Origin of the sequence: Corynebacterium sp. KPL3927 (assembly GCF_040225835.1) — a bacterium.
GTDB lineage: Bacteria > Actinomycetota > Actinomycetes > Mycobacteriales > Mycobacteriaceae > Corynebacterium.
This window is the reverse complement of record NZ_JBEHGD010000007.1, coordinates 57202-109090: the sequence shown is the minus strand read 5'-3', so window position 1 is coordinate 109090 and position 51889 is coordinate 57202. Positions and strand designations below refer to the sequence as shown.

The 51889-nt window shown below is 59.5% G+C and carries 49 protein-coding genes; 27 read left to right on the top strand and 22 right to left on the bottom strand.

Annotated features, from left to right (window positions below; translation table 11 throughout):
• Positions 1–26: 26 nt before the first annotated feature.
• Entirely contained in the window at positions 27–224 is a 198-nt protein-coding gene (locus ABRP86_RS05590; RefSeq protein WP_349862949.1) for a hypothetical protein, read from the bottom strand.
• Between the two features lie 157 nt (positions 225–381).
• On the opposite strand from ABRP86_RS05590, the gene ABRP86_RS05585 reads away from it, so the two are divergent.
• Positions 382–1758 carry a M20 metallopeptidase family protein gene (locus ABRP86_RS05585; protein WP_349862947.1) on the top strand — a complete coding sequence of 459 codons (1377 nt, stop codon included), beginning with the start codon at positions 382–384 and terminating at the stop codon, positions 1756–1758.
• 69 nt (positions 1759–1827) lie between these two features.
• Here the strand turns inward: ABRP86_RS05585 and ABRP86_RS05580 are convergent, their stop codons facing one another.
• The 11 genes from ABRP86_RS05580 to ABRP86_RS05530 all read right to left on the bottom strand — a co-directional run bounded on the left by ABRP86_RS05580 (position 1828) and on the right by ABRP86_RS05530 (position 16725).
• Complete coding sequence (locus ABRP86_RS05580; RefSeq protein WP_349862945.1) at positions 1828–2208, bottom strand: hypothetical protein; 381 nt, start codon at positions 2206–2208, stop codon at positions 1828–1830.
• Entirely contained in the window at positions 2208–4010 is a 1803-nt protein-coding gene (locus ABRP86_RS05575; RefSeq protein ID WP_349862952.1) for a BCCT family transporter, read from the bottom strand. The genes ABRP86_RS05580 and ABRP86_RS05575 overlap by 1 nt, the downstream gene beginning before the upstream one ends.
• Positions 4011–4155: 145 nt before the next feature.
• Positions 4156–5847, bottom strand: a complete 1692-nt coding sequence (locus ABRP86_RS05570) for an FUSC family protein (protein ID WP_349862944.1) — start codon at positions 5845–5847, stop codon at positions 4156–4158.
• Between the two features lie 61 nt (positions 5848–5908).
• Positions 5909–7357 (bottom strand): ATP-binding cassette domain-containing protein, encoded by a 1449-nt coding sequence (locus tag ABRP86_RS05565; protein ID WP_349862942.1) that lies wholly within the window; start codon positions 7355–7357, stop codon positions 5909–5911.
• The gene (locus ABRP86_RS05560; RefSeq protein ID WP_349862940.1) at positions 7354–8175 is read right to left on the bottom strand and encodes an ABC transporter permease; all 822 of its coding nucleotides are present in this window, start codon (positions 8173–8175) and stop codon (positions 7354–7356) included. Before ABRP86_RS05560 ends, ABRP86_RS05565 begins: the two co-directional genes overlap by 4 nt.
• Positions 8172–9137, bottom strand: a complete 966-nt coding sequence (locus ABRP86_RS05555; RefSeq protein ID WP_237792465.1) for an ABC transporter permease — start codon at positions 9135–9137, stop codon at positions 8172–8174. The genes ABRP86_RS05560 and ABRP86_RS05555 overlap by 4 nt, the downstream gene beginning before the upstream one ends.
• Entirely contained in the window at positions 9134–10654 is a 1521-nt protein-coding gene (locus ABRP86_RS05550) for an ABC transporter substrate-binding protein (protein ID WP_349862938.1), read from the bottom strand. The genes ABRP86_RS05555 and ABRP86_RS05550 overlap by 4 nt, the downstream gene beginning before the upstream one ends.
• Positions 10655–10844: 190 nt before the next feature.
• Complete coding sequence (locus tag ABRP86_RS05545) at positions 10845–11864, bottom strand: LLM class flavin-dependent oxidoreductase (protein ID WP_005278049.1); 1020 nt, start codon at positions 11862–11864, stop codon at positions 10845–10847.
• 164 nt (positions 11865–12028) lie between these two features.
• A complete protein-coding gene (gene brnQ, locus ABRP86_RS05540) occupies positions 12029–13456 on the bottom strand; it encodes a branched-chain amino acid transport system II carrier protein (RefSeq protein WP_349862936.1) in 1428 nt (475 codons plus the stop codon).
• A gap of 209 nt (positions 13457–13665) precedes the next feature.
• Positions 13666–14796, bottom strand: a complete 1131-nt coding sequence (locus ABRP86_RS05535) for a MalY/PatB family protein (protein ID WP_349862934.1) — start codon at positions 14794–14796, stop codon at positions 13666–13668.
• 42 nt (positions 14797–14838) lie between these two features.
• A complete protein-coding gene (locus tag ABRP86_RS05530) occupies positions 14839–16725 on the bottom strand; it encodes an ABC transporter ATP-binding protein (protein WP_349862932.1) in 1887 nt (628 codons plus the stop codon).
• Positions 16726–16894: 169 nt separating this feature from the next.
• Here ABRP86_RS05530 and ABRP86_RS05525 point away from each other — a divergent pair, with 169 nt between their 5' ends.
• Positions 16895–17443 carry a hypothetical protein gene (locus ABRP86_RS05525; RefSeq protein WP_284869565.1) on the top strand — a complete coding sequence of 183 codons (549 nt, stop codon included), beginning with the start codon at positions 16895–16897 and terminating at the stop codon, positions 17441–17443.
• The gene (gene idi / locus ABRP86_RS05520; RefSeq protein WP_349862931.1) at positions 17440–17982 is read left to right on the top strand and encodes an isopentenyl-diphosphate Delta-isomerase; all 543 of its coding nucleotides are present in this window, start codon (positions 17440–17442) and stop codon (positions 17980–17982) included. Before ABRP86_RS05525 ends, idi begins: the two co-directional genes overlap by 4 nt.
• A 12-nt stretch (positions 17983–17994) precedes the next feature.
• Here idi and ABRP86_RS05515 read toward each other — a convergent pair whose 3' ends face one another.
• A complete protein-coding gene (locus ABRP86_RS05515; protein WP_349862930.1) occupies positions 17995–19257 on the bottom strand; it encodes a carboxylesterase family protein in 1263 nt (420 codons plus the stop codon).
• A 38-nt stretch (positions 19258–19295) separates the two neighbouring features.
• Between ABRP86_RS05515 and ABRP86_RS05510 the strand changes: the two genes are divergently transcribed.
• From ABRP86_RS05510 to ABRP86_RS05495, 4 genes are all read left to right on the top strand, one after another.
• On the top strand, positions 19296–19499 hold the full coding sequence (locus tag ABRP86_RS05510; RefSeq protein ID WP_284796402.1) for a hypothetical protein: 204 nt from the start codon (positions 19296–19298) through the stop codon (positions 19497–19499).
• On the top strand, positions 19492–19767 hold the full coding sequence (locus tag ABRP86_RS05505) for a hypothetical protein (RefSeq protein WP_005284233.1): 276 nt from the start codon (positions 19492–19494) through the stop codon (positions 19765–19767). Before ABRP86_RS05510 ends, ABRP86_RS05505 begins: the two co-directional genes overlap by 8 nt.
• A 151-nt stretch (positions 19768–19918) precedes the next feature.
• Positions 19919–21751 carry an AMP-dependent synthetase/ligase gene (locus ABRP86_RS05500; RefSeq protein ID WP_349862929.1) on the top strand — a complete coding sequence of 611 codons (1833 nt, stop codon included), beginning with the start codon at positions 19919–19921 and terminating at the stop codon, positions 21749–21751.
• A gap of 224 nt (positions 21752–21975) precedes the next feature.
• Positions 21976–22656: a hypothetical protein gene (locus tag ABRP86_RS05495; RefSeq protein ID WP_005284226.1), complete on the top strand. Its 681-nt coding sequence runs from the start codon at positions 21976–21978 to the stop codon at positions 22654–22656.
• Positions 22657–22795: 139 nt separating this feature from the next.
• On the opposite strand, the gene ABRP86_RS05490 is transcribed toward ABRP86_RS05495, so the two are convergent.
• The 3 genes from ABRP86_RS05490 to ABRP86_RS05480 all read right to left on the bottom strand — a co-directional run bounded on the left by ABRP86_RS05490 (position 22796) and on the right by ABRP86_RS05480 (position 26591).
• Positions 22796–23758 carry a hypothetical protein gene (locus tag ABRP86_RS05490; protein ID WP_349862927.1) on the bottom strand — a complete coding sequence of 321 codons (963 nt, stop codon included), beginning with the start codon at positions 23756–23758 and terminating at the stop codon, positions 22796–22798.
• Between the two features lie 386 nt (positions 23759–24144).
• Entirely contained in the window at positions 24145–25203 is a 1059-nt protein-coding gene (locus ABRP86_RS05485; protein ID WP_349862925.1) for a CNNM domain-containing protein, read from the bottom strand.
• The gene (locus ABRP86_RS05480) at positions 25203–26591 is read right to left on the bottom strand and encodes a hemolysin family protein (protein WP_349862923.1); all 1389 of its coding nucleotides are present in this window, start codon (positions 26589–26591) and stop codon (positions 25203–25205) included. Before ABRP86_RS05480 ends, ABRP86_RS05485 begins: the two co-directional genes overlap by 1 nt.
• Positions 26592–26740: 149 nt before the next feature.
• Between ABRP86_RS05480 and hemW the strand changes: the two genes are divergently transcribed.
• The 11 genes from hemW (at position 26741) to ABRP86_RS05425 (ending at position 38162) form a co-directional block, all read left to right on the top strand.
• Positions 26741–27880, top strand: a complete 1140-nt coding sequence (gene hemW / locus ABRP86_RS05475; RefSeq protein WP_349862921.1) for a radical SAM family heme chaperone HemW — start codon at positions 26741–26743, stop codon at positions 27878–27880.
• Between the two features lie 164 nt (positions 27881–28044).
• Positions 28045–29085 carry a heat-inducible transcriptional repressor HrcA gene (gene hrcA, locus ABRP86_RS05470; protein ID WP_023023433.1) on the top strand — a complete coding sequence of 347 codons (1041 nt, stop codon included), beginning with the start codon at positions 28045–28047 and terminating at the stop codon, positions 29083–29085.
• Between the two features lie 80 nt (positions 29086–29165).
• Entirely contained in the window at positions 29166–30326 is a 1161-nt protein-coding gene (dnaJ, locus tag ABRP86_RS05465) for a molecular chaperone DnaJ (RefSeq protein WP_023023431.1), read from the top strand.
• Positions 30326–31069: a 16S rRNA (uracil(1498)-N(3))-methyltransferase gene (locus ABRP86_RS05460; protein WP_284869551.1), complete on the top strand. Its 744-nt coding sequence runs from the start codon at positions 30326–30328 to the stop codon at positions 31067–31069. The genes dnaJ and ABRP86_RS05460 overlap by 1 nt, the downstream gene beginning before the upstream one ends.
• A gap of 10 nt (positions 31070–31079) precedes the next feature.
• Entirely contained in the window at positions 31080–32057 is a 978-nt protein-coding gene (locus tag ABRP86_RS05455) for a PhoH family protein (protein ID WP_005284200.1), read from the top strand.
• Positions 32058–32678 (top strand): rRNA maturation RNase YbeY, encoded by a 621-nt coding sequence (ybeY, locus tag ABRP86_RS05450; protein WP_349862918.1) that lies wholly within the window; start codon positions 32058–32060, stop codon positions 32676–32678.
• 51 nt (positions 32679–32729) lie between these two features.
• Positions 32730–33578 carry a pyridoxal kinase PdxY gene (pdxY, locus tag ABRP86_RS05445; RefSeq protein ID WP_349862916.1) on the top strand — a complete coding sequence of 283 codons (849 nt, stop codon included), beginning with the start codon at positions 32730–32732 and terminating at the stop codon, positions 33576–33578.
• Between the two features lie 127 nt (positions 33579–33705).
• On the top strand, positions 33706–34725 hold the full coding sequence (locus ABRP86_RS05440) for a formamidase (protein WP_023023423.1): 1020 nt from the start codon (positions 33706–33708) through the stop codon (positions 34723–34725).
• A gap of 913 nt (positions 34726–35638) precedes the next feature.
• Positions 35639–36676 carry a GTPase Era gene (era, locus tag ABRP86_RS05435; protein ID WP_349862914.1) on the top strand — a complete coding sequence of 346 codons (1038 nt, stop codon included), beginning with the start codon at positions 35639–35641 and terminating at the stop codon, positions 36674–36676.
• A gap of 6 nt (positions 36677–36682) precedes the next feature.
• Complete coding sequence (gene recO, locus ABRP86_RS05430; protein WP_349862912.1) at positions 36683–37399, top strand: DNA repair protein RecO; 717 nt, start codon at positions 36683–36685, stop codon at positions 37397–37399.
• Positions 37400–37409: 10 nt separating this feature from the next.
• Positions 37410–38162 (top strand): isoprenyl transferase, encoded by a 753-nt coding sequence (locus ABRP86_RS05425; RefSeq protein ID WP_349862910.1) that lies wholly within the window; start codon positions 37410–37412, stop codon positions 38160–38162.
• A 44-nt stretch (positions 38163–38206) separates the two neighbouring features.
• Here ABRP86_RS05425 and ABRP86_RS05420 read toward each other — a convergent pair whose 3' ends face one another.
• Complete coding sequence (locus ABRP86_RS05420; RefSeq protein ID WP_370657781.1) at positions 38207–38626, bottom strand: Fur family transcriptional regulator; 420 nt, start codon at positions 38624–38626, stop codon at positions 38207–38209.
• A 68-nt stretch (positions 38627–38694) separates the two neighbouring features.
• A complete protein-coding gene (locus ABRP86_RS05415) occupies positions 38695–38985 on the bottom strand; it encodes an ArsR/SmtB family transcription factor (protein ID WP_005278104.1) in 291 nt (96 codons plus the stop codon).
• Positions 38986–39173: 188 nt separating this feature from the next.
• Between ABRP86_RS05415 and ABRP86_RS05410 the strand changes: the two genes are divergently transcribed.
• Genes ABRP86_RS05410 through ABRP86_RS05400 form a run of 3 tightly spaced genes read left to right on the top strand, consistent with a single transcriptional unit; the run spans position 39174 to position 41594 of the window.
• Positions 39174–40553, top strand: coding sequence for a glycine--tRNA ligase (locus tag ABRP86_RS05410; RefSeq protein WP_349862908.1), 1380 nt, complete (start codon positions 39174–39176; stop codon positions 40551–40553).
• Between the two features lie 4 nt (positions 40554–40557).
• Positions 40558–41067 carry a hypothetical protein gene (locus tag ABRP86_RS05405; protein ID WP_349862906.1) on the top strand — a complete coding sequence of 170 codons (510 nt, stop codon included), beginning with the start codon at positions 40558–40560 and terminating at the stop codon, positions 41065–41067.
• Complete coding sequence (locus tag ABRP86_RS05400) at positions 41067–41594, top strand: hypothetical protein (protein WP_349862904.1); 528 nt, start codon at positions 41067–41069, stop codon at positions 41592–41594. Before ABRP86_RS05405 ends, ABRP86_RS05400 begins: the two co-directional genes overlap by 1 nt.
• 18 nt (positions 41595–41612) lie before the next feature.
• Here the strand turns inward: ABRP86_RS05400 and ABRP86_RS05395 are convergent, their stop codons facing one another.
• Positions 41613–43631 (bottom strand): TPM domain-containing protein, encoded by a 2019-nt coding sequence (locus ABRP86_RS05395; RefSeq protein WP_349862902.1) that lies wholly within the window; start codon positions 43629–43631, stop codon positions 41613–41615.
• A 71-nt stretch (positions 43632–43702) separates the two neighbouring features.
• On the opposite strand from ABRP86_RS05395, the gene ABRP86_RS05390 reads away from it, so the two are divergent.
• The 4 genes from ABRP86_RS05390 to ABRP86_RS05375 all read left to right on the top strand — a co-directional run bounded on the left by ABRP86_RS05390 (position 43703) and on the right by ABRP86_RS05375 (position 48168).
• A complete protein-coding gene (locus ABRP86_RS05390) occupies positions 43703–44278 on the top strand; it encodes a YdcF family protein (protein WP_349862900.1) in 576 nt (191 codons plus the stop codon).
• Positions 44279–44422: 144 nt separating this feature from the next.
• Complete coding sequence (locus tag ABRP86_RS05385) at positions 44423–45058, top strand: ABC transporter ATP-binding protein (protein ID WP_023023396.1); 636 nt, start codon at positions 44423–44425, stop codon at positions 45056–45058.
• Between the two features lie 3 nt (positions 45059–45061).
• Entirely contained in the window at positions 45062–46825 is a 1764-nt protein-coding gene (locus ABRP86_RS05380; RefSeq protein WP_023023394.1) for a hypothetical protein, read from the top strand.
• 50 nt (positions 46826–46875) lie between these two features.
• Entirely contained in the window at positions 46876–48168 is a 1293-nt protein-coding gene (locus ABRP86_RS05375; protein ID WP_349862898.1) for a deoxyguanosinetriphosphate triphosphohydrolase, read from the top strand.
• 172 nt (positions 48169–48340) lie between these two features.
• On the opposite strand, the gene ABRP86_RS05370 is transcribed toward ABRP86_RS05375, so the two are convergent.
• Together ABRP86_RS05370 and ABRP86_RS05365 are read right to left on the bottom strand one after the other, a co-directional pair.
• On the bottom strand, positions 48341–48574 hold the full coding sequence (locus ABRP86_RS05370; RefSeq protein WP_023023390.1) for a hypothetical protein: 234 nt from the start codon (positions 48572–48574) through the stop codon (positions 48341–48343).
• A gap of 2 nt (positions 48575–48576) precedes the next feature.
• Positions 48577–48999, bottom strand: a complete 423-nt coding sequence (locus ABRP86_RS05365; protein ID WP_034659067.1) for a guanyl-specific ribonuclease — start codon at positions 48997–48999, stop codon at positions 48577–48579.
• Positions 49000–49224: 225 nt separating this feature from the next.
• Between ABRP86_RS05365 and dnaG the strand changes: the two genes are divergently transcribed.
• Positions 49225–51144, top strand: a complete 1920-nt coding sequence (dnaG, locus tag ABRP86_RS05360) for a DNA primase (RefSeq protein ID WP_349862895.1) — start codon at positions 49225–49227, stop codon at positions 51142–51144.
• Positions 51145–51211: 67 nt separating this feature from the next.
• Here the strand turns inward: dnaG and ABRP86_RS05355 are convergent, their stop codons facing one another.
• Positions 51212–51493 carry a hypothetical protein gene (locus ABRP86_RS05355; RefSeq protein ID WP_023023385.1) on the bottom strand — a complete coding sequence of 94 codons (282 nt, stop codon included), beginning with the start codon at positions 51491–51493 and terminating at the stop codon, positions 51212–51214.
• A 138-nt stretch (positions 51494–51631) separates the two neighbouring features.
• Between ABRP86_RS05355 and ABRP86_RS05350 the strand changes: the two genes are divergently transcribed.
• On the top strand, positions 51632–51775 hold the full coding sequence (locus ABRP86_RS05350) for a hypothetical protein (RefSeq protein WP_349862893.1): 144 nt from the start codon (positions 51632–51634) through the stop codon (positions 51773–51775).
• Positions 51776–51889: the final 114 nt, after the last annotated feature.

Here is a 51889-nt window from a genome sequence, read left to right as displayed (position 1 = left end):
CTAACCGCCTAACCAAACCCCGAACTTCATACCGAGCCGAAAGCACAAACGGCTACACCACTACACGGGACTTGACCGTAGGCATCGGCAAGCAGCAGCAATTCGTGGGATTCCTGCCGGGAAATGCCAAGCTGCCGCAGGTCCGCCTCGGCAAGGCCGAATACCTCGCCGAGAAGCTCCATCGGCGAGGTTAATTGGCGGGCGTAGTCCTGCAAGCGGGTCATGCCTGCGAGGTTAAGCCTCCGTCCACCCGCGGGAAAGCCCGCGCCACCCCGCCTGTGGATAACTCGCCCCACGCGTCACACCTGATGCCTCGCCGTCCATTCACCCTGTGGATAACCTGCGGTATTGTCGAATATGACAGCGAGTAAAGGAGCCCACATGACTGATCCCACGAAAATTGTTCGCCCCAACCACCCCGGACGTAAGTCCGCGCCGCGCCAAGCGCAGGAGTTGCCGCCGCTGCCGGTGACAAGGGCGCGCATCGGCAAGCAGCAGGCGACGGAGATTTTTCAGGACATGGGCGAAAACATGGTGGAGGACCTGCAGGACATTCGGCGCGATTTGCACCGTCACCCGGAAATCGGGCTGCACCTGCCGTGCACGCAGAAAAAAGTCCTTGAGGCGCTCGAGGGCCTGCCGCTTGAGATCCATGTGGGGCAGGATCTCAGCTCCGTGGTGGCGGCGCTGCGTGGCGGCAAGCGCGGCGAGCGGCCGGTTTCGGTGCTGTTGCGCGCGGATATGGACGCGCTGGAGGTGCATGAGCAGACCGGAAGCCCCTTTGCGTCGATCAATGAATACATGCACGCCTGCGGCCATGACCTACATACCGCGGGGCTGATTGGGGCCGCGCGCATGCTGTGTGAGCACCGCGAGGAGCTGCATGGCGATGTCACCTTTATGTTCCAGCCCGGCGAGGAAGGCCCCGGCGGTGCGCAGCCGATGATTGAGGAAGGCGTGCTCGATGCCGCTGGCCGACGCCCAATCGCCGCCTACGGCCTGCACGTGGGCCCGCAGGATCGGGGCACGTTCCACTATGTTCCCGGGCCGATGATGGCAAGCTCGTCCAACCTGACCATTACGGTGCTGGGTAAGGGCGGGCACGGTTCCCGCCCGCACGATGCCATCGACCCCGTCGCGGCGCTGGCGGAAATTCAGATGGCGCTGCAGACCGCGCTGACGCGCCGCTTCGATGCGCTGGAGCCCATCGTGATCACCGTGACCAACCTGTGGGCGGGCAATGGTGCGTATAACGCCATTCCGGATCGCGCGGCGCTGGGGGCGACGGTGCGCGTTCTTCGCGACGAAAAGATCGACGCCGTCCGCCAAATGATCACCGAGGTCTCCAGCTCGGTGGCTGCCTCGCACCGGTGCACCGCGCAGGTGGATTTCGAGGTGCTGTATCCCACGACGAAGACGAACCCGCGGGAGAACCAATTTGCCGCCACGCTGTGGGGGCAGATGTTTGGCGCGGAAAATATGCAGCCTTTCGAGGCCCCGATGATGGCCTCTGAGGACTTCGGCTATGTCCTTTCCCAAGTGCCGGGCACGTTTATGTGGATGGGCACGGCCAACCCTTCGACGCCCGAGAACCAGCGCGAGTGGAATCACTCGCCGATGATGCGTTTTGATGACTCCGTGCTCGGTATGCAGGCAGCAGCGCTCGCCGCCGTGGCTTTCGAGCGCCTGGCCACCGAAAACGAGCATCCTTCCGCACAAACCAGGGCCATGCGAGAGGCAGCCGGCGTGCAGAAATAATTCATCCCTGTGAACTGCGCGAGCGCGCCAGAGTAGTGGGTAGGTCGCTGCAGGTGCCGTGCTCGGCGGCTAAGGCCGGCGGATAACGGCAGAGGCGAGGCCAATGAGGGCGATGGCGCCGACAATGATGGAGGCTACCGGCCAGTACTGCGGGAAGTAATTGAGCGTATAGCCAAAGACCTGGCCGTCATCGAAGTGCCGAGCCAAGGCGAAGGGCATCCACCACAGCTTGCTGACTGCGAGCACCGCGCCCAGTACACCGGCGATGACACGGCCGCGCCCGCGGAGAAATAAGCTGGCGGCCACGAGCGCGATGCCGGCGATGGCGGCGGCGAAGAGCAAGGGAGTGTTCGTGCTAAGTGGTGAGCCGCGCAATAAGAATTCGTGGTCAATCTCGTGCTGCTCGATGAGGGTGTAGCCATCGAGAACGACATCGCTGGGAAGGCCCATTATTTCTCCTCATCTTCTGGGTCGTATCCATCGGACCATTTACCGGTTTCGAAGTCATAGTCGACGTTTCGGCCTTCTTCGTCGGTGCGTTGGTACCACTCGGTATAGCGGTCCGCGGCGGAATCGAAGTCATGCCCGGCCCCGCGTCCGGCCTCGGCGTGCTGGACGGTGAACTCGAATTCATCGCCATGCTCTGCGATACCGCGCATGACCGCATTGTCCATCGCCGAACGGGCATAGGTGCGGCGGATAAACATCGGATCAGAGCGCAGATCCTTGATGAACGCCACCATCATGGTCAACAGCACGAGGCAGAAGGGCAGCGCTGCCAGGATGGTGAGGTTTTGAAGGCCGGTGAGGACGTCTTCGCCGCCGGTCAGCAGCATGACGATGGCGATGCCCATCATGCACAGGCCCCAAAAGATGACGATGAGCTTATTCGGGGTTGGGTCGCCCTTGGAGGACATGGTGCCCATGACCACGGAGGCGGAGTCGGCCGAGGTAACAAAGAAGACCGCGAGGATGACTAAGAGGATAAATGGGGTGATGGTGCCAAGGGGGAGGTCTTGGAACATCGAAAAGAGCACCTGCTCATTGGAGGATTCACCGTCGAAGCCCTCGACGCCGTCTTGGTTAAAGGTAATGGCGGTGCCGCCAAAGATGGTAAAGGCCAGCGCCAAGATGGCGGTGGGCGCAAAGATGGTCACGGCGGCGAATTCGCGAATGGTGCGGCCGCGGGAGATGCGGGCGACGAACATGCCCACAAACGGCGTCCACGCAATCCACCAGGCCCAGTAGAACGCCGTCCAGTAAGACTGGAATTCAATGGTCTCATCGCCCCAGGACAAATCCTTGGCCATCATGGGCAGAAATTGATCGATATAGGTCACGATGCCCGAAGGAATCAGGTTCAGCAGCAATAGGGTGGGCCCGACCAAGAAAACGAAAGCGACAAGCCCCAAGGTCAAGGTGATATTGATATTGGACAGGTAGCGCACGCCGCGCGCGACGCCAGAGACCGCAGAGATGATAAACGCGCAGCCTAAGACGGCTATGACGATGATGAGTGCGGAATTGGTCATGGGGCCCGCGCCGCGAATGATGCTGACGCCCTGGCCGATTTGAATAGCGGAAAGACCCAAGGTAGCGGCGGTGCCGAAGAGGGTGGCAATAAGCGCCATGACATCGATAAGCTTGCCCAGCGGGCCGTCCGTGGCGTGGGAGCCGAAGAGCGGCTGGAAGATGGAAGAGATGAGGGGTACGCGCCCGCGCCGGTAGGAGGAATAGGCAATCGCGGCGCCGACTAAGGCGTAGGCAGCCCACGGGGAAATGCCCCAGTGGAAGTGCGATTGGGCCATGGCTTGGTGCAGTGCCTCGACGGAGCTGCCGTTATCCACGGTGTGCGGGGGAGGGCTGAGGTAGTGCGATAGCGGCTCGGAGGGCCCGTAGAAGAAGATGCCGACGCCGATGCCGGCGCCAAACATCATCGCTACCCAGCTGAAGTAGCTGAATTCGGGCGTTTCCGTATCCGTGCCAAGCTTGATGCGGCCGAGGCGGGAGAACCCGATATAGGTCATGGTCACGGTGGCCAGCAGCATGGTGATATTCAGCAGCCATCCTGTATTGGTGATGGCCCAGTTAAAGGCCGTGGAGGAGGCGGCGGCCAGGTTATCGGGCATGGTGATGCCCCAAATAATGAAGGCCACGATGAGGACGGCGGTGATGGAAAATAGCGATTTATCCAGGCCGAAGCGGTTGCGTTGGTCCTCAACGCTGATGCCAGGTACCAACCCCGGGTGCATATTGTGCGGGTAGAGCCCAACGGCGCTGCCCTTATCGTGCGGTTCGAGGGAGCGCTTGTAGGCGCGGGAGGAAGAAGTCACGGTGTCCTTAGATCGGCGAGGGGGAGTGGCTTCAATTGTTCAGCACCGCAACGCATTCCACAAGCTAGCGCGATTGGGAATGCGCGGCGTGAATCTGCTTGACGATGCCGTCTAGCTCCTCCCTGCTTGCCATCCTGAACGGGTGCGTGGAGCAATAGTCGAGCAAGAAATAGCCCGCGTGCTGGATGGCGATGTGCCGCTGCCACAATTCGCGGGCGGTGGCGGGGTTATCGGCGGCGAGGGACTGCATGGCGCGGCGCTCGGATAACAACTCGTATTGCAGGTCGCGGCGGCTGGCGAGGACCTCTTCGGGAGTATTGATAAACAGCAGCCCCAGCAGGGTGGACATGGATTCCATGGCGCGGGTTTGCAAGCGGTGCTGGTTGCGGACGGGCGCGGAACGCTGCCAGAACCACAGCACGATGGTGGCCACGATGATGGAGATGAGGACCTCGCTGATGCGCGCCTGGATGGTGGGCCAGAGGGGGCGCTGCGCGGAATTGCCCATCAGCAGCGCGAGCGGGGTGGAGAAGATGACGCAGATGGCGTAGTTTTTGACCACGAAAATTTCCGCGCAGAATTGGCAGGCGGCGAGGGCTACCAGCAAGCTCCACCCGGACACGCCGAAGTAGTGGAAGATAGAAAACAGCATGACGCCGACGATGGAACCGAGCATGCGGTGGATACCGCGGACAGTGCCGGCGACGTGGTCTGGTCCCCACTGCAGCATGAGAAAGGCGGAGACCACGCCCCAGTCTGGGCGGTCAAAACCTAAAGACAGGCTGACCACCGTGGTAATAGCGGCAGACAACACAATCTTCTGCGTGGCCACCATGGCATGCGAATCCCGCACCGCGGCGCGGTAGATGCGGTAGCGCCCGGTGGGGCGGGTGTGCGGGATAGCGGTGCGGTGCGGGTCCACATCGGTGGCGTAATCAGTCAGCAGATCGGAAGAAGAACCCAAGTCCAGCGCGCGGTTATGCGCGACGATGCGCCCTTGGGCCTGCAAGGTGCGATCCACCAGGCCCGCGGCTGCCGAGTTGATGATGCGGCCGCCGCGGATAATGCCGGCATCGGCAAGCGCTTGCCAGGCCGTTGAGAGCGCCGTTTGGGCCTGGTGGTGGCGGGCGAGGGAATCATCCTCGCCGGAAACAAACGCAGCGGTGGCCTTTTCCAAGGCGGCGACGGCGCGGCGCTCGGGGCCGTGCACATCAATGAGCGCGGGCGCCATGCCCAGAATCAGGCTGGCCAGCACGCCGGTCAGGGACCAGAAGAACAGCTGGCCGACGCTCGTATCCGTCCGCGCCAGCATCACCGAGCCGCCGCCGACCAAGACGAGGAAGAAGGCGCCCGGCGGCGGTAGGCGCAGCGCGTTCTGGGCAAAGCCGCACAGCGCGGCGAGCAGGAGGGAATAGAACCCGGCGAGCAGCAGCCACCAGTGCCCGTGCCCGGAGACGAAAATCAGGTGGCCGACCAGCACGCCCACGGTCGCCACGGTGGTCAGGGCCAGGCCCGCGGTAAGGATGACGCGGGGCCGGGTGCGAAAGGGGTGGCCCTCGCCGAAAATAACGGCGAAGGCGCCGGTGGCCAGCAGCAGGATGGCGTAGTCGTGGCCGGTGAGCATGGCGAAGGCGCCGGGAAGCAGCAGCGCCAAGGCCGCGCGCAGGGCGCCGGGCCAACGCACGGAGGCGGTATTAAAGGCGGTCAGCAACTGGATGGTGCTGGGGCGTTGCGGGATAGGGTGGTCGGTGCTCACGAGCCTGCTGGACTCCTTTCGCTAGACATATCTACCGCAACCACCCTACGCCGCAGGGATCTTACTGCCCTGCAGCGGCTATGAGCCGGCGGGTGTAGTCGCTTTCGGGCGCAGACCACACGCGCTCGGTGGGCCCGTGCTCGACGAGCTCGCCGCGGTTGAGCACGGCGACCCTATCGCAGAGCCCGCGCACCACGGAGAGATCGTGGGTGACAAATAGCAGGGTCAGCCCGCGATCCTCGATGAGGCGGGCGAGTAATTCCAGCACCTGGGCTTGCACGGACATGTCGAGGGCGGAGACGGCTTCATCGGCAAGCAGGATATCCGGTTCGCCGCACAGCGCGCGGGCGATGGAGATGCGTTGGCGCTGCCCGCCGGAGAATTCGTGGGGGAAGCGGTCGAGCGCCTTGCCGGACATGCCCACCTCTTCCAGCGCGGCGGCGGCGCGCTCGCGTTGCTCGGCCTTGGACAGGCGCCCGGGCATGGCCTCGGCGATGGATTTCCATATTTTTAGCCGCGGGTTTAGCGAACCTTGCGGGTCTTGGAATACCATCTGCACGCGCCCGTCCACGGTGCTGGTTCCGGAGGTGGGGGCATCTAGCCCCGCCACGATCTTGAGCAGGCTGGTCTTGCCGGAACCGGAGCCGCCGACGATACCGAGCCGCTCGCCGCGGCGCACGCGGAGATCGATCCCCGTCAGCGCGGCCTGGGAGCCATGCTGCTTGCCGATGCCCTCCAGCACCACCACTTCCTTCTCCCCACTCGCCGGGGTGAGGACGAAGTCTGGCGGCTGCGAGGCCGAAACCAGTTCTTGGGTATAGGCGTGGCGCGGCTGAGTGAGCACGCGCTCGGTGCGGCCTTCCTCCACGATATAGCCATCGCGCATGACCAGCACCCGCGGGCACATGCGCTGGATGACGTTGAGGTCGTGGGTGATAAAGAGCAGGGCGGTGCCGCGTTGTTCGGTCACGCGCTCGATGACGCGGAGGACCCCGTCTTGTGTGGTGGCGTCGAGGGCGGTGGTGGGCTCGTCGCAGATGAGCACGTCGGGGCTTCCCGCCATGGCCATGGCGAGGAGCACGCGCTGGCGCTGCCCGCCGGAGAGCTGGTGGGGAAAACGCGAGGCGAGATCGGCGTCGAGATCGACCTCTTCTAGGGCCGCGGCGATATCGCGCGCACCGGCGTGGGTGAGCTGAGCACTAATGCGCATTAGAGGATCCAGCGCACTCATAGGCTCTTGAAAGACCATGGCCATGGTCTTGCCGCGCAGCGGACGGATGGCGGAATCTCGAGCGCCGATGATCTGATGATCGGCCACGGTGACCTCGCCGGTGGCGGAAATCCCCGTGGGCAGCAGGCCCATGATGGACAGCGCGGTTAGTGATTTACCGGAGCCGGATTCGCCGATGATGCCGAGCTTTTCGCCCGCCTCGAGCTCGAAGCTAAGCGGGCCGACGAGGGAGGATTCGGAGGCGCTGAGGCTGAGATCGCGCACGCTTAAAAGGCTCATCGCGTGGCTCCTTTCATGCGGGGGTCGAGGGCGTCACGGAGGGCATCGCCAAGCAGGTTAAAGCCCAAGACCGTGGCGGCGATGGCGAGGCCTGGCCACAGGGCCTGGAGGGGATCGGTGCTCAGCAGCGATTGGGCATCCTGCAGCATGCGGCCCCACGAGGCGGCCGGGGGTGGGGTGCCCAAACCGAGGTAAGACAGGCCCGCCTCCGCGAGGATGGCGAGGGCAAAATACACCGAGGCCTGGACGATGATAAGGCCCGCGATATTCGGCAGCACGTGGCGCACCGCAACCTTCCAGCCCGGCACGCCGGAGATGTGGGCGGAGGCGATATAGTCCTGCGTGACCACCTGCAGCGTGCCAGAGCGCGCCACGCGGGCAAAGGAGGGGATGCCGGAAATACCGATGGCAATCATGGCCGTCAGCGTCGATGGGCCCCAGACCGCGCCGGCGATGATGGCGAGCAAGAGCGCCGGGAAGGCGAGCACCACGTCGGCGCCGCGCATGACCAGCGCTTCTACCCAGGTATCGCGGCGCATGCCCGCCAGAATCCCCAGCGGGATGCCGATAAGACCTGCGATGCCGACGGCGATAAGACCCACGAAGACGGTGATTTTCGCGCCCGCCATGATGCGCGAGGCGGTATCGCGCCCGAAGCGGTCCGTGCCCAGGATGTGATCCGCGGTGGGGCCGGATAGCCGGCTACCCGGCTGGGCGAGGGTGGGATCGTATGGCGTCCACACCAGCGATACGAGGGCGATTACGACGACCGCGCCGACGAGCACGGCGCCTAGCCAACCAGAAAAACGCATTTTCATCGCGCGTCACCTGCCTTGATTCGGGGGTCGATGAGGCGGTAGGCGACATCGGTAAGCATGTTTACTGCCAGCGCGAAGGTGACCAGCAGCATGACGAGGGTCTGCACCGTGGTCAGATCGCGCACGGAGACCGCATCGAGCAGCATGGAACCCACGCCGGGGATGACGAAGACGGATTCAATGACCACGGCGCCTACCACCATCGAAGTCAATTGCAGGCCAGAGACCGTAAGCACAGGCAGAGCGGCATTGCGCAGCCCGTGGCGGTGCAGGGCCTCGCGCGGGGAATCGCCCAGGGCGCGGGCGGTGCGGATATAGTCCTGGTCCATAACGTCGAGCACCGAGGAGCGCATATAGCGCGTGAGCATGGCACCTTGGACTAGGGCCAAGGCGATGACCGGCAGAATCAGGTGGCGCAGGAAATCGCCCACGCCGCGATTCGGCGGAACCCAACCATTGGCCGGCAGCCAGCCCAGGTGGACTGCAAAGATGGCCACCAAGATGATGCCGACCAAAAAGCTCGGCACGGCGATGCCCAACTGCGTACCCGCAGAGACCAGGCCGGCAACCCGCGAATTGCGGTTATGCGCCAGCCACATGCCGATGGGAATCGCGCAGGCCAGCGCCAAGGCCATGGCCAGGCCGATGAGGATGAGCGTGACCTGCAGGCGGTCCACAACCAGCGGGGTGATGTCCTGCTGCGAGGACAGCGATTTGCCAAAATCGCCGGTAGCAAGGCCCTTCATCCACTCGCCGTATTGCGCGATGAGCGGCCGGTCGAGGCCGAGATCTGCGCTGAGCTCGGCGATGGCGTCCTCAGTGGCATTAACGCCCAACGCGACGCGCGCCGGGTTGCCGGGCACGGCGCGCATGAGCGCGAAGATGATGAGGGAGGCGATAAAAAGCGTGAGAACGAAGCGTAGCAGCGGCCGGATTATGGCCTGTGCCCGAGAGGTACTCATTGGTCCTCCTTGTCGTCGGTGAGATCGCGCAACACGATGGCGTCGGTGACCTGATCGGTGTGCAAGCCGCTAATGCCGTGGCGCGTTAGAACGACATTCGGCATATTCATCACGGTCAGCGCGCCGGCATCGGCCATGATTTGGTCCACGACCTGCGTCATGCGGCGGGGATAGTCTTCAGGTTTCGCGGTATCGGCCTTTTCGAGCAGCTCGCGCGTGCGGGCGGAATCATAATTCAGGTAATAATCCGGGTTGCCAAAAAGCGCCGGAACATCGCGGGCCTCCACGTGGGAGATAAGCGACATCTGATAGTCCTTAGCGCCGTGGACCTGGCCCAGCCACACGGCAGGGAACTCGGCGGTTTCGAGGGTGACGTCGAATCCGACATCGGAAAGCTGCGAGTACAGCAGCTCGGAGATGGCCTGGGCATAGTAGAGCGTAGGCACGGTGATGGTGAGCGGGGTGCCTTGGGCGCCGGCATCGGCAAGCAGCGAGCGGGCCTTATCCGGGTTGAAGTCGTAGTAATTCTTGCCTTCGAACCACGGATCGGTAGGTGGGATGGGCGCGCCGCCGGTATCGGTGGCCATGCCGGACCAGACGATGTCATTGGCCGCCTTGCGGTCGACGGCGTAGGCCACGGCCTGCCGCACCCGCGGATCGTCGAAGGGGGCGCGGTCATTATTCATCGATAGCAGGACCTCACCATTGGTGGTGCCTACGTTGGTATCGATGGAATCATCCAGGGAATCGAGGATTTCCGGGTTACCCACGCCCCAGACGACGTCCACGCCGCCCGAGCGCAGCGCGGTGACCGAGGAAATGGCATCGGGGAAGTAGCGCACCGTGACATCGTGTTCAGACGGTGTACCCCAGTAATCATCGCGCTTGTGCAAGGAGACGAATTCCGAGGGCGAGAATCCCGCCACCTCGTAGGGGCCGGTGCCGATAGGCTTCGCTGCGAGGTCATCCATGCCCTTAGGTGACATCATCGCGCCGATGGTGGTGCCCATGGACCACAGCCAGCCGTTGGAGGGCTTAGCCAGGCGCACCTTCAGGGTGTGGTCATCTACCGCGGTGGCGCTTTCGACCGGGTCCATGGCGGAGGAAATGCCGTTGGCCCAGTCATTTTTGACGTAATTAATGGAAAAGGCGGCGGTCTGCGCGGTGAAGGGATCGCCGTTGGAAAAAGTCACGTCATCGCGCAGGTGGAAGGTGTAGGTCTTCGCATCCTCGCTGATGTCCCAGTCCTTGGCCAAGCCTGGGGTGATGGATCCGTCTTCATCGATGCGCACCAAGGTCTCATAGACGTTATCCATCAGCACCGAGGGCGCGGCGGCCCCACTCGTGGTGGTGAAGTCGAGCGAGGTGGCTCCCGAGCTGGACGCCACCGTCAGGGCGGCTTCGTTCCCGGAGGTATCTACCACCGCCGTATGGCCCGCTGAACAAGCTGTTACCGTGCCCAGCGCTGTCGCCACCGCGAGACAGCCCAGCGCTGAGCGCGCACGCAAAATTTTCATAGATGAAGAATAACTTGTGTGTTACTCAACACATAAACGCCCTAAAACCATTCGGGGGGAGGCATATATTGCCATTAATTAGGGCAATCCCAGCGGGTTGTTGTGCGGCGGATTCGGTGGCGCTGCGCGGCCAGCATTGAGGCCGAGGGGCGGCCCAACGCGGCGCTGTGTAGCGCAGCGAGGCGGGGGCTTAGCGCGGGGTGCCCGCCACGTTGGCTGGATCGAGCTGCCAGCCTTCGGCAAGCACGTGCATGTTCTTAATAACATTCTCGTGTGAGCTGGACTGCAGGGAAATCATGAGCTCATCGGCCTTGGCGTGCTCTTGGAACTTCTCCAAATATTCGGTGACTTCCTTGGTGGTGCCGACCGCGGAGTAGCGCAGCATGTCCAGGATTTGCTGGCCTTGGTAAGACTCGATGATTTGCTCTACCTGCTGGTCGGTCAGGTACTTGCCGCGGCCGGCGAAGGACTTCACGCGGTTGAAGCACACGCGCTCGTATTCGGCCTCCGCTTCTTGCATAGTATCGGCGGCGGTGACGTTGACACCGGCGATGACGTAGGGCTTGCTAAACCGCTCGGAAGGCTGGAAGTTCTCCCGGTAGTAAGTCGTTGCTTCCTCGAGGTGCTGCGGGGCGAAGTGGGAGGCAAAGGCGTAGGGCAGGCCGAGCTTTGCCGCGAGCGAAGCGCCGAACATGGACGAGCCCAGAATATAGATGGGAACGTTCGTATTGGCACCCGGAACCGCGCTGACCCCAGGAATATAGGCCTTGCCCTCTAGGTAGGCATTAAGCTCTTTGACGTCTTCTGGAAAACGCTCGGCGGATTGACCGTCGCGGCGCAGCGCACGGCCCAAGGTATTCATGTCCGTGCCGGGGGCGCGGCCGACGCCCAAGTCGATGCGCTCCGGGTACATCTCCTCCAAGGTGCCGAACTGCTCGGCGATGACGTACGGCGAGTGGTTGGGCAGCATCACGCCGCCGGAGCCCAACCGGATGCGCTCCGTCTTCGCGCCGATGTGCGCGATGAGGACGGCGGGCGCGGAGGACATAATGGACTTCATATTGTGGTGCTCGGTGTACCACATGCGGGAATACCCCAGCTTTTCGGCTTCTTGGGCCAATTCCACTGACCGGTTAATGGATTGGGCAGGGGTTTCACCGTCATAGATGGTGCAAAAGTCCAATACGGAAAGTGGCGCGTGATCAGTCATGGAAAATAATCCTTTTTCTCGCGGGGATAGTACCTATAGTGCAACGGTACGCGGGGTGGCGCTATTCCGTGCTTCTTGCGCGTGGAGTGCGCCCGCAGACAGAAACCCCGCCGCAGAACCCGAGGAATGCGGGCCCACGGCGGGGTGTGGAAGGAGAGAAGAACTTAGCTCTTTGGCGATGCCGCTGCATCGAGCGGGGAATCGACGACGGCATCGCCGTCGGCATCGGCCGCCGCGGTCACGGAGTTGGAGTGCTTATCGCCGGCCTTGGTGGAGATATCGACAATCAGGCCAATGACTGCCGCGATGACGGTCGGCACGATCCAACCAAGATCCACCGCTTGGCCCGGCGACAGCGACAAGACGGGATCCAGGGCGGCAGTGCCCCAACCCTGCGCGGAAATGACGGTCAGGGCGGACCAGATGACCGATACCCACAGTGCCAGGCGGTAGGTCCAGTAGAACACGACGGACTTCTTTACCGCCGGCTGGATAAGCGTGAGCAGGATAAGGGAGATGGCCGGTGGGTACAGGAAGGTGATGAACGGAACCGCGATGGACAACACGGTGTCGAGGCCCTGGAAGGCGAAGAGGATGGACATCGCGGTGAAGATGCAGGCCCACAAGTGGTAGGTCGTCTTAGGCACCAGCATCTCGAAGAACGCGGAGGTCGCGGTGATAAGGCCCACCGCGGTGGTCAGGCAGGCGAGGACGACGATGGCGGAGAAGAGAGCCTGGCCGAAGGTGCCCATGGTGAGATTGGCGGCCTCGGCAAGCAGCGGCGCACCGGATTCATAGGACTGGCCATCGGGCAAGGTCTGGCCCACCCAGGCCAACCCCAAATAGATGGCGGCAAGCAGGACACCGGCGACCAACGCTGCGGTGATGGTGCCCTTCACCAGGGACTTTTGGGTCTTAAAGCCCTTAGAGCGCAGGGAACCCACGATGACGATAGAAAAGGCCAAGCCAGCGATGGCGTCCATGGTGTTATAGCCTTCGAAAAGGCCGGTGACCATAGGGGAAGAGACGTAATCTTCAGTGGGCATCTGGGGATCGCGTGGGTGATTCAGCGCCGCCAAGGTAATGAGGACGACCAGCAGCGCAACCAGGGCCGGGGTGAGGAATTTGCCCAGCGTATCGATGATGGAATTGGGTTTCCACGCTAGGCCGAGCGCGATGAGGAAGAATACGGTATTGAATGCACCGCTGGCCATGGTGCCTTCCCAGCCCAACAGGGGAGTAATCGCCGTTTCCATGGAGACCGCGCCGGTGCGCGGGAGCGCGTAGAAAGCGCCGATGGACAGGTAGGCCATGGCGGAAAAGACCACGCCGAAGATAGCGCCGCCATTCGCGCCTAGGTCGCGCACGGAGCGGCCGGAAATCGCGACCGCGATGATGGCTAGGACGGGCAAGAGCACGCCGGCGGCGAGGAAGCCCAGCACGGCGGGCCAGAAGTTGGTGCCGGCGGACACGCCCACCATAGGCGGGAAAATGAGGTTGCCGGCGCCGAAGAACATCGAAAAGAGCATGAGCGAAGCAATGACAACGGTGGCCTTGCTCTTGGGGGTGCCTGAGGCGGTGGTGGTAGCCATCCTGGCTCCTTAACATTGCGTACTAAAACCATCGGCCGCGCCGAGAGCTGTGGTGGCGGGGCGCGAACGAGAATGCGAATTCTGTAGCCCTATAGGGACTATTCGTGTAATGAGATATTACTGCCCACCTGTTGAGAAATCAAAGCATGGTGAAAATACAATAAATGCCCCATCGCGGGTGCGATGGGGCGAGGAGAAAGGGGGGGGAGCTAGTCGAGCTCGGCGAAGGCCTTTTCCATGCGGTCGAGTGCCTCGCCGAGGATCTCGCGGGAAGTGGCGAAGTTCAACCGCGCGTGGCCGGGGCCGCCGGTGCCGAAGGTGTCGCCCTCGTTGAGAGCCACGCGGGCGTTTTCGCGCAGCCACTTGGCGGGCTGGGGATTGCCGGCGATGGCGGTATCGGAAAAGTCCAGCCACAACAGGTAGGTGGCCTGCGGCTGTGAGGTCTTTAGCCCAGGGATGCGCTGCGGCAGTTCTTCTACCAGCCAGTCGCGGGTCTCGCGCAGGTACTCAATTTCCTCGTCCAAGAAACTTCCGCCGTGGCGGTAGGCGGCCTCGGCGGCCAGCACGCCCAAGGTGCCGGTACCGTCTTTGGCCACGCCGGTAAGCCCGTTCCACTTCTGGGCATCGGCGGCATTGGAAAAGATGATCTGCGCGCACTTGAGGCCTGCAGTATTAAAGGCCTTGGAGGTGGCGGTGACGGTAATTGTGCGCTGCGCTGCTTCCTCGCTTAGCGATGCCACCGGGATATGCTTTCCTTCATAAACCAGCGGGGCATGGATTTCATCGGCCAAGATGCGGGCATCGTATTTCTCCGCTAACTCCACCAGCCCGCGGAGGTAGTCCTCCGACAAAACGTGGCCGTGCGGGTTATAGGGGTTGGCTAAGAGAATGGAACCGGCGCCGTCCTTGAAGGCTTGCTCGATTTCCTCTAGCTCGAGGCTGGTTTCGATCTTTTCGCGCCCCGCCGTGCGGGGGAGCTCTAGCAGCGGTGGGTAGGAGGGCACGGGCACGATGACGGGGGAATCATCGCGGGTAAAGTACTGCACGCCGAGCAAGAGGCCGCGGACGACATCGCCTATCCAGAAGATGTGATCGGCATTGGGGCGCCAGTCGTAGCGCTCCGCATAGAAATCGGCGACTGCCTCTCGCAGCCCCGAGGCCTTGGGGGAGGGGGTATAGCCGAAGGTTTCATTATCCACCATCTCCTGCAGCGCCTTTTTGACGGTGGGAGCGGTGGGAAAATCGGACTCCGCGATCCACAGCGGGAGGACGTCCTCATCAAAGACGGTCCACTTGCGGGTTCCGCGGGCTTGCAACTCTTCTAGGCTAGGAAACTGCATGCACACAAGCTTAACGCTTTAAGCGCAGCAGTCCCAGTGGATTTATTCACTTTCTTCGCCGTGCTCGTTGCGGGAATCGGCCCCGGTAACAAAGCCGTACTTTTTCAGCCGGCGGCGGTCCGCGGCGGAGCTGGATTGGGTGAGCTTGAGCAGCTCGGCATAAATACCACCGGATTGCGCGAGCTCGGCAGGCGAGCCCATTTCATCAATCCGCCCTGCCTCTAGCGTGACGATGGTATCCACATCCGCGATGGTGGATAGGCGGTGCGCGATAATCAGCGTGGTCCGATCTTTCATCAGCTCGTCCAAGCCGGCCTGGACGGCGCGTTCGGCCTTGGTATCCAGCGCGGAGGTGGCCTCATCGAGCACCAAGATGGGTGCATCTTTTAACATGGCGCGCGCGACGGAAACGCGCTGCTTCTGCCCGCCGGAAAGCTTCAGCCCGCGCTCGCCGATGACCGTGTCATAACCATCCGGGAAGGCCTCAATGAAGTCATGGGCATTGGCGCGCTTGGCCACATCCACGATTTCTTCCTCCGCGGCCCCGGGCTTGCCATAGGCAATATTGTCCCGAATGGTGCCCGAAAAGAGGTAGGACTCTTGGAAGACCACGCCGACGGACGCGCGCAGGCGCGACGCGGTGAGGTCATCGACGCGGTGGCCCAATACATCGAGGTGACCAGCCGAGGGGTGGTACAGGCCCAGCAGCAGGTTGACCAGGGTGGATTTACCGCCGCCCGATTCACCCACGAGCGCGACCTTCTGGCCCTCGTGTGCGCTAAAGGAGATATTTGTGACGACGGGCTTTCCCTCTTCATAGGCAAAGGAAACATCATCAAAGGCAAAGACCGGCGCGCCGGGAGTGGGCTCCAATGGAGTAATAGGGGTGAGGTTCAGATCGGGGGTGCCGGAGTCCGTGATGGCGGCGACCAGCTCGCGCGACGCGGTGGGCTCTAGGTCTTCTTCCATGACCCTGAAGTAGTCGCGCGAGCCGGCGATAGCGCGCTGGGCCGTATCGATCATCCAGCTCATCATGAATACGGGCTGCTTAGCCATGGTGACCATCTGCAAGAGCATGACCATATCGCCGATGGAGAAGTGGCCTTCAAGGGTGCGCCAGAAGATGACCGCATAGATGCCTAAAAAGATCACGGCCATGGCGATGCCGCGGAAGGTATCCATCATGTGCCACCAGCGGGACTGCGGCCGCGTGGTATCGACCACGGTGCCATAGCGCTGGGCAAAGTGGTTCAGCTCGCGGGATTCGGCGACGAAGGATTTGGTGACCTTGACCTGGCCTATGACCTCGGCGAAGCGGCCATTTGCTTGGTCGATGTTTTCGTTTTTAATGGCCTCAAATTTTTGCCAGCGCTTCGAGGTCAGCGCGGTCAGCCACATATAAATGGGGAAAAGCAGCGCCAATAAGATGGTCAGCGGCCAGTAGTACCAGGCGGTAATGGCCAATACCGCGATGGTCTGGATGATCATCGTGAAGAAGTTATTGGCAAAGGACTGAATAAACTGCGTGATATTCGCAATGGAGCGATCCAGCCGGGCGATGATGGTGCCGGTGACCTGATTATCGTAATAGCCCTGCGGCAGCGCCAAGAGCTTGGCAAAGTAGCGGTTGGATAAAATCTGGCGCAAGCGCGAGACCATGACATCGCCGATGTAGCTGCCGACATTGCGGAATAGGGCATTGGCGGCATCAGCCAGGAAGAGGGCGAGGGCGAGCAAAAGGACGGAACGAAGGGCATCGCCAAGCGGCTCGCTTGTTTGGAGGGCCTCAACGATGATGTCGGTGGCTTCCCTGGTGAGGAAGGGTGAAATCAACGCAAGGACGGCGGTGACTGTCGCTGCGAGCAACACGCCGAGATAATAGGGCCACAGAGCAGATGCGCTGCGGGTAATGCGTACGAGGGATTTCATGGAGGGATGCTCAATTCAAAGACGCGTAGGGAAGTAGAGTACCTAAAAGAGACAGTCCAGTATGCCACACGCCACGGCGCGCAGCCCAGATGCATACCTTGGGCGGGCTTTCGGCTAAGGTATCTGTGCAGAAATAAAGTAATCTTCGCGTGCAAAGGATCCATCCACGGTGAAAATTTCTCACACTTTAGGCGCAGGCGTGGTCAGCCTTCTCGCCGTGACCCTGGCCGGATGCAGCATTCTCCAGCCGGAAGAGACCGGGTTGGGGGACAATATCACCGTCTCCAGCTCAGAAGAAGCGCCTTATCAAGCGGAAGACACCGACGATAAGGAAGTCACTTCCAACCTGGCGAGCCCGGTCAAAGATGCCGGCCTCGGTGTCAGCTGGGAGCTGCAAGGAGTGTATACGGACAATAATTCCGGCGGCTCCGTGGTAACCATTTTGCTCAAGAACGAAAACGAAATGGCCCTGCCCACCGATGCCTTCGATGACCCCGTCCTTGAGCGCGCCGACGGGAATGGCGGCTGGTCTAAGGTAAAAGCCCTGCCGTATGACGAGAACTCCGCGCCTGGCGTGGAACCCCCGGGCCTCGATCACCCGTTAGGCGCGGGCGCCTCGGTCAACCTGCAATACCGCTACGATGTCGCGCCGGGCAACCTCTGGAATGCCCGCCTGCATATTGGAAATGTCACGTGGGTGGGGGATCTGAACCTATGACGGAACGGGTAGTCTTGGCGGGTACTGATGGAAAAGCCATTGGTATTGCCCTCAAATCCGAGGTGCATACCACCGACACCGCCTTGCACTTTGCCTTTTCCGCGTGGGTTACCTGCCAAGGAAAGGTACTCATCACCCGCCGGGCGCTGAGCAAACAAACCTGGCCTGGCGTGTGGACCAATTCCTTCTGCGGGCATCCTGGCCCGGGAGAAGCGACTGCCGATGCCGTCATTCGCCGCGCCGAATTCGAGCTAGGCATTCCCGCGGATGGGCTATCCAACCTGCGCGAGGTTCTGCCCACCTTTTCCTACCGCGCGGTGGATTCTTCCGGCCTGGTGGAAAATGAAATCTGCCCCGTCTACTGCGTAGAGCTCGACTCCCAGGCGCAGTGGCAGCCGAACCCGGACGAGGTCGACTCCTGGGAATGGGTCGATCCCGCCCGGCTTATCGCCGCGGCCGATGCCGTGCCGGCGGTATTTAGCCCGTGGATGTGCGAGGAACTGGCAGAAGCTGAATTGCGCACGGCGCTTCAGCCGTAGGCGCAGCAGCAGTTAGTCCTCCTCATAAAACGCCGCCGCCACGTAATCCAGGGTGGCATAGGCGATGCGCCGATCCCCGGTATCCAAATCAAATTCGAGCACGCGGTGGTCGCTGCCATAGCGGGGGAAGCCCGGCTCGCCGGTCGTAGCGAAATGACAGAGCCACTCATTCAGCTCGCAGTCAGTGCTGAAGAGCGGGTAGAGCTCATCGCAGTGCAGTGCCGGCTTGAGCTTCCTCGTAAATTCCATCATCCAGGTTGGTCCCGGTGCGCCGGAGGCTACCTGTGCCGTCCAGCGGCGAACGAGGGAATCGCCGATCATCCGGCCCATGAGGCGGTCCGGGTCCACGTACTGCGCGAGCTGGCGCCATTGCGTGTATCGCCCGTGCGGGAAGCCGAAGCGCAGGGAAAGGTAGTTACAAATGAACTTGCCCAGGGCCATATTATCGATGCGCTTGCCGGCCGGAAGATCGTAAAACTCATCTCGGGTGGAGCTCACCACGATGGGGATATCCGCCAGTTCAGATGCCTGCATCGGCGCCGGGCCAAGGGCCAAGTCATAGCGGTGCTTCTTGCGGAACTTTTGGTAGCCCTTATCTAATGCCTTGGGCGACAGTGATTCCAGGGCGCTGCGCTCAATGGGTACCGAGAGGTACCTGTGCAACCCCGCCACGCGGTGCTCAAAGGTATCGCGGGGGTAGGCAGGCGAGAGGGCCAGGACGCGCCGGAAAGCACCGCGGTAGTGATCGCGCCGGGCAAGCCACAGGCTAATCGCCGCGCCGGCGGACTGGCCTACCAGGGTGATATTCGTTTTATCCCCGCCAAAGGATTCGATATTGTCCTGCAGCCACTCCAACGCCAGCACACAGTCATCGATGCCGCGGTAGCGGTCCGCCTCATCGTCGGCAAAGCGGGCGAACCCGGCCAGGCCCACGCGGTAGCCCACCCGGACTTGGATGATGCCCTTGCGGGCCGTTACCGTGCCTGGCACCCGCTCATCCTCATGCGAGCCGCCTTCAAAACTTCCCCCGTGGATATAGACCACCACGGGGCAATCCGCCGCGTTTTCCGGGGTAGTAATGCTGAGCGCTACCTCATCCGGCTGTGGTGTGCGCGCATCCTGGTCGAGGGCCTCATCCAGCGGCCGCGCTGGGGCGAAGCGGCTAGGTATTTCGCAAAAGCGCAGCGAATGAAAGTAGGAGAGGCCATCGCGGCTAAAGCCGGTGATACGTCCAGATGGGGTGGCAATGGTGACGGGTATCTGTGCGCTCGACATACCTGCCAGATTACCGTGGGGCAGTAATATAAGGATCCATGGAGTGGTTGACTGACGTGAGCAGCGCATTTTCGCAGTTCTTGGTGCAGGCGCCTGTGTGGGTACAGATGATTATCGTGGTCATCATCGTGGTTCCCATCATGATTGGGCTGGCCTGGTGCCTGATGTGGGCCGTGGACCGCAGCGCCGCCCTAATTTCCCAGTTTCGCAATCGCGGCACTACAGTAAAAGACCATGGCTGAACAACATTCGGAGGGCGCGGGCGATAACGCAGCGAGCGGCGACGTGCCCGGCGCCAGCTCGGATAGGATCCAGCCAGTAGATCCCCGCGAAGGCCTATGGGATCCAGAGCGCAAAAAAGATGAGCGCGCTGCAAACCCGCCGGTTGCCGGCACCTCTCAGCCCGTTCGCCGCAAGCGCGCCCTGCCCAAATCCCGGGTCTCGCTCACGCTGTGGTCCATGATTGCGTTAGTTCTCATCGTTGCGCTCATCGGCAGCCTGTGGCCCTAGGACAAACTGGTGGATTGCTCCAATAAATGGACCACTCTGGTGCTATTAGCCCTGAATAATTACCGCTTCGATCGTGGGTGAAACGCGTTGATAAGCCATCCGGTTGGTACAGTAGGCACAGATTATTATTAGCTGTGCGAAAGGACATCGCGTGACCCTGCAACAAGTGCACACTCCGGCGGAATTTACCATTGAGCCGGGGGAAACCTGCCTCACCGCCCTGATGGATACCGCGAAGAAGCGTCCGCACGGCGTCATGTTTACCCGGCCCGCTAATTATGAGTGGGTCAATGTCACCGGTAGAGAGTTTATCGATGAGGTCTTTGAAGTAGCTCAAGGCTTAATCGCGCTAGGCGTGGAGCAGGGCGATCGCATCGCCCTCATTTCTGCTACCCGTTACGAATGGTCCCTGCTGGACTACGCCATTTGGGCAGCCGGCGCGGCATCGGTTCCGGTCTATCCATCCTCGTCCGCCTCCCAGGTGCGCTGGATTATCGAGGATTCCGGTGCGGTGCTGGCTATTACCGAAACCCGCGAGCACTCCGAATTGGTTGAAAACCTAGTTCTACAAGACGATGGGGAACCGAATTTGAAGGGCTCGCCATCGCAGCTGCGGCGCGTATTGGAGATTAATTCCTCCGCCATCGATACCTTGAAATTCGAAGGCCGCAGCGTTGGCACCGATGAGGTGTCTGCCCGCATCGCCGCCACCAATACCGATGATCTGGCCTCCTTGGTTTATACCTCCGGCACCACCGGCCGCCCGAAGGGCTGCATCCTGACGCACCGGAACTGGCTCTCGGAAGCTAGGGCGCTGACCACCAATCCCATCGGCGTATTCGCCGTGCCGGGCAGCCATACGCTGACGTTTTTGCCCTTGGCCCACGTCTTCTCCCGCGCCGTTTCGATTGCCGTGGCTATTCGCGGTGCTTCACAGAACCACTGGTCCGATTTTTCCACCATCTCCATCGAGTTCGCCCGCTCTCGCCCTAACGTGATTTTGGGCGTGCCGCGCGTATTTGAAAAGGTCCGTAACTCTGCGGCCTCGAAGGCTGCGGATTCTGGCATCAAGAGCTTCCTTTTTGAGCAGTCCGAAAAGATTGCCATCGAATACTCCAAGGCACTCGATACGCCGGAAGGTCCAGACCGCCTGCTGAAAATCAAGCACAAGCTCTTTGACAAGCTGGTCTATTCCACCATCCGCCAGGGCGTGGGCGGCAATGTTCGGTACTGCATTACCGGCGGTTCCGCGATGGGCCACGATTTATTGCATTGGTTCCGCGGCATCGGAGTTCCCGTTTATGAAGGCTACGGCCTGACCGAGACCGCCGCGGCCGCTGCCGTGGACTACGTGGACCAATCCATCGGTACCGTCGGACCGCCGCTGGGCGGGGTTACCCTGCGTATTAACGATGACGGCGAGGTCTGCATCAAGGGCGGCATGGTCTTCGAAGGGTATTGGAATAACCCCGAGGCCACGGAGGAAGCCTTTGAAGATGGCTGGTACAACACCGGTGATTTGGGCGAAATCGACGATGATGGCAAGCTCACCATTACCGGCCGCAAGAAGGACTTGATTGTCACCGCGGGCGGCAAGAATGTATCTCCTGGGCCGATGGAGGATATCCTGCGCGGCCACCCGCTGATTTCGCAGGCCATGGTTGTAGGCGATGGTAAGCCGTTCGTGGGAGCGCTTATTACCTTGGACCCGGACATCCTCAAGCGGTGGAAATTGGACCACAATATCCCCGAAAACCGTTCTATGAGCGAAATTGCTACCGACGCTACCTTGCGCGCCGAGGTGCAAGATGCCGTCAACAAGGTGAACTCCACGGTCTCCCACGCGGAGGGCATCAAGAAGTTCTACATCCTAGAAAGCGACCTTACTGAGGATGAAAATGAGCTCACCCCAACGATGAAGGTCAAGCGCAACGTGGTGGCGCAGCGCTATGCCAGCGCCATCGAGCACATCTACAAGCGGTAGAAAGAGCCCAAACGGGTACACCCGGGGATTTTATTCCCCGGGTGTTTTTCTTCTTGCAGGTCACAATGGCGCAAGCGCGAACCTGCCATAAACCTGTGAAACGCTTCGGAGTGTCGCGCTCTCGCGGTAGACGATCTGGCATAGAGTCATGAGTCGTCGCCGAAAACCTCAACCTCTACTAGAGGTTAGAAAATGAAAACCGCGGAAGGAGTGGCTCGAAGCCTATGCAGAAGATCGCCGCCGAGCTGCGTCACCGCGAGCTCACCCAGGAGATTTATAATATCGGCGACGAAGTCGCGGAATATCTCGAGCACCTCATTGAAGCAATCGAGGATTGGGATGAGGAACTGTCCATGGACTGCCTGGCAGAACTCGGCGATATCGTCGACGATGCCCGCGTGGACTCGGGGCGCTGCGTGGGTGAGCTAATTGGGCTTCGCCAAGCGCTAGTGTCTGGCGTGCGTTCGGGAACCATTTCTGCCGCTCCTTCTGGCGCGAATGATGCGGAGGAGCCGGAGCAGCTTACCCCGCGCCTATTGGACGAGCGCTATCCCATTGCCAAGCCCATCGTCGTGCATGAATTGGCAGAAGCACTGCGCCAACGCACACAAGCGGTAGCAGATTACCTCCGCGAGGTTGTGGAATACGTGCTGGCGCAAACCGATGCCGTCGCCCGCAACCTCGACATGGTCTCCCTACCGCACCTGTATAAGTGCACCGGGGAATCCGCACTCATCGCCGTGCAGGCGTGGAAGCACACCGTGCTCGATACGCACCCGGCGTACGTGCGCTCCATGCGCGGGCATAACCCGCCGCAATTCCTGGAAGAACGCGCCCGCATTGCCGCGGTCGTAGAAAAGGTCCGCGCCAAGCGCGAGGCAGCCCGCCGGGCCACAACTGCATAGCTCCTTTGGACTTCCTTGCTTAAGGCAAGGGGATTTTAGCGGCCACCGAGATTCCCTCTCTCGGTGGCCGTCGCATTTTTAGATGGCCATCCCGCATGGACTAGAACCTTGCATGGCTTCATCTTTAGCTTTGAATGGCTCAGTTGTGGGACTGCTGGGAGCGTATAGCGTTTTGGCGCGCGGAGATAGTGGCAGTCACCTCAGAGATGAAGCGTTCCGGGTGCTGAACTAACTGCTGCGGGGAGCACTGTATGACGGTAAAGCCAGCATCGCGCAGGCGCTTGTCGCGGGACTGACCGGCCTTGTCTCTCATCGTTGGCATCGCGGTGGCTGCAGCGTCGTCAAGCGGCCCAGCGGCGGTGGTGGTAGCTCCAACGGTGTAGCTACCCCCTGGAGTCTCGATGTCGATGACGTAGGTCTTATTGATGCACAGCTCCGCGGTGATGCCAGGAAGGGCAGCGTACTGAACCTCGAAAAACATCGGCCAGGGAAAGTCCGCCTGGATGAGCAGGGCGCGGGCAAAGGAGGTATAAGGGGAAGGGGAGGCGGCGCAGCTGTGGTGGATAACTTCTCGCACGACGGCGCTATTGCGTACCCTGCCCATTCGGGCGAATTCCTGCCTAAGAGCTTTCTTCGTAATTCCTGTGCGCAGGGCAGAATCGGCGGCAATGAGGCCCTCGCGAAAACCGTGGAATCGGGCGATATCGATCACGGCTCGGGCCGGAGAAACGGTGCGGGCGCCGTGTACCAGCAATGGATCGGGTAATTTCGTTTTGCGGTAAATGCGTTCTGGATGGCGCCGGTCCTTATTCGGCAGAGAGTTATGGGGAAGGGCCATTTCCACTTTTTCTTCGGCGGAGGCAAGCACCCATAGCCCGTGGAGGCGGGCGGCGGATTTGGAAATGAGTACCGCGGTATAGGCGCTGCGGGCGGCGGCAATGGCGCGCAGGTGCAGCTGAGAGGACAGGCTCAAACCGTGGTAATGGTCGCGGTGCACCGCGATGCGGGGTGCGAGTTTGAGGTAGGTGCCGTTATTGAGGTCGTGCCAGAAGGTGGGATGGTTGTTCCGGATGGACGGAATATTAGTTAGTGCTTGGTTCATGCCCTCGAGCACATACGAGGAGCACGATGCCCACTACCGAAACGCGCGCAGGCTGTGGAGTTCTCGTTGAATCTTCACTAAGTGTGAATCGTGGGGCTTTAGTTGCGCCACGAGCTTAAGTTATCCACACCTGCGATAACAATGGGTAGCGTAGCTGCGTCCCCTTAGTGCGAATTCGGCACCAAGGGGACAAAGCAGCATCGAGCTCCTTGATGGCGCCTCCGCTTCCAGCGAGATGGGGAGGAGGTGGTCGCACAATGCGCTCACCCGGTGTTTCCAATGGCCCAGAGAAAACACCGCGCTTGTGTACGCTTGTTTATCTTTTGAATTTTGTTTATAAAACTACTAGGCGCCGAACCAACGGGTTGGTTGGTTCGGCGAGACAGTTATACCGCTGGGGGAGGGGCGACCTTGTCCAGCTGCTCGGTAATCTGCGGCCACAGCTGGCCCATGATGTCATCCCAGGTAAGGATCCACACGGCCTTGTCCTTATCCGCCTTGCCCACGACGACGAGCTGCTCATTGCGGGAGCGCATGTGATCGAGCGTCTTTTGCACGGTGGTGGCGGAAGAGACGGAGATCGGGGCGCGGGAGAATTCGAGGACTGGGGTATCGGGATCCGCCATGAGGGTATCGCGCACGTGCACTACGCGGGGAACGCGGGAATCCTTGGGGAAGACGAGCACGCGCATGATGTTTTTGCGCAGGACGAGCTCTTGGAGTTGTTCCACGGTGGCATCGGAAGGCAGGGGAACGACCTCGGAGCCGTGGGCGCGCGCCATGGCGCCCACCGTGGAGTTCTCGAGCTCGATGACATCGGAAATTTGGTTGGCGGAATTATCGTCAAGCGCGCCGGTCTCGCGGGAATGCTCGACCAAGGTGCGCAGCGTCTCGGCGTCGTAGCCGGCGGCGCCGGCGCGGTCGACCGGTTCCTCACCCGTCATGGCCACCAATTTATTGGCCATCGTGTTAATCCACTTCAGCAGCGGGCGGAAGACCCACACGAACCCGCGGGCGGGGATAGCAATGACCTGCAGGGCGGATTCTGGGTGGGCGATGGCCCAGGACTTGGGCGCCATTTCACCCAGCACCAGGTGCAGGAAGGTGACGATGAACAGGGCGAGGATGAAGCTGGCGACATCGGCAATGCCCAGCGGCAGGCCAAGGGCCTCTAGCGGGGCCATCAGGAGGTGATGGACCCAGGGCTTGGTCACGGCGCCGAGCACGAAGGTGGCGGCGGTAATGCCCAATTGCGCGCCCGCCAACATAATGGTCAGCTCATTAAGCGAGCGCAGGCCGGCGCGGGCGGTGCGCGAGGATTCCGCGTTTTCTTCAAGCCGGTTGCGGCGCGAGCCCATGAGGGAAAACTCGATGACCACGAAGAAACCGGATGCCGCAATAATGAGCAGCGTGACGATGAGGTTGAACCACCACGTATCGGTCATTATGCCTCCTCCTCTTCATCGTCGCTGTCGTGTACATAATCCTCAATTAGCTCGATGGCCAGGGAGGATGGCACGTGGCGGTCCACATCATCTACGCGCATGCGGATGGAGCGGGTGGGTGCTTCATCCTGATCCACCCAGTCATCCGGCTCTGCCTCCAGGGCGATGGTGTGGACTTCGCCTACCTCCGGCAGGGCGCCGGCGTGCGCGATGAGCAGGCCGGCGATGGTTTCGAAATCGCCCTCTGGAAGATCATGGCCAATGGCGCGCTCGATTTCATCCAGCGGCGTATCGCCATCGACCAGCCAGTGGGATTCGTCCTGCTCGGTGATTTCTTCGGTTTCCTCGATATCGTGCTCATCGGTGACATCGCCAAGAATCTCCTCGGCCAGGTCCTCCATGGTGACGATGCCGACGAATCCGCCGTACTCATCGATGACGCAGGCCAGCTTTTGTTCTTCGCCGCGCAGCTCATCAACGACATCGGGAAGCGGCATAAGCTCCGGAACCACCAGGGGCTCGCGCATGATGGCGGTGGCGCTGGTGGCGGCAGGGAGATCGGATCCCAGGACATCGAAAAGATGCACCACGCCGATGGGGTTGTGCTCATCATCGATGACGGGGTAGCGCGTGTGGTTTTCAGACATCAATTCGCGCACCTCACCCAGGGTGGTGCCGGGGTCAATGACGTCCACGCGGGAGCGGGGGATCATGGCGTGCTCGACGTCGTGCTCGGGAAAGTCGAGCAAACGGTCCAAAACCATGTACGTGTCCTCATCCAAGACGCCGGTTTCGTGCGAGGAATCCACGATGGATTCGAGGTCATCGGCAGTAGCGGAAGAGTCGACGTCTTCTACCGGCTCGATGCGAAAGAGCTTCAAAATCGCATTGGAGGAATACTCGAAAAAGCGGATGAGCCAGCCGAAAATGCGCAGGTACCACTGCGTGGATGCGGCCAGGCGCAGTGCCGTTTTCATGGGCGCGGCGATGGTGTAGTTCTTAGGAAAAAGCTCCGCAAAGAGCATCGTGGCGATGGTGGAAATAAATAGCGCCGCGATGGTGCCGATAGCCACGGACACGCCGGTGGGAATTCCCACTCCGCCAAGCAGCACGCCAAGGCCCTGGCCCACTAGGGGCTCTGCCACATAACCAATAAGCAGGCCGGTAATGGTAATACCGAGCTGCGCGCCGGAAAGCATGAAGGAGGTGCGCTTGGTGATGTCGAGCGCGCGCTGGGCGGATTTATCACCTTCAGCGGCCATGGACCGCAATTGGGTGCGGTCCACGGACATGAATGAAAACTCTTGCGCCACGAAGTAGGCGTTCGCGACGATGATGAGCCCGATGACGACAAAGCCTGCCAGGATAATCACAATAGCCGATAACATGAGTTACTCCCCACCGCCTATAAGGTGGCGGGGACATCGACTGGGAGGCTCCACTGAAGGTACCTTTCTATACGCGGGAAGTTGGCAATATACTACATGTTTAACACCCATTTCGGCCATTTTGTTCCCCGCCTATTAGGGTTTGATTCATGACTGAACCATTCGGGCTGTATATCCACGTTCCCTTTTGCGCTACCCGCTGCGGTTATTGCGATTTCAATACCTATACCCCCGGCGAGTTGGGCAGCCCGCGCGATCTCACCGGCCCTTACCTCGATGCCTTGGACAAGGAGCTGGAGATGGCGGCGGGCCGCGTGGGGCGCACTGCGGATACGGTCTTCATCGGCGGCGGCACGCCTTCGCTCCTGGGCGGGCAGGGCCTGAGCCGCATTTTGGATACGGTGCGTTCTACCTTTGGGCTTAGCCCAGGCGCCGAGGTCACCACCGAGTCCAACCCGGAGTCCACCTCGCCGGAGTACTTTGCCGCGCTTGCCGATGCCGGCTTTAACCGCATCAGCCTCGGCATGCAGTCCGCCTCGCACAGCGTGCTCCAGGTGCTCGAGCGGGCCCACACCCCCGGACGCGCCTTCGCCGCCGCGCGCGAGGCCCGGGAAGCAGGCTTCCAGCACGTCAACCTCGACATGATCTATGGCACGCCGACTGAAACCGACGATAACGTCCGCGAGACCTTGGACCGCGTGCTCGAGACCGGTGTCGACCACGTCAGCGCGTACTCGCTCATCGTAGAAGACGGCACCCGCATGGCCCGCAAGGTGAATAAGGGGCTGCTGCCCGCCCCGGATGAAGACGTGCTGGCCAGGCGCTATGAAATGATTTCTTCCACCCTCGAAGGCGCCGGCTTCGAGTGGTACGAGGTCTCCAATTGGTCGCTGCCCGGCGGCGAATGCGAGCACAACCGTATCTATTGGGTGGACGGCAACTGGTGGGGCGCAGGTCCTGGTGCGCACTCCCACCTAGGCGACGAGCGCTTCTATAACGTCAAGCACCCCAATCGCTATATCCAAACGTTAGGAAACGGCGAGCTGCCCATCAAAGACAGTGAAACCCTAACCGGTGCCGATCGCCACATGGAAAAGGTGATGCTGGGCCTGCGCCTGCGCGAGGGCATCCCAGAATCCTGGCTCGATGTCCACGCTGCCCCGGCATTGGAGGACTTCATCGACCGCGGCCTGCTCGAGCGCGCCGGCCAGCGCGTGCGAGTGACCAAGCCTGGCCGCCTGCTTGCCGATGGCATCGTCTCCGATCTCCTAATCGCCGAAGAGTCCTAGCCGCCGTCAGAAATCCCTTATATTTGCCCCTGAACCAGCAAAACCCCTTATTCGGGCTTATTCTTGTTAGACTTTCAAGATTGGCGCTGGATTTATGCTGTATTTATAGAAAGACGCCGGCACATCGACGGAAACTAACCCGCAGAGAATAGGAGCGCTGAGAAGTGTCTACCTCAACTGATGCCCGCCGCAAGGAAGTCCTGCGGGCTATCGTTGCGGATTACATTGCCTCCCAGGAACCCGTGGGCTCCAAAACGCTGGTAGAGCGCTACCGGCTGGGCGTTTCTTCCGCGACCATCCGCAATGACATGGCCGTGCTGGAATCGCAGGGGCTGATTTCGCAGCAGCATGCCAGTTCCGGGCGCGTTCCCACGCAGCAGGGCTACCGGCAGTTCGTTGATTCTCTGCACGAGGTCAAGCCGCTTTCTACCCCAGAGCGCAAAGCGATGCTGAACTTCTTGGAAGGCGGGGTAGACCTCGAAGATGTGCTGCGCCGCTCCGTGCAGCTTTTGGCCCAGGTCACTGAGCAGGCGGCCGTGGTGCAGCTGCCTAATTTGAAGGTCTCGCGCGTCAAGCACTGCGAGGTCGTCACGTTGTCCCCGGTTCGGGTGCTGCTGGTGCTGATTACGGATAACGGCCGCGTGGATCAGCGCAACGTGGAACTAGATGAGGTCATTGATCAAGACCAGACGTATCGGCTGCGGGACATCGTCAATAATGCGCTGGTGGGCAAGACGCTTACTGATGCCTCCGTGGAGCTCGCCCACCTCGTTGATGACGCTCCGCTGGATATCCGCCACCACGTGCTTAAGGTGGCGACCACGCTCATTGAAACCTTGGTGGAACAGCCATCCGATCGCTTGATTATGGCGGGGACTTCCAACCTCACCCGCGTCGCCCGCGAATTTCCGGAGGGGCTGCCCAAAATTATCGAGGCTTTAGAAGAACAGGTCGTCGTGTTGAAATTGCTGGCGCGCGTACCGGACTTAGGCAATGTTTCCGTGGTGATCGGGGACGAAAACGAGGAGGATCAACTGCGCGATGCCTCCGTCGTTGCCGCCGGGTATGGTTTTGGAACCGGGGGACAGGCGGCGACGCTTGGCGGCCTTGGTGTGGTGGGGCCGACGTTTATGGACTATTCGGGAACAATCTCTAAGGTCTCTGCTGTTGCACAATACGTGAGTGAAATTTTGGCCGGCGAGTAGTGCGAGTAGACTAGCCGGTCGCTACATAAATTTTTGCAAGGTAATACCAACAAAACGATCGAGAAGGAATATCTCTAACAGTGGCTCGTGACTATTACGGCATCCTCGGTGTTGATAAGGACGCAACGGACCAGGAAATTAAGAAGGCGTACCGCAAGCTGGCCCGCAAGTATCACCCGGATGTGAACCCGGATGATGAGGCAGCGGCGGAGAAATTTCGCGAGGCCTCGGTTGCCCAGGAAGTTTTGCTGGATCCACAAAAGCGCCAGATCGTCGACATGGGCGGCGATCCCATGGAGCAAGGCGGCGGTGGCGCTGGCGCCGGTGCCGGCGGATTTAGCGGCTTCGGCGGCGGTGGCTTAGGCGATATCTTCGCCGAGTTCTTCGGCGGTGGCGCCGGCGGCGGATCCCGCGGGCCAAAGTCGCGCGTGCAGCCCGGCAACGATGCCCTCCTGCGCACCCGGATTACCCTCGAAGAGGCCTATACCGGCCTGAAGAAGAAGGTCACCGTCGATACCGCGGTGCTGTGTGATTCCTGCGGCGGTACCGGCTCAAACTCCAAGTCCAAGCCCGTCACCTGCGATAATTGCAACGGCATGGGCGAAATCCAGGAGATGCAGCGCAGCTTCTTGGGCAATGTGATGACCACCCGCCCGTGCCCGAAGTGCCAGGGCTTTGGCGAAATCATTGAGGATCCCTGCAACCAGTGCGCCGGCGATGGCCGCGTGAAAAAGCGCCGCGATCTCACGGTGTCCATCCCGGCTGGTATCAACGATGGCATGCGCATCCGCATGGCTTCCCAGGGCGAGGTCGGCCACGGCGGTGGCCCTGCAGGTGACCTCTACGTGGAGGTGCACACCCAGGAACACGAGGTCTTCCAGCGCAATGCGGATGACCTGAACGTCACCGTGCACGTGCCGATGATCGATGCAGCGCTGGGCACCAATTTCACCATCGACCAGCTCAACGGCGAAGAGCTCACCATCGATATCGAGCCGGGCACCCAGCCGGGCGAGTCGATCAAGGTGGAAGGCGCGGGCATGCCACGCCTGCGCACCGACGGTTACGGCAGCCTCTTTGCCCACGTGGATGTGGTTGTTCCCAAGGATCTGGACCGCAAGAGTCGCGAGGCGCTGGAAAAGATCCGCAATACCCGCGATGAGGGCGCCCGCGTGCGCACCGCCAGCGACGGGCAGGAAGACTCGTTCTTTACCCGCCTGCGCGATAAGTTCCGCCGCTAATGTCGCTGCCCGTCTTCATCCACCCAGATCTCTCTGCCGCCCAGGCCGGAGACAGCATCACGCTGTCTGGACCCGAGGCGCGCCACGCCGTGACGGTCAAGCGGATGCAGCAGGGGGAGAAGCTGGCGCTTATCGATGGCACCGGTATCCGCCTTACCCTCACCGTCACCGAGACCTCGGGCAAGGACCACTTAACCGGCACCGTCGAGTCCGTTACCCAGCTACCGGAGCCGAATCCGCGGGTAACCGTGGTGCAGGCGATTCCCAAATCCGAGCGCGCCGAGCTAGCCGTTGACCTGGCTACACAGGCCGGGGCGGATGAGATCATCGCCTGGCAGGCGGATCGCTGCGTGGCCAAGTGGGACGGGAAGAAGGCGCCGAAGGCCATAACCAAATGGCAGGCCGCAGCCGAAGCGGCCGCAAAGCAATCTCGGCGAGACCGCATCCCGCAGATCCGCGGCCCGCTGACTACCCGCCAATTGGTTGCGGAGCTAGCAGAGCGCGCAGAATCCGCGCGCGTGTTAGTCCTGCACGAGGAAGCCACCGAATCCATCCGCGAGGTGGACTTGCGCGGCGAGGTCTTCCTCCTGGTCGGCCCCGAAGGCGGAATCGGGGAAAATGAGCTGACAACCCTGCGCGAGGCTGGGGCCGTTCCTATCAAATTGGGCCCGGAGGTTTTGCGCACCGCCAGCGCGGCGATGGTGGCCTTGGCGGCTATCGGCATGCGGACTGAGCGCTGGTAGCCTATTAGACGTGCCTATCATCACCAAGAAATGTGAGATCGATTCCGCGTATGTCAGCAGCGTTTTGGGCAGCGCGGACGATAACCTCCGCGTGCTCAATGACCGCCTCGATGCGGACCTTTTTGCCCGCGGCAATATTGTCACCGTCACCGGCCCCGATTACGAGGTAGCCCGCGCGGCGAAGATCCTCGATGAGCTCGAGGCCATCGCTAGGCGCGGCCATGCCGTATCTACCGATACGGTCAAGCACACCATGGACATGGTCGCCGTAGAGGCGCCGCAGTCGGTGGCAGCGGCGATGGCGGCGGACATCGTCAAGCGCCGCGGCAAGTCCATCCGCCCTAAGACCGTGGGGCAATCCGAATATGTGCAGGCCATCGACAATAATACGGTGGTCTTTGGCATTGGCCCGGCCGGTTCCGGCAAGACCTACCTGGCGGTGGCGAAGGCCGTGCAGGCGCTGCAAAATAAGCAAGTCTCGCGCATTATTCTTACCCGTCCGGCGGTCGAGGCGGGCGAAAACCTGGGCTTTTTGCCGGGTACGCTGAATGACAAGATCGACCCGTACCTGCGCCCGCTGTATGACGCGCTGCGGGACATGCTCGATCCAGAGATGATCCCCAAGCTGATGGATGCCGGCATCATCGAGGTCGCCCCGCTGGCGTATATGCGCGGGCGTACGCTCAATGATGCTTTCGTCATCCTTGATGAGGCGCAAAACACCACGCCGGCTCAGATGAAGATGTTTTTGACCCGCCTGGGCTTTGGCTCCACCATCGTGGTCACCGGCGATATTTCCCAGGTGGATCTGCCGCGCGGGCAGGTATCCGGCCTGCGCATCGTGCGACGAATTCTCAATAACGTGGACGATATCCACTTTGCGGATCTCAGCGCCCAGGACGTGGTGCGCCACCAGCTGGTCGGCCGCATCGTGGATGCCTATGATTCCTTTGACAATAAACAGGCTGCGGAAAACGAGGGGAAATAAGTGAGTATCGAGTTTCTCAACGAGTCGGGTTTTGAAGGCGTCAACGAGGAGATGCTTATCGATGTCGCCTCTTTTACCTTCGGTGCCATGGACATCAACCCCGATGCGGAATGCACCATTACCTGCGTGGATCTGAAGTCCATTGAGGATCTGCACATCCGCTGGATGGACTTGGAAGGCCCTACCGATGTCATGAGTTTTCCCATGGATGAGCTTACCCCCGGCGCCACTTCTGGTGGCGGGCGCCCCGATGCCGCCGATCCGGGCCCTGCCATGCTTGGCGATATTGTCTTATGCCCCGAGTTCGCTCTGCGACAGGCCGATGCCGCCGGACATTCGCTCGGGCACGAGCTCGCGCTGTTGACGGTGCACGGCTGCCTGCACTTGCTGGGCTACGATCACGCCACCGCGGCGGAAGAAAAGGAAATGTTTGCCCGGCAGAATGAACTGCTGGCGGATTGGTACGATGACCTCGTTGCACGCGGGAAGAGCTACCAGCCAAAGCCTTCGGGCCCGAAGGCCTTTCCGGATGCTGCCGAGCGAGCACGCCTCGATGAACAGGTACCCGGCGGCGGCATCCCCACGATTGGGGAACCACGCGACGAGGAAACCCAAGAATAATTTCGCCCATTCCTTTGTCTCTGTGCATAAGCAGTAGCACAATGGATAGCTATGACTATCCTTTCCATCCAGTCTCATGTCACCTACGGCCATGTGGGAAATTCCGCGGCCGTCTTTCCTCTCCAGCGCGCCGGCCACGAGGTGTGGCCCGTGCACACGGTGAATTTTTCCAACCACACTGGATACGGTGACTGGGGTGGACCGATGATTCCGGCCAGTGATGTCACGTCGATCATCGATGGCATCGAAAAGCGCGGTGCTTTTGAAGGTATCGACGCCATACTTTCTGGCTACCAGGGCGGCTCCGACATTGCTGATGCCATCGTGGACACCGTTCGCCGAATCAAGGCCGTCAACCCCAAGGCGCTGTACGCTTGCGACCCCGTGATGGGTAATGCGAAGTCGGGCTGCTTCGTTTCAGATGACATTCCGCCGCTGCTGCGTGACCGCGTGGTGCCCGTGGCCGATATCATCACCCCGAACCAATTTGAGCTGGGCTACCTTACCGGTACCGAGGTCAATACCTTGGACCAGACCTTGGCTGCGGTGAAGAAGGCGCAGGAAATGGGGCCGAAGACGGTATTGGTTACCTCCGTAAAACGCCCGGAAACCCCTGCGGATCAGATTGAGATGCTCGCCGTTGATGGTGAACGCGCTTTCTTGCTCTCGACCCCGCTGTTGCCGGTTAAGCGCAACGGCTCTGGTGACGTGACCGCGGCGCTGTTTACTGGCCACTACGTTGAAACCCATGACGTGAAAGAGGCGCTGCGCCGCACCGCATCTTCCGTCTATGAGCTTCTGCGCACGACGTATGAGGCGGAATCCACTGAGCTGCAGCTTATTCAAGCTCAGGACGCCTTCGCCCACCCGAGTATGCAATTCCAGGCGGAGGAGCTCTAAAGCTGCACTGGTGGAGTGGTGTGGTCTGCAATCCGAGACAAGTAATCCGCTGTTTTGGTGCATAACTTGGTGAATACCTATAAAGTGATAGGTGTAACGTAATCAACGACGTGATTGGAGTCCCGTCTTGTCCAGCACCGGAAGTATCAGCGCATCCCCCGACGGCCTGTTGATGGCCCTTATTCAATACCCAGTTCCCGTAGTCAATTCCCCGGAAGACGTTCAAGCAAACGTCGATGAAATCTGCCGCATGGTGGCCTCGACCAAGGCTGGCTACCCAGACCTAGATCTCATCGTCTTTCCGGAATACTCCTCTTCGGGCCTGAACACCAAGATTTGGTCCTACGATGAATTCCTCATCGGCCTCGATGACCCCAAGGTGGACCAGTACAAGCAGGCTTGTAAGGATAACGACGTCTGGGGCGTCTTCTCCATCATGGAACCCAACCATGAAGAGGGAAAGCCGCCGTTCAACACGGCGATTATCATCAACTCCGACGGTGAGATTGCATTGCACTACCGCAAGCTGCAGCCATGGACCCCCATCGAGCCGTGGTACCCGGGCGACTTGGGTATGCCGGTGTGCGATGGCCCCAAGGGTTCCAAGCTTGCAGTCAATATCTGCCACGATGGCATGTTCCCAGAGCTTGCTCGCGAAGCAGCGTATAAGGGCGCCAATGTCTACATCCGCATCTCGGGCTATTCCACCCAAACCCAAGACCAGTGGATCATGACCAACAAGACCAACGCCTTCCAGAACCTCATGTACACAGCATCGGTGAACTTGGCGGGCTATGACCAGGTCTTCTATTACTTCGGTGAAGGCAATGTCTGCAACTACGACGGCCACATGATTTCTGAGGGCCACCGCAACCCGGGCGAAATCGTTACTGCAGAGGTATTCCCAGCGCTGGCTGATAAGGCGCGCATCAACTGGGGCCTCGAAAACAACATCTTCAACCTGGGCAATCGCGGCTATGTTGGCTACCCAGGCGGAAAGACCGAAAACTACCTCACCTGGGTAGAAGACCTTGCCAAGGGCGAGTACAAACTGCCATGGTCCGATGATGTTCGCATTAAGGACGGCTGGAAGTACTACCCGGACGGACCGCAGCTTGGCCCGCTTCCGGATGAATTCAAGAAATAGACACCCGGCTAAATCTCTTAGCTATTGAAGGCCCCGCACCCTCGTTTATTTTGAGGGTGCGGGGCCTTCGGGCTGGTGTTGAACTGATCGAGAACGCAAAAGGTCAACGTCCTCGGGTATATCTGAGCGCGATTTGCTACATTTCAGGCGCTAATATGCTCAGTTGTTGCAGTGGACCTATAGCATCTGCGAAAAGGTAGGCGGGATACAGCTTCGAGGCACCGATCTAGAGGCCTTCCCCTTGTGTTTCCAAGGGCATTCTCGTAAGAGAATCTTCGTCATAGAATTCTGGCGAGGCTCCACCCTGCGGTGGTCCCGAATATGGAGCGCCGCCGTTGCAAAGTTCTGGCCACTCGTCTGGATAAAGCAAGTGTCCATTAAGGCCACCGCATACTCCTTCCGCGCGCACGGAACGCTGGAGTGCAGGGGTATTGCACAGTTCGGTTTGGTGCGAAGAGCCATCAGAAAATCTCCCGACTGCGCCAAGGCCCATTTCGCAGTACAGCAGCTCTGGCTCAGCGGCTGCCGCTTGTGGTTGTGCGCCTGACTCCTCAGTTGCTACTTGGGCTTCTGGCTCTGCTGGGGTTTCGGAGGTGGGCTCTTGCGTGGTGGATTGGGCAACGCTGCTCGAAGCGGAGGCACTAGGTGAGCTGGATGATGAACTAGTAGAAGTACTTGTAGATTCCTCTTCGGAAGGCGAAGGGCCAGCATCAGGGGATGAACAGGCACTAATGGAAATGGTGAGAAGAGCGCCCAGGAGCAGTAGGGGAGACTTGGTTGGCATGGCGGAGTGCCTTTCACGAAGCGGTGAGAAATACACCGAGGAGGAGAGAACTGTCTTAGCTTAGCCTGCAGATTTGTTGTGGCGTGAAATAATCGGAGATTTTGGTGCGGTGGGCTATCATTGCAGGTAATGAGTTCTGATATTGATGCACAATTTGATGCGGCATTCGAGGGCCTGCCAGATGACCCCGATGATGCCGCTCCGGAAGCCGCCGGGGAGAAGGCCGCTCCGTTAGATTATTCGCAGTACACGGATACACCGGAAGGATTCCGCTCTGGATTCGTATCCTTTGTGGGCCGCCCGAATACGGGTAAATCCACGCTGACTAACGCGCTGGTGGGGCAGAAGATTGCCATTACCGCGGACCAACCGGAAACGACCCGCCACACCATCCGCGGTTTGGTTCACCGCGAGGATGCACAGGTGGTCGTAGTGGATACACCGGGTCTGCACCGCCCCCGCACCTTGTTGGGCGAGCGGCTGAATGAAGTGGTCAAAGAAACGTATGCCGATGTGGATGTCATCGGCTTGACCATTCCGGCAGATGAAAAGATCGGCCCGGGTGACCGGTGGATCTTGGATAATGTGCGCTCGATTGCGCCGAAGACCCCCATCATCGGCATCGTGACCAAGCTGGATAAAGCATCCAAGGACCAAGTGAGCGCGCAGCTTCTCGCCTTACACGAGCTCTTGGCGCAAGAAGATCCAGAGGCAGTGGTGATTCCGGTTTCTAGTAAAAAGGGCGTGCAACTGGATGACTTGGTGCAGGTCATCGTGGATCACTTGCCGGAGGGGCCGAAGTTCTACCCGGATGATCACATCACGGATGAAGGGCAAGAAAAGCGCATCGAGGAGCTTATCCGTGAGGCCGCGCTATCTGGCTTGAAGGCGGAGCTGCCGCACTCGGTTGCGGTGCAGATCGATGAAATGCTGCCCTCGCGCACGCGTGAGGGAGTGCTGGATATTCACGCCATCATGTACTTGGAGCGTCAAGGTCAAAAGCGCATCATCGAAGGTAAAGATGGCCTGCGTTTCCGCCGCATCGTGGGCAATGCCCGCAAGGAAATCATGGAGCTATTGGGCCAGAATGTGTATCTGGACCTGCGCATCAAGGTGTTGAAGAATTGGCAATCAGATGCCAAGTCGCTGGGCAGGCTCGGGTTCTAAAAGGCTATGCGCGAAAATTATCGCGACCGCGCCGTGGTCATTCGCTCCTATGATTTTGGGGAAGCCGACCGCGTAATCGTACTTCTCACCCAAAACCATGGGTTGGTGCGTGCGGTGGCCAAGGGAGTGCGCCGAGCAAAATCCCGCTTTGGATCGCGGCTGCAGCTCTTCGTCAACCTTGACGTCCAACTGTATGTGGGAAAGAACCTGGCCACGATTTCCCAGGCAGATACGGTAAATTATTTTGGCGCGCGCCTCATTGAAGACTATGAGCGCTATACGGCCGCCTGCGCGGTCTTGGAATCGGCGGAGCGGCTCATCTACGCGGATGGCGACGGCGACCCGTACCTCTACAACGCAGTCGTAGCTACGCTCGAGCAATTGCAAACCGATGAGCCGACGCAAGCGCTTGATGCGTTCTTATTGCAGGCCATGGCGCATGCCGGGTGGGCTCCGAGCCTCTTTGATTGCGCCCAGTGCCAGCGACCCGGCCCGCACCACGCCTTTCACCCGGCGGTCGGCGGCGCTGCTTGCCACGAATGTCGGCCGCCAGGTGCTGCTGAAGTGGATCCGGAAACCCTGCACCACTTGTGGCTTTTGGCACATGGCTATCCGACGGATCCGACGAATGCGCAGCGGCAGGAGGGGCATCGGCTAGCGCGGGCGCACCTGCAGTGGCACATGGAGCGAAATGTGTCCGCATTACAAGTGATGGAACAGTAAACTGTAGTCCGTGATTACCCCAGATCCTTCTCGCCGCCTGACCCCGCCGAATATCCCGGATGAGCTGCTGCCGCGCCATATTGCGTTGGTGATGGACGGCAATGGCCGCTGGGCCCAGGAAAAGGGCATGAAACGCACGGAGGGCCACCGCAGGGGAGAGGCGGTGCTTCTCGATGTCGTCGATGCTTGCCTCGCCGCCGGTGTCCCGTACCTTTCGGCCTATGCGTTTTCTACTGAAAATTGGCGGCGCAGCCCAGAAGAGGTGCGCTTTTTGATGGGCTTTAACCGCGACGTGCTGCGCCGGCAGCGAGAGTGGCTCAATGAGCGCGGCGTGCGCGTGGTGTGGGTAGGAAGGCGCCCGCGCCTGTGGCGCTCAGTGATTAAAGAGCTTGAGGCCGCCGAAGAATTGACCAAGAATAATACGAAAATGACGTTGGCCATGTGCGTGAATTACGGCGGCCGGGCGGAAATGGTCGATGGCGTGCGCCAGATTGCGGAAAAGGTCGCTGCTGGTGAGATCCGCCCGCGCGATATTAAAGAAAGCACCATCGCAGAGCATCTCTATGATCCCGGCATGCCGGACGTGGACCTATTCTTGCGGCCTTCCGGGGAGAAGCGCACCTCGAACTTCCTGCTGTGGCAGTCCGCCTACGCCGAGATGATTTATCAGGACAAGCTATTTCCTGATTTCACCCCAGAGGATCTCTTCGCCGCCATTGAGGAATATGCCCGCCGAGATCGCCGCTTCGGTGCTGTGAAGTAGGGAAGTAGCAGCTAAGGAAGGCGCGCGAGACTACCGTTCGCTGGCTACTGTGCGGCCGCGCACTGCGAACAGACGCCGAAGATCTCCGCGTCGTGGCCGGTAAGCTCGAAGTTGTACTCGGTGGCTACGGCCGAAGCCCACTTTTCAATGGGGCCACCATCGATTTCTTCGGTGCGGCCGCATTTGGTGCATACCAAGTGGTGGTGGTGCGCATCGGTTTCGCAATGGCGGTACAGGGTCTCGCCATTGGGCATGTGTAGCGCATCTACGGCATCAATATCGGACAGAGACTGTAGGGTGCGGTAGACGGTAGTGAGACCGACTTTTTCTTGTCGCTCTTGGAGCTGGTGATAAATTTCCTTGGCGGAGGCGAATTTGTCGATGTCCCGCAGGACCTCGACCACCGCGGTGCGCTGTTTAGTGTTGCGTGAGCCGAGCTTGGGGATACTCTCATGAATGGACATGACATTCATATTATCAACTCTTTTTCAACAAGCGCTATAATAAATCGTCTTTATATGCAGACCTGTTATTAAGAGGCGATTTTCGCGGCGTCTTCCAAAAGGGTTAAAACCTCCGGTGCGACCAGAGAGTAGGTCACCTCACGCCCATTGCGTTCAGAGCTGACAATCCCTGCCTGCTTAAGTACTCGCAGGTGCTGGCTAATCAGCGGCTGGGACTTGCCGGTGGCTTTTACCAGCTCGTGTACGTAATGGTCGCGCTCCGCTAGGCGGGTAATAATGGAAATGCGCAGCGGGGAATCGAGGGCCGCGATAACGCTTGCGGCCGCAGAGTTATTAAATGCTAATTGAACGGTCGTCATAGGGAGTGGGCACCTTCAATACGGTATCTATTATCTGTCGACCACTACTATATTACCTCAAGTTGGTCATTACCTGTACATTAACCGATTTAAATTTGCACCCCCTGATCACACTACGGATGGGCGATAAGGGTTAAACTGAACGAGATTGTCACGACTGTCCCCTACCAGAGGAGTCCTTTACAACCATGGCATCCCTTATCGATACCGTTGTTAATCTGTGTAAACGCCGCGGCTTGGTCTACCAGGCGGGTGAGATTTACGGCGGTTCCCGCTCCGCTTGGGACTATGGTCCTCTTGGTGTGGAGTTGAAGGAAAACATCAAGCGCCAGTGGTGGCGCCACATGGTCCAATCCCGCCCCGACGTCGTGGGTGTGGATACCTCCGTCATCCAACCGCGCCAGGTGTGGGTCTCCTCCGGCCACGTGGAAGTCTTTACTGATCCCCTGGTGGAATCCCGCCACACCGGTAAGCGCTACCGCGCCGACCACTTGCTCGAGGCCTACGAGGAAAAGCACGGCCACGAGCCAGAAAACGGCCTAGCGGATATCAACGATCCGGAAACCGGCCAGCCAGGTGACTGGACCGAGCCGAAGGCCTTTTCTGGCCTGCTGAAGACCTTCCTGGGGCCAGTCGATGACGAGCAAGGTCTGCACTACCTGCGCCCGGAGACCGCACAGGGCATTTTCATCAACTTCAAGAACGTGATGACCTCCTCGCGCATGAAGCCGCCATTTGGCATCGCCAATATTGGTAAGTCCTTCCGCAACGAGATCACCCCGGGTAACTTCATCTTCCGCACCCGCGAGTTCGAGCAGATGGAGATGGAGTTCTTCGTCAAGCCGGGCGAGGACGAAGAGTGGCACCAGTACTGGATCGATGACCGCTACAAGTGGTACACCGACCTGGGCATCAAGGAAGAAAACCTGCGCCTGTACGAGCACCCCAAGGAAAAGCTCTCGCACTACTCTAAGCGCACCGTGGATGTGGAGTACGCCTTCGGCTTCAAGGGCTCCAAGTGGGGCGAGCTGGAAGGTGTGGCCAACCGCACCGACTATGACCTGTCCGTTCACGACAAGGGCTCTGGCGAGGACCTGTCCTACTATGACCAGGCCAATGATGAGCGCTGGATTCCATACGTCATCGAGCCAGCCGCTGGTCTGGGCCGTTCCATGATGGCCTTCCTGGTAGATGCCTACGACGAGGAAGAGGCGCCGAACGCTAAGGGCGGTACCGACAAGCGCGTGGTTCTGCGCCTGGACCGCCGCTTGGCGCCCATCAAGGTCGCCGTCCTGCCATTGTCCAAGAAGGAAGAGCTGTCCACCCCGGCCCGCGAGCTCGCGGATAAGCTGCGCACTCACTGGAACGTGGACTTTGACGTCTCCGGTGCCATCGGCCGCCGCTACCGCCGCCAAGACGAGGTCGGTACGCCATTCTGCGTCACCTTCGACTTCGATTCGCTCGAGGATAACGCCGTGACCGTGCGCGAGCGCGACACCATGGAGCAAGAGCGCGTAAAGATTGAGAATCTTGAGTCTTACCTCGCCGCGCGCCTGATTGGATGCTAAGCAGATGCACTACACCAGCTGGGATCGCTCCGAGCGCGAAAAGCCCGTCCTCCTCGTTGAGGAGGGGCCGGAGCGCCTAGGCGTCTTTGCGGAGCATTCCGCCGAGGTAGACGGCAATTTTTGGCGCGTCGAGGTCAGCGATCTGGGCGCTTCGGCCACGCTTGACGATGGCTCCGTCTACCGCCTCGCCGGCCGCCTCGGCCGCGATAAGCGCCTTGAAGCCTCGCTCAATGGCCGCACCTTTCATTACGTCAATGAAAATAGCGGCGATTGGATCATCGATGATGTCGATGACAACAAGGTGGCGCAGTTTTCCGCCAAGAATTCTGGCGTGCGCAAGGCCATCTTGGAATTCGAAGACGATGCGGAGGGGCTAAACACCGCGGAGATCGCCGGTCTGAGCTGGTTTACCCGCGCGATTTTGGAAAAGAACACCAAAAACTCCGCGTGGGTATGGATCATCACGCTGGTATTGGCCTCCATCGTCGCCCTGCTGGCGGTGTTCATTTTCTAATGGCGGGAACGATGCCGTGGCAGTGGAATGGTGCTACTCTGCGCGACGTACGCGGCACCGACATCGCCTGGGTGCGAGACGGGGTACTGACCATTGCCGGCGCGCTCTCCGGGGATCCCGCACAGCCGGATGTGCTTTTTGACGTAGAGACCTCGCTAGACGGTGCAACCGCCTCCCCGCGTTTTTTCCTGCGGGCTCGGCCGCGTGCCAGCCGCAGCGCGGGTTCCGGAGCTGCGAAACATTATGAAGTTTCGCAGGCGGGATTGACCGTCACGCGCCTGCGCGCGACCTGCGGAGACACCCACTACCTTTTGGAGCGCTCCGCCATCTTTGGCAAGCAGCGCCGCATCGTGGCCCTTGCCGAAGATGGTAGCACGGAGGGCTGCGAGGTTGCGCGCCTTAACCCGCGGGGCAATGGCCTAGAAGTAGCGGCCGCTGATAACAATGGCCTTCCGGACGTGGATGCGGTAGTGCTGAGCTATAGCTGCCTGCTTGTTGATGCCGCACCGCGCATCGTGCGCGGCTAAGCGCCAACAAAGCAGGCCTTAGAAGGAGCCGCCGCGGAAACCGCCTCCGCCACCGCCGCCGGAGAATCCTCCTCCGCCGCCACCGAAGCTGCCGCCGCCTCCGCTGAAACCACCCCCGAAGCCGCGGCCACCGCCGCCCAAGATTTGGCCTAAGACCATACCGGTGATGATATTGCCGGCCGCAGAACTCGTTTGCTGGCGTTGTTGCTGGCGGCGGTATTCATCGGAATCATCCTTGGCCCGTTGCAGGGCGGTCTGTGCTGCGGCCACGGCCTCGCGGGAGGATTGCAGTGCGCCGCGGATATCGCTGCGCTGGGTGTGCAGGGCTTGGGCGTGGAGACGCTTGGCATCGGCAAGCGCGGTGCGGGCGCCGGAACCAACGATGCGCCCGCGCGAGGAAATGAGATCCTCGGCGGCCTGAATATTGGATTCCGCCGCCGACATTTGCTGGTGGAAAAGCTCGAGCTGGCGCGCGTGGGTGGAGGTCTTTTCCCGCACGCGGTCGAGGCCCTCATCAAGCTCGGTATCGATGCTCATAAGGGCGGTGTGCTGGCCCAAGGGATCCGTATCGCCCTGCTGCTTGGCGTCAGTTACCGCGGCAGAAGCGCGCTCAAGCAGCTCCTCGAGGGCCTCCCAATCCGCCTGGGTTCCCTGAGATTTGCCTTGGCGCTCCAGTTCTCGGGCTTCCTCGATTTCACCCTCGACCTCGGTGATGAGCGCGCCCAGATTGCGGCGCGCGGAGGAAATATTCTCCTCGGCGTGTTCCACACTGGTAAGGAGCCTATCGGTAACCTCCGTGGCGTGCTCAATATCGCGGATAAGCCCCACGAGCGACCCCTGTTGTCCGGCGGGTTGGCCCTGCACCTCGCGGGCTTGGTCCAGGAGCTTTTCCGCTTCATCGAGGGAGGCGCTAGCCAATTCTGGGTTATCCGCAATGGAGGATAGGACCTCTGCAGAGTAGTCCTCTTGGAGCTTTTTCAGGGTACCTTCGGCACCCGGCAGGCGGGTGCGCAGCCCGACGGTGCGCTGGGTGAGCTCGTCCAACTTAGAGTCGCTTTGCAGCAGCAGGTCTCGCATCCGGGCAAACTCTTCTGCCTGGCTATCCAGTGTGTCATCGGCTTGGCCGCAGGTGGAGACTATTTCTACCAGCATTTGCCGGCGCTCGGCCTGGGATTCCGGTACCGCATCATCGAGGCGCTGGCGAATCTTGAAGGCCTTTTGCAGGGTAGAGGTGGAATGATTCATCGCCTTGGTAAACGGGCGGGTGCGCTCCGGCCCGAATTCAGACAGGGCGATATTGAGCTCTTCCTTGCCGCGGCGGATGGATTCATCCGTGGAAACCAACTCTTCCTGGGCCAATTTATCCAAGGTATCTAGCGGCAGCCGGTTTAATTGATCGGTATCTTCTGGCGCAATCTCGCGGGCAGACTCTAAAGTCTTTGCCTTACTCTTCTTTGTATTGCGGCGCGAGTAATACCAGACGCCACCTCCTGCAGCGACGATGGCGGCGGCGCCACCGCCCAACCAGGCCATGCCAGAAGAATCGGAGGAGCTGGAGTTACCAAGGGCAGCATCGGCAAGCGCGATCGCAGAAGCGCCGTATTCCTCATTGGAGAGCTTGCTATAGGCGGCATCGTACATCTGATCCAGGCGGCCCTCGGGCCATTGATCGCCGGTCTGCACGCCCACCTGGCGCTCGTTCACGCCAACGACATAGGCCGCGGAATTCGGGCCCTTCTCGTTGACGATGTTGCGTGCATAGCTTTCTGGATCAGTGCCAGGATCGTTTGCGAAGACAACGAAGATGATGAGCGACTGGTCTTTTTGTAGCTGGGTGATCTTCTCATTGATCTCCCTAATTTCCTCGGTGCTTAAGACCCCTGCCTCATCGTTTACCCTATCCGTCACCGCTGCCGTATCCGGGGCTTGGGCGATGGTAATGGTCTCCGCGGCTAGGGCCTGGCCTGCGCCAATGGAGGTGCAGCCGAGCAAAAATGCCGCGATGGTAGCGCGGCCGATTCGTGCACTAAGATTCATGCCCACAACTCTACCTGCCCGAACGCCCAATCCGGAGAACCTCCTCTGCAGGCAGTAGGGTGGGAAGTATTGTGAAATACGTCGTTGTTTTAGGCACCGCGCAATACGATGGCCGCCCCTCCCGCATCCTAGCCGGGCGTCTGCGCCATGCCGGGGAGCTGGCCACCTCCCGCGGCCTGCCCGTCATAACCGTCGGCGGCCAGCTGCCCGGGGATCGGTTTACCGAGGCTGGGGTCGCGCGCGATTACCTGCGCGAGCACTTCCCTGAGCTGCAGGTATCCGCCGTGGAGGAAGGCCTCGATACGCGTGAGTCCTTAGCTGCGGTTATCGATGCCCACGGCCTTGCCGATGCCATCATCGTCACCGATCCCTTGCACAGGTTGCGCACGTGGGTCATCGCCAAGCAAGAAGGGCTCAATGCCTCGGTCTCGGGCACGCCCTATTATCCCGCCCGGCGCTTTTCCAAGTCCTGGTGGCGCTACCTCGCGCACGAATGCGGCGGGCTGTTTTATATTGGGCTCGCCAGCATCGTCTCTCCCCGGTGTGCGCGTGCCTGGAAAAGGCGCCTGTACCGCATTGAACTGATGCTGCGGCCGAATCAGAAGCTGCGGCACGAAACGATGCAAAATAAAGAAAGGACTCCTTAAATATAAAAGTGATTTTCATATGCTATTTTATAGGCTGATGATAGTTTTTAAATAGGGGATCTTGTTTATTGATGTGGTCATCGGGTCATCATGAAAAGCTATCCTCGCACATTTTGAAATGCTTCGGAGATTCACGTGGAGAACATGCTGCAACTAGAAGACCTAGTGGTACAGTTAAGCAGGAAAAGTAGACCGTTATTTTCCATCAATTCCGTGCATGAGCCAGGTACCCTCACCTGGATTCGTGGAGCCTCTGGGTCTGGTAAAACTACACTGCTCCGTGTGGTTTGTGGCCTCCAAAAACCCACATCGGGAACAGTTAACATCTTCGGAAACAATTTGTGGAGCTCTTCTGAAAAGGACAGAGATAGGCTTCGAGCGAAGTCAATGGGAATTGTCTTTCAAGATTCCGGCATAGTCCCCTGTCTGACGATCGACGAAAACCTATCCTTCGCTCGAGAGCTAAGTGGGACTTCTACAACGCAGGAAGACAATCGTTCGCTGTTGGCTCAATTTAGCATGAGTGAATATGCTGACTCACTTCCACACGAGCTTTCGGGCGGGCAACGTCAACGTGCAGCCATAGCCACGGCGATTTCCAAAGGGCCTCGACTAATTCTCGCAGATGAGCCAACAAGCGCGTTAGATGAGAAAAATGCGTACTCAGTATTGCGCTATTTGCATAACTATGTAAAAGAAAACCGGACAATCGCATTGGTCGTGTCCCATGACGACCGATTAGAGAAATTTACTGATCAGGTCTTGGAAATCGGGGGTTAACTAATGAACTTTCGCGCGGTCGAATCTAGGATACGCAAAGACACTTTCGCGGAAAGTATTCCATTGCTCACAACGGCGCTTGTACTTATGTTCTTCGTGAGCCTGTTGATCTCGACTATAGCTGCGGAAGAGGTAGCTGAATCTATGTCAATGGGGCTGATGTATTCAGCTATTATCTCCACTGTTCCCTTTGCCCTAGCTCTCAAATACTGCATAAGGCATGTGGTGGAAGGGAGGCGCCACCACTATGAAGCTCTTCGTCTATTTGGACTGTCGCTAAAGCGAATTCGGCGAGAATTATTTCTCGAATTACTTACGGCGTATGCGTGCTTTGCTATTATCAGCGCTTTTCTTGTTCCCGTGTTGATGAAACCAATCTTTCTCTTTTTGTATTCGGGCTTTGGCGTTGAGCTTCCCAAAGGACTTCCTTCACCGTTGCTAATTGCGCCAATTTCGTGGTGCATACTCACAGTCCTGAGCTTTGTTCCCTTTCAACAGGAAACGAAGGTTTTGGAGAATTTGAGTCGGGGCCCGACGAGTAGGGATTCAATACCACGAAGCCCACGAGCTGCACAGCTTCTTCGCTATCCGCTGGGTATAGTGGCTTTTGCCGTGCTACTTGGAGGACTTGGATTAATTCCTCAGGCGACACCTGCAAGTAGGTGGCCATTGATCTTTGTATATTGCGTTCCGTTTTTGGTGAGTGCGGCTTCTGTATTTATTTACGCTGTTGTCCTCTATCTTGTCGAATTTTTTGCCCTTAAGCTCAGGAGATGGAGTCCTCTGCTTTTGGGAGTCCGGTACACACGGTCCTTTATTGCTACTACCGTATTGCGGGTTTCTTGTATCTTTGTCATGTTTCCAATCATTCTTTTTATTGCGAATGATTCTGCACTTTTCTCCGCTAGAGAAGCATTAGCAGACAACGCTAAGGATGTGTACGTCGCGACGCCGGAGGAAGGCGACACTTCTAGCTCGGTTAACGCTGAGAATGCTTGCCGGACCCACTCGGAAGACTGCTTAGGTGTTCTTAGCTGGGTGCCTGCTGTCGAGGGCCCAAACGGACTTCAGCCTTCCACCCCAGAAGAAGGCGCGGTCTTTGCTTTAGTGGAAGATCGGGAAGGAACGGTCGGCTCGTTGGTGAGAAACCCAACGGTAACCGAGCGGGAACCTAGATCGCCGTTTGATCAGACTTGGATGCGGCCATGGGATCAAACCTTTAATTCTCGGGAGGATCCTGCGTGGGAAAGGGCCGAAGAAGAAGGTGCAGCCTACTCTGTAGCTGTATTCTCGAAGGAAGTAGAGCTGCGGGATTTCGGGGCATTGCACGTTATAGGCGCTAATCAATGGGCCGAGAACTTACCTTCGACATTGTTTTACGGTCCGAATGGTACAGGTACTAGCGAGTTTATCCCTCTGTTCGCTTATGTGATTGTTGGGGGAGCGGTTCTCATATTCGGACTCGCCTTGGCACAGCAAGGTCGGCTCATCCGTTTCGTTACCATCGCTTGGCAGCAAGGAGTTTCAGCCGCAGAAGCACACCGCAATAGGATACTTGCTAACTGTCTGCCGTCTGCCTTTGCAGTAGTTTTATCGCTAGGATCAGCCGGACTTTTGAGTCTGTACATGAACTACAATATTGCGCAAAAGCTTGTGCTACATTTCCCCGCTGTTCCTATTGGGCTCATCTTTTTCTTAGTTGTGGTCGTCGGCTTGGCTTCGATCGGCGGTAATTTCGTGAAAGGTCCGCAAGGTACAAAGAGCTAAGCAGCCACGTTGTTGCCCCAAAAGGCCAGTTCACAGAATAAACTTAGAGCGTGTCTTATTCTTATGCTGCAGCTGATTTTGCCCGGCTGGCCGAAGAACCGCCCAAGGGATCTACGATTAGCGATATCGAAGAACACCGCGGGGGATTCTCCCGCGACCGTGCCCGCGTCTTGCACTCGGCTGCGCTGCGGCGATTGGCGGATAAAACCCAGGTCGTAGGCCCACGCGATGGCGATACCCCGCGCACGCGGCTTACCCACTCGCTCGAGGTTGGCCAGATTGCCCGTGGCATCGGCGCCGGCCTCGGCCTCGATCCGGATCTCTGTGACATGGCCGGGCTCACCCACGATATTGGCCACCCGCCCTATGGTCACAACGGCGAAAATGCGCTCAATGAGGTTGCACAGGGCGGTTTTGAAGGAAATGCGCAAACGCTGCGCATCCTCACCCGACTTGAGCCCAAAGTCCTCGTCGAGGACGCCGATGGCACCGCCCACAGCTTTGGCCTCAATCTCACCCGCGCTGCGCTCGATGGCGCGTGCAAATATCCTTGGACCAAGACCAATCCGGATGGCACCATCAACCGGAAATACGGCGCTTATGATGAGGACGCGGACCTTTTAACGTGGTTGCGCGAGGGCCACACCGATAACCGAAAGTGCATCGAGGCCCAGGTCATGGACTGGTCCGATGATATTGCCTATTCCGTGCACGACGTGGAAGATGGCATCATCTCCCAGCGCATTTCCTTGAACGTGTTGTGGGATTTGGTGGAGCTAGCCCACCTTGCAGAAAAGGGCGCCGAGGCCTTTGGCGGAACCGCCGATGAACTCTTGGAAGCCGCCGATAGCCTGCGCAACCTCGATGTCATCAACGCCCTTGGTAATTTCGACTACACCCTGCGCGATTATGCCAAGCTGAAAAAGATGACCTCTGAGCTGGTGGGACGCTATGTGGGCGCCACCATCGGTGCCACCTCGGAGGCGAATGCCGAACTCATCAGCGACAGTACGCTCGGCCGCATGCACGGTGACCTCCGCGTTCCGCCCTTGGCACAAGCAGAGGTCAAGCTCTTAAAGACGATTGCTGTGCTTTACGTGATGGATGAGCCAGCGCACCTAGCCCGCCAAGACCGCCAGCGCGAGCGCATCTACCGCGTCTACGACTACCTCGTTGCCGGTGCGCCCGGTTCGCTCGATGCCACCTTCCGCCTGTGGTGGGAGCAGGCCGATACCGACGCCGCTCGCGACCGCGCCATCATTGATCAGATTGCCTCCATGACCGAATCCCGCCTCGAGCGGCTGGCCCGCCGGAGCGCTGACCTTTCGGGGTTCTTGGACTAATAGCTTTGCAGGCTTGGTTGCCCTTTTGAGGGGCTTGGCCGCGGTCTTTCTCTAAAAGTGCAACCTCCGCTGCTATTTTTGAGGCGGAAAAGTGATACTTGAGGGCGCGCAATGCTCAGTTATTGCAGTGGACCTATAGCATCGCGGAATGTCAGTATCTGCGGACTAGCTATTAGCGCGCGAGCCTAACGCCTTCATCGTGGACAACGGCGGCGATGGCCGCGAAGTCATCCAATTCCATTTCCATGTTGGCAGCCACGATGGTGGATACTTCATTCTCGCGCAGGAATTTAGCTAGATCTTCTAGGCTGCGCGGGCCACAATCCACACATCCATGGGTGCGTCCTAAGGCATTGAAGAAATCCGTACGGGTACGGATGGGTTCCGTAATTAAAATGCGGTGCACTATTAATCCTCTGCGTCCGGGATAGAACAGAATGTTTGGTAATGGTCATCGGTGTAGTACCACACATCGGGGTCGGTTTCGGTGCCACCGCCGGTGACGATGCGCCTCGATCCGCGATGATTACTGCCAGGGGTTTCTACCGTGTACTCGCGGTAATAGTCCTGCGCCTGCTGGGGGAGGACGCCTTCATAATTGCCAAAATGGGAATTGTCTTTGTCGGGGTAGTCATAAGGGCCGCCGGCCAGAATATCGTCTGCAGTTTCTTCGGCCTCGCTGGGAAGGGAAGAAATTGCGCAGGTCTCATCCGTCGACGTTGCATCCTCATCACCGCCGAGGTCGAAGCCGAAATAACTAGCGCCTGCGACGATGGCGAGTCCACCAAGGGCCACTGGAAGCGATTTCTTAGACGCTTTGGACTTGGACATGCTCCCTATTGTTGCAGGAAATATCTCGAAAACATAAACGTCCACTGCGTCAAGAGCAATACCCAAAATTGCCCCGTCCCGGGGGTGGGGATACCTGGCGAAAGGCTGCCCCACATGTGGGTAAAACACGGTGATTCTGTGTACTTGTTGATCGGGACAACCTAATGCGACCATCCTGGCTTTAGCGGTTGAGCATTCGATAAATGGGCGGGGTAGTCTGTAGCCATGGCAAAGGGCAGAATTCCGGACAGTGATATCCAAGCTATCCGTGAACGCGCGCCTTTAGAAGAAATCGTGGGCGAATATGTGCAGCTCAAACCTGCCGGGCATGATTCTTTGAAGGGCTTGAGCCCTTTCAAGGATGAAAAGACGCCGTCCTTCCACGTCCGCCCGCAGCGCGGTTATTATCACTGCTTTTCCACCGGTAAGGGTGGCGATGTATTCAGCTTCCTGATGGAGATGGAACAGGTCTCTTTTCCGGAGGCCGTGGAAGCTGTGGCGCAGAAGATTGGCTACCACATTAATTACCAGGGTGGCTCGACCGGTGCCCGCACTGAGAAGCCGGGTACGAGGCAGCGGCTAATCGCTGCGAATAAAGCGGTGCACGAGTTCTACCGGAAGCAGCTGGAAACCCCAGAGGCGGCAACGGCGCGCAATTTCTTGCTGGACCGCGGGTTTAGCCGTGAGGTTATTTATGATTTCGAGTGCGGGTACGCTCCGGAAGGTTGGGATACGGCCACAAAGCACCTATTGCGCATGGGGTTTTCCTTTGAAGAGCTAGAGGCAGCCGGCATTTCCAAGATGGGAAAGCGCGGTCCCATTGACCGTTTCCACCGCCGGTTGCTGTGGCCCATTAAGGATCTTTCCGGCAACGTCATTGGCTTTGGTGCGCGCAAGCTCTTTGATGATGACAAGCTGGGTAAGTACATGAATACGCCCGAGACCATGCTTTATCACAAGTCCAAGGTGCTCTTTGGGTTGGATTTGGCCAAGCGAAATATCGCAGAAGGCCACCAAGCTGTGGTGGTGGAAGGCTATACGGATGTGATGGCCATGTATGCGGCAGGCATTAAAACTGCCGTGGCCTCGTGCGGTACGGCCTTTGGCGGGGAGCACCTGCAGGTGCTGCGCCGGCTCATGCTGGATGATTCCTATTTCCACGGCGAACTCATCTACACCTTCGATGGTGATGAGGCGGGACAGAAGGCCGCGATGCGTGCCTTTGACGGGGAACAGAAATTTACCGGACAATCCTTCGTCTCCGTGGCCCCAGACGGCATGGACCCGTGCGATCTGCGCCTTGAAAAGGGCGATGCCGCGGTGCGCGATCTGGTGGCAGACCGCATCCCCATGTTTGAGTTCGTCATTCAGTCAGTAATTGCTGATTTCCGGATTGATACTGCTGAAGGCCGCTTGCAGGCCTTGCGGCGGGCGGTGCCCATCGTCGCGCAAATCCGTGACCAGCCCCTGCAGCGCGAGTACGCCCGCCGACTTGCTGGCTGGGTGGGTTGGAATGATCCGGAAGAGGTGCTGCGCCAAGTGCGCGCGGAGGCAAAGAAGCCGAAGAAGGCAGACAAGCCTACGATTCGCCGCTTTGAAAATGCACAGCCGCAGCCGGCGCAGCAGGATGTGCCCATGATCCATCCGCCCAGCCCAAAGGAGACCCACCTGTGGCCGCAGCGGGAGGCGCTGAAATTGGCCTTGCAGATGCCAGAGGTCGTTGGCTCGTATTTTGATGGCATTACTGCCGATGCCTACACCAACGACGCCTACCGCATCGTGCGCCAAGCGATTTCCGCTGTGGGCGGGGCAGACAAGGGAGCCACCATGTCCGGAGTGGATTGGATTGCCGCCGTTGCCGGGGAAATGCAGGATCTTACGGGAAGGAATTTCGTCTCCGAGCTGGCAGTCGAGGCCATCCTGCCCACGGACGTGGGCGCAGAAAAATATGCGGACTCGGTGCTCTCGCGGCTGCAGGAAACCGTCGTGGGAGATCAGATTGCGCAGCTGAAAGCCCAATTAGGCCGAATGCGGCCAACCGATGATGAGGCCGGCTATAACTCCCTGTTCGCAGACCTCATTGCCCTGGAGCAGGCACGCCGCGAGCTCAATGATCGCGCCTTTCGCGGTACGCCAGGTATATAAAATCCCCGGGCAAGCACTCGAGCGCTAGTTTAGGTGCTGCGCGGGGAGGGGCTAACGGGGAAAATTTTTAATCCTCATCGGGTTCATAAATCCGGTCTGCCTGTGGAGCCTGGTTCCCGCGAGCCTTGCCTTTGCCCCGGCGCTTTTCGGAAAGGTCGTGGATTTCGCGCATGCGTGGCTCAGGATCCAGGCGGTTGGCTACCATCTTGCGCGCGGAACGCACCGCAGATTTGGTGGCGGGGGAGTTGACGGTCTTTTGATAGGCGCTTTTCATTTGGTGGTAGCGCTTGCGGCCCGCCTTGGTGCCAAATACGTACCCTGCGGCGGCGCCGAAGACGAATTGGATCATTATTGACTAATTCCCCTTTATTCTATGCGAGCAAAAGTTCTTCTCTAGCTTACCGCGTATGTACGCTTTCGCGCCGAAACCGCCCGCTGGAACCGCCCTCCTGTTTTCATTGGCGCCTATTCGCGCTAGGTTGAGTTAATGAGTCTTCATCAGCAGCGAGATCCGGCCATGGCCGCCGCAGTGGCATTTGCCGCGCTCGCCACTGCGGGCTTATCCACGCCTGGTGCTGAACCGTCCGAGGAAACACGGTTCTGGGTGGAGAAGGTTGGGGACATCGATTAGCTTGAGCGGTCATATAACTATTTGTTTAAAAAAGCGCTGAAAACGGTTAGTGCGCAGTTCATACTTCCTTAACGTTAGCTGGTTAGTGTGCAGAGGAAATCACTTCTAGCTGAA

Coding starts and splice junctions, on each gene's coding strand:
- ABRP86_RS05590 (WP_349862949.1), bottom strand. CDS start 224: ATGACCCGCTTGCAGGACTACGCCCGCCAATTAACCTCGCCGATGGAG.
- ABRP86_RS05585 (WP_349862947.1), top strand. CDS start 382: ATGACTGATCCCACGAAAATTGTTCGCCCCAACCACCCCGGACGTAAG.
- ABRP86_RS05580 (WP_349862945.1), bottom strand. CDS start 2,208: ATGGGCCTTCCCAGCGATGTCGTTCTCGATGGCTACACCCTCATCGAG.
- ABRP86_RS05575 (WP_349862952.1), bottom strand. CDS start 4,010: ATGCACCCGGGGTTGGTACCTGGCATCAGCGTTGAGGACCAACGCAAC.
- ABRP86_RS05565 (WP_349862942.1), bottom strand. CDS start 7,357: ATGAGCCTTTTAAGCGTGCGCGATCTCAGCCTCAGCGCCTCCGAATCC.
- ABRP86_RS05560 (WP_349862940.1), bottom strand. CDS start 8,175: ATGAAAATGCGTTTTTCTGGTTGGCTAGGCGCCGTGCTCGTCGGCGCG.
- ABRP86_RS05555 (WP_237792465.1), bottom strand. CDS start 9,137: ATGAGTACCTCTCGGGCACAGGCCATAATCCGGCCGCTGCTACGCTTC.
- ABRP86_RS05550 (WP_349862938.1), bottom strand. CDS start 10,654: ATGAAAATTTTGCGTGCGCGCTCAGCGCTGGGCTGTCTCGCGGTGGCG.
- ABRP86_RS05545 (WP_005278049.1), bottom strand. CDS start 11,864: ATGACTGATCACGCGCCACTTTCCGTATTGGACTTTTGCACCATCTAT.
- brnQ (WP_349862936.1), bottom strand. CDS start 13,456: ATGGCTACCACCACCGCCTCAGGCACCCCCAAGAGCAAGGCCACCGTT.
- ABRP86_RS05535 (WP_349862934.1), bottom strand. CDS start 14,796: ATGCAGTTTCCTAGCCTAGAAGAGTTGCAAGCCCGCGGAACCCGCAAG.
- ABRP86_RS05530 (WP_349862932.1), bottom strand. CDS start 16,725: ATGAAATCCCTCGTACGCATTACCCGCAGCGCATCTGCTCTGTGGCCC.
- idi (WP_349862931.1), top strand. CDS start 17,440: ATGACGGAACGGGTAGTCTTGGCGGGTACTGATGGAAAAGCCATTGGT.
- ABRP86_RS05515 (WP_349862930.1), bottom strand. CDS start 19,257: ATGTCGAGCGCACAGATACCCGTCACCATTGCCACCCCATCTGGACGT.
- ABRP86_RS05510 (WP_284796402.1), top strand. CDS start 19,296: ATGGAGTGGTTGACTGACGTGAGCAGCGCATTTTCGCAGTTCTTGGTG.
- ABRP86_RS05505 (WP_005284233.1), top strand. CDS start 19,492: ATGGCTGAACAACATTCGGAGGGCGCGGGCGATAACGCAGCGAGCGGC.
- ABRP86_RS05495 (WP_005284226.1), top strand. CDS start 21,976: ATGCAGAAGATCGCCGCCGAGCTGCGTCACCGCGAGCTCACCCAGGAG.
- ABRP86_RS05490 (WP_349862927.1), bottom strand. CDS start 23,758: ATGAACCAAGCACTAACTAATATTCCGTCCATCCGGAACAACCATCCC.
- ABRP86_RS05485 (WP_349862925.1), bottom strand. CDS start 25,203: ATGACCGATACGTGGTGGTTCAACCTCATCGTCACGCTGCTCATTATT.
- ABRP86_RS05480 (WP_349862923.1), bottom strand. CDS start 26,591: ATGTTATCGGCTATTGTGATTATCCTGGCAGGCTTTGTCGTCATCGGG.
- hemW (WP_349862921.1), top strand. CDS start 26,741: ATGACTGAACCATTCGGGCTGTATATCCACGTTCCCTTTTGCGCTACC.
- ABRP86_RS05460 (WP_284869551.1), top strand. CDS start 30,326: ATGTCGCTGCCCGTCTTCATCCACCCAGATCTCTCTGCCGCCCAGGCC.
- pdxY (WP_349862916.1), top strand. CDS start 32,730: ATGACTATCCTTTCCATCCAGTCTCATGTCACCTACGGCCATGTGGGA.
- era (WP_349862914.1), top strand. CDS start 35,639: ATGAGTTCTGATATTGATGCACAATTTGATGCGGCATTCGAGGGCCTG.
- recO (WP_349862912.1), top strand. CDS start 36,683: ATGCGCGAAAATTATCGCGACCGCGCCGTGGTCATTCGCTCCTATGAT.
- ABRP86_RS05420 (WP_370657781.1), bottom strand. CDS start 38,626: ATGTCCATTCATGAGAGTATCCCCAAGCTCGGCTCACGCAACACTAAA.
- ABRP86_RS05415 (WP_005278104.1), bottom strand. CDS start 38,985: ATGACGACCGTTCAATTAGCATTTAATAACTCTGCGGCCGCAAGCGTT.
- ABRP86_RS05410 (WP_349862908.1), top strand. CDS start 39,174: ATGGCATCCCTTATCGATACCGTTGTTAATCTGTGTAAACGCCGCGGC.
- ABRP86_RS05405 (WP_349862906.1), top strand. CDS start 40,558: ATGCACTACACCAGCTGGGATCGCTCCGAGCGCGAAAAGCCCGTCCTC.
- ABRP86_RS05400 (WP_349862904.1), top strand. CDS start 41,067: ATGGCGGGAACGATGCCGTGGCAGTGGAATGGTGCTACTCTGCGCGAC.
- ABRP86_RS05395 (WP_349862902.1), bottom strand. CDS start 43,631: ATGAATCTTAGTGCACGAATCGGCCGCGCTACCATCGCGGCATTTTTG.
- ABRP86_RS05385 (WP_023023396.1), top strand. CDS start 44,423: ATGCTGCAACTAGAAGACCTAGTGGTACAGTTAAGCAGGAAAAGTAGA.
- ABRP86_RS05380 (WP_023023394.1), top strand. CDS start 45,062: ATGAACTTTCGCGCGGTCGAATCTAGGATACGCAAAGACACTTTCGCG.
- ABRP86_RS05365 (WP_034659067.1), bottom strand. CDS start 48,999: ATGTCCAAGTCCAAAGCGTCTAAGAAATCGCTTCCAGTGGCCCTTGGT.
- dnaG (WP_349862895.1), top strand. CDS start 49,225: ATGGCAAAGGGCAGAATTCCGGACAGTGATATCCAAGCTATCCGTGAA.
- ABRP86_RS05355 (WP_023023385.1), bottom strand. CDS start 51,493: ATGATCCAATTCGTCTTCGGCGCCGCCGCAGGGTACGTATTTGGCACC.
- ABRP86_RS05350 (WP_349862893.1), top strand. CDS start 51,632: ATGAGTCTTCATCAGCAGCGAGATCCGGCCATGGCCGCCGCAGTGGCA.